Source organism: Brevibacillus sp. HB2.2 (genome assembly GCF_013284275.1).
Classification (GTDB): Bacteria; Bacillota; Bacilli; order Brevibacillales; family Brevibacillaceae; genus Brevibacillus; species Brevibacillus brevis_D.
Genome location: NZ_JABSUV010000040.1, coordinates 1 through 56,566 on the forward strand (window position 1 = coordinate 1; position 56,566 = coordinate 56,566).

General features: G+C 44.6%; 50 protein-coding genes, 2 pseudogenes and 1 other annotated feature. Of the genes and pseudogenes, 39 read left to right on the plus strand and 13 right to left on the minus strand.

The annotated features are described in order from the left end of the window. The 7 genes and pseudogenes from HP401_RS23720 to HP401_RS23750 form a co-directional block, all read left to right on the plus strand. A pseudogene (locus HP401_RS23720) lies at positions 1–615 on the plus strand (hypothetical protein); the annotation flags it as partial. A 14-nt stretch (positions 616–629) separates the two neighbouring features. Beyond that, on the plus strand, positions 630–1,229 hold the full coding sequence (locus tag HP401_RS23725; RefSeq protein ID WP_173606789.1) for a pentapeptide repeat-containing protein: 600 nt from the start codon (positions 630–632) through the stop codon (positions 1,227–1,229). A gap of 461 nt (positions 1,230–1,690) precedes the next feature. Next, positions 1,691–2,497 (plus strand): SMI1/KNR4 family protein, encoded by an 807-nt coding sequence (locus HP401_RS23730; protein WP_173606790.1) that lies wholly within the window; start codon positions 1,691–1,693, stop codon positions 2,495–2,497. Positions 2,498–2,953: 456 nt separating this feature from the next. Next, the gene (locus HP401_RS23735; RefSeq protein WP_173606791.1) at positions 2,954–3,568 is read left to right on the plus strand and encodes a hypothetical protein; all 615 of its coding nucleotides are present in this window, start codon (positions 2,954–2,956) and stop codon (positions 3,566–3,568) included. A 259-nt stretch (positions 3,569–3,827) separates the two neighbouring features. Further along, positions 3,828–6,203: an ATP-binding protein gene (locus HP401_RS23740; protein ID WP_173606792.1), complete on the plus strand. Its 2,376-nt coding sequence runs from the start codon at positions 3,828–3,830 to the stop codon at positions 6,201–6,203. After that, positions 6,200–6,850, plus strand: a complete 651-nt coding sequence (locus tag HP401_RS23745) for a response regulator transcription factor (RefSeq protein ID WP_173606793.1) — start codon at positions 6,200–6,202, stop codon at positions 6,848–6,850. The genes HP401_RS23740 and HP401_RS23745 overlap by 4 nt, the downstream gene beginning before the upstream one ends. Positions 6,851–7,115: 265 nt before the next feature. Further along, positions 7,116–7,526 (plus strand): hypothetical protein, encoded by a 411-nt coding sequence (locus HP401_RS23750; protein ID WP_173606794.1) that lies wholly within the window; start codon positions 7,116–7,118, stop codon positions 7,524–7,526. 364 nt (positions 7,527–7,890) lie between these two features. On the opposite strand, the gene HP401_RS23755 is transcribed toward HP401_RS23750, so the two are convergent. Together HP401_RS23755 and HP401_RS23760 are read right to left on the minus strand one after the other, a co-directional pair. Beyond that, positions 7,891–8,043: a hypothetical protein gene (locus HP401_RS23755; RefSeq protein ID WP_172141946.1), complete on the minus strand. Its 153-nt coding sequence runs from the start codon at positions 8,041–8,043 to the stop codon at positions 7,891–7,893. Between the two features lie 74 nt (positions 8,044–8,117). Then, complete coding sequence (locus HP401_RS23760) at positions 8,118–10,106, minus strand: serine hydrolase domain-containing protein (RefSeq protein WP_173606795.1); 1,989 nt, start codon at positions 10,104–10,106, stop codon at positions 8,118–8,120. 271 nt (positions 10,107–10,377) lie between these two features. Between HP401_RS23760 and HP401_RS23765 the strand changes: the two genes are divergently transcribed. From HP401_RS23765 to HP401_RS23785, 5 genes are all read left to right on the plus strand, one after another. Further along, a complete protein-coding gene (locus tag HP401_RS23765) occupies positions 10,378–10,965 on the plus strand; it encodes a sensor domain-containing protein (protein WP_173606796.1) in 588 nt (195 codons plus the stop codon). Between the two features lie 4 nt (positions 10,966–10,969). Next, on the plus strand, positions 10,970–12,778 hold the full coding sequence (locus HP401_RS23770) for a helix-turn-helix transcriptional regulator (RefSeq protein ID WP_173606797.1): 1,809 nt from the start codon (positions 10,970–10,972) through the stop codon (positions 12,776–12,778). 154 nt (positions 12,779–12,932) lie between these two features. Further along, entirely contained in the window at positions 12,933–13,556 is a 624-nt protein-coding gene (locus tag HP401_RS23775; protein ID WP_173606798.1) for a hypothetical protein, read from the plus strand. 428 nt (positions 13,557–13,984) lie between these two features. Next, positions 13,985–14,569 (plus strand): hypothetical protein, encoded by a 585-nt coding sequence (locus tag HP401_RS23780; RefSeq protein ID WP_173606799.1) that lies wholly within the window; start codon positions 13,985–13,987, stop codon positions 14,567–14,569. A 17-nt stretch (positions 14,570–14,586) separates the two neighbouring features. Further along, positions 14,587–15,498, plus strand: coding sequence for a nucleotidyl transferase AbiEii/AbiGii toxin family protein (locus HP401_RS23785; protein ID WP_254457167.1), 912 nt, complete (start codon positions 14,587–14,589; stop codon positions 15,496–15,498). A gap of 524 nt (positions 15,499–16,022) precedes the next feature. On the opposite strand, the gene HP401_RS23790 is transcribed toward HP401_RS23785, so the two are convergent. The 3 genes from HP401_RS23790 to HP401_RS23800 form a co-directional block, all read right to left on the minus strand. Further along, complete coding sequence (locus HP401_RS23790; RefSeq protein WP_173606800.1) at positions 16,023–16,709, minus strand: hypothetical protein; 687 nt, start codon at positions 16,707–16,709, stop codon at positions 16,023–16,025. A 666-nt stretch (positions 16,710–17,375) separates the two neighbouring features. Next, complete coding sequence (locus HP401_RS23795) at positions 17,376–17,807, minus strand: DUF1259 domain-containing protein (protein ID WP_012685028.1); 432 nt, start codon at positions 17,805–17,807, stop codon at positions 17,376–17,378. Between the two features lie 51 nt (positions 17,808–17,858). After that, entirely contained in the window at positions 17,859–18,284 is a 426-nt protein-coding gene (locus HP401_RS23800; protein ID WP_173606801.1) for a DUF1259 domain-containing protein, read from the minus strand. Between the two features lie 347 nt (positions 18,285–18,631). Here HP401_RS23800 and HP401_RS33600 point away from each other — a divergent pair, with 347 nt between their 5' ends. From HP401_RS33600 to HP401_RS23840, 8 genes are all read left to right on the plus strand, one after another. After that, positions 18,632–19,198, plus strand: coding sequence for a pentapeptide repeat-containing protein (locus HP401_RS33600; protein ID WP_173606802.1), 567 nt, complete (start codon positions 18,632–18,634; stop codon positions 19,196–19,198). 3 nt (positions 19,199–19,201) lie between these two features. Then, the gene (imm47, locus tag HP401_RS23810) at positions 19,202–19,996 is read left to right on the plus strand and encodes an Imm47 family immunity protein (protein WP_173606803.1); all 795 of its coding nucleotides are present in this window, start codon (positions 19,202–19,204) and stop codon (positions 19,994–19,996) included. 27 nt (positions 19,997–20,023) lie between these two features. Next, positions 20,024–20,398, plus strand: coding sequence for a ribonuclease toxin immunity protein CdiI (gene cdiI / locus HP401_RS23815; RefSeq protein ID WP_173606804.1), 375 nt, complete (start codon positions 20,024–20,026; stop codon positions 20,396–20,398). Between the two features lie 11 nt (positions 20,399–20,409). After that, the gene (locus tag HP401_RS23820; protein ID WP_173606805.1) at positions 20,410–20,826 is read left to right on the plus strand and encodes a hypothetical protein; all 417 of its coding nucleotides are present in this window, start codon (positions 20,410–20,412) and stop codon (positions 20,824–20,826) included. Positions 20,827–21,047: 221 nt separating this feature from the next. Next, on the plus strand, positions 21,048–21,404 hold the full coding sequence (locus HP401_RS23825; protein ID WP_173606806.1) for a hypothetical protein: 357 nt from the start codon (positions 21,048–21,050) through the stop codon (positions 21,402–21,404). Then, a complete protein-coding gene (locus tag HP401_RS23830) occupies positions 21,401–22,000 on the plus strand; it encodes a pentapeptide repeat-containing protein (protein ID WP_173606807.1) in 600 nt (199 codons plus the stop codon). The genes HP401_RS23825 and HP401_RS23830 overlap by 4 nt, the downstream gene beginning before the upstream one ends. Before the next feature lie 15 nt (positions 22,001–22,015). Next, on the plus strand, positions 22,016–22,441 hold the full coding sequence (locus tag HP401_RS23835; protein ID WP_217366204.1) for a hypothetical protein: 426 nt from the start codon (positions 22,016–22,018) through the stop codon (positions 22,439–22,441). A gap of 120 nt (positions 22,442–22,561) precedes the next feature. Next, a complete protein-coding gene (locus tag HP401_RS23840; RefSeq protein WP_172141932.1) occupies positions 22,562–23,014 on the plus strand; it encodes a Dps family protein in 453 nt (150 codons plus the stop codon). Between the two features lie 137 nt (positions 23,015–23,151). On the opposite strand, the gene HP401_RS23845 is transcribed toward HP401_RS23840, so the two are convergent. Continuing rightward, entirely contained in the window at positions 23,152–23,616 is a 465-nt protein-coding gene (locus tag HP401_RS23845; RefSeq protein ID WP_012685036.1) for a GNAT family N-acetyltransferase, read from the minus strand. Between the two features lie 453 nt (positions 23,617–24,069). Here HP401_RS23845 and coaA point away from each other — a divergent pair, with 453 nt between their 5' ends. Both coaA and HP401_RS23855 read left to right on the plus strand, forming a co-directional pair. Next, a complete protein-coding gene (coaA, locus tag HP401_RS23850; protein ID WP_253721249.1) occupies positions 24,070–25,008 on the plus strand; it encodes a type I pantothenate kinase in 939 nt (312 codons plus the stop codon). A 26-nt stretch (positions 25,009–25,034) separates the two neighbouring features. Beyond that, on the plus strand, positions 25,035–25,484 hold the full coding sequence (locus HP401_RS23855) for a 2-thiouracil desulfurase family protein (RefSeq protein ID WP_173606809.1): 450 nt from the start codon (positions 25,035–25,037) through the stop codon (positions 25,482–25,484). Positions 25,485–25,520: 36 nt separating this feature from the next. Here HP401_RS23855 and HP401_RS23860 read toward each other — a convergent pair whose 3' ends face one another. Beyond that, on the minus strand, positions 25,521–27,044 hold the full coding sequence (locus HP401_RS23860; protein WP_173606810.1) for a glycine betaine uptake BCCT transporter: 1,524 nt from the start codon (positions 27,042–27,044) through the stop codon (positions 25,521–25,523). Between the two features lie 92 nt (positions 27,045–27,136). Then, positions 27,137–28,009 carry a LysR family transcriptional regulator gene (locus HP401_RS23865; protein WP_173606811.1) on the minus strand — a complete coding sequence of 291 codons (873 nt, stop codon included), beginning with the start codon at positions 28,007–28,009 and terminating at the stop codon, positions 27,137–27,139. 156 nt (positions 28,010–28,165) lie between these two features. Between HP401_RS23865 and HP401_RS23870 the strand changes: the two genes are divergently transcribed. Then, complete coding sequence (locus HP401_RS23870; RefSeq protein WP_173606812.1) at positions 28,166–29,458, plus strand: NCS2 family permease; 1,293 nt, start codon at positions 28,166–28,168, stop codon at positions 29,456–29,458. 189 nt (positions 29,459–29,647) lie between these two features. Here HP401_RS23870 and HP401_RS23875 read toward each other — a convergent pair whose 3' ends face one another. Together HP401_RS23875 and HP401_RS23880 are read right to left on the minus strand one after the other, a co-directional pair. Then, complete coding sequence (locus HP401_RS23875) at positions 29,648–30,727, minus strand: hypothetical protein (RefSeq protein ID WP_254457168.1); 1,080 nt, start codon at positions 30,725–30,727, stop codon at positions 29,648–29,650. A 161-nt stretch (positions 30,728–30,888) separates the two neighbouring features. Further along, a complete protein-coding gene (locus HP401_RS23880; RefSeq protein ID WP_173606813.1) occupies positions 30,889–31,845 on the minus strand; it encodes a GntR family transcriptional regulator in 957 nt (318 codons plus the stop codon). A 139-nt stretch (positions 31,846–31,984) separates the two neighbouring features. On the opposite strand from HP401_RS23880, the gene HP401_RS23885 reads away from it, so the two are divergent. From HP401_RS23885 to HP401_RS35645, 5 genes and pseudogenes are all read left to right on the plus strand, one after another. After that, positions 31,985–32,512 (plus strand): HPP family protein, encoded by a 528-nt coding sequence (locus HP401_RS23885; RefSeq protein WP_173606814.1) that lies wholly within the window; start codon positions 31,985–31,987, stop codon positions 32,510–32,512. A gap of 141 nt (positions 32,513–32,653) precedes the next feature. Continuing rightward, positions 32,654–33,262: a Crp/Fnr family transcriptional regulator gene (locus HP401_RS23890; protein ID WP_142495322.1), complete on the plus strand. Its 609-nt coding sequence runs from the start codon at positions 32,654–32,656 to the stop codon at positions 33,260–33,262. A gap of 69 nt (positions 33,263–33,331) precedes the next feature. Then, positions 33,332–34,012, plus strand: coding sequence for a queuosine precursor transporter (locus HP401_RS23895; protein ID WP_012685047.1), 681 nt, complete (start codon positions 33,332–33,334; stop codon positions 34,010–34,012). A gap of 171 nt (positions 34,013–34,183) precedes the next feature. Next, on the plus strand, positions 34,184–39,673 hold the full coding sequence (locus HP401_RS23900; protein WP_173606815.1) for a chitobiase/beta-hexosaminidase C-terminal domain-containing protein: 5,490 nt from the start codon (positions 34,184–34,186) through the stop codon (positions 39,671–39,673). 623 nt (positions 39,674–40,296) lie between these two features. Next, positions 40,297–40,635 (plus strand): annotated as a pseudogene (locus HP401_RS35645) (darcynin family protein). Positions 40,636–40,716: 81 nt separating this feature from the next. On the opposite strand, the gene HP401_RS35650 reads toward HP401_RS35645, so the two are convergent. Continuing rightward, positions 40,717–41,484, minus strand: coding sequence for a carboxymuconolactone decarboxylase family protein (locus tag HP401_RS35650; protein ID WP_173606816.1), 768 nt, complete (start codon positions 41,482–41,484; stop codon positions 40,717–40,719). 189 nt (positions 41,485–41,673) lie between these two features. On the opposite strand from HP401_RS35650, the gene HP401_RS23915 reads away from it, so the two are divergent. Next, a complete protein-coding gene (locus tag HP401_RS23915) occupies positions 41,674–42,051 on the plus strand; it encodes a MerR family transcriptional regulator (protein WP_012685051.1) in 378 nt (125 codons plus the stop codon). Between the two features lie 435 nt (positions 42,052–42,486). Here the strand turns inward: HP401_RS23915 and trpS are convergent, their stop codons facing one another. Then, entirely contained in the window at positions 42,487–43,473 is a 987-nt protein-coding gene (gene trpS, locus HP401_RS23920; RefSeq protein ID WP_064202508.1) for a tryptophan--tRNA ligase, read from the minus strand. A gap of 64 nt (positions 43,474–43,537) precedes the next feature. Further along, positions 43,538–43,815, minus strand: a binding site (T-box leader). Positions 43,816–43,946: 131 nt separating this feature from the next. Here trpS and HP401_RS23925 point away from each other — a divergent pair. The 8 genes from HP401_RS23925 (at position 43,947) to HP401_RS23960 (ending at position 54,514) form a co-directional block, all read left to right on the plus strand. Further along, entirely contained in the window at positions 43,947–44,537 is a 591-nt protein-coding gene (locus HP401_RS23925; protein ID WP_173606817.1) for a TetR/AcrR family transcriptional regulator, read from the plus strand. A 15-nt stretch (positions 44,538–44,552) separates the two neighbouring features. Continuing rightward, complete coding sequence (locus HP401_RS23930) at positions 44,553–45,089, plus strand: HXXEE domain-containing protein (RefSeq protein ID WP_173606818.1); 537 nt, start codon at positions 44,553–44,555, stop codon at positions 45,087–45,089. A 41-nt stretch (positions 45,090–45,130) separates the two neighbouring features. After that, positions 45,131–46,453 (plus strand): helix-turn-helix domain-containing protein, encoded by a 1,323-nt coding sequence (locus HP401_RS23935; protein WP_309145156.1) that lies wholly within the window; start codon positions 45,131–45,133, stop codon positions 46,451–46,453. A gap of 157 nt (positions 46,454–46,610) precedes the next feature. Then, positions 46,611–48,197 (plus strand): M4 family metallopeptidase, encoded by a 1,587-nt coding sequence (locus HP401_RS23940; RefSeq protein ID WP_173606819.1) that lies wholly within the window; start codon positions 46,611–46,613, stop codon positions 48,195–48,197. A gap of 133 nt (positions 48,198–48,330) precedes the next feature. Further along, positions 48,331–49,278, plus strand: coding sequence for an aminoglycoside phosphotransferase family protein (locus tag HP401_RS23945; protein WP_173606820.1), 948 nt, complete (start codon positions 48,331–48,333; stop codon positions 49,276–49,278). Between the two features lie 354 nt (positions 49,279–49,632). Next, entirely contained in the window at positions 49,633–50,856 is a 1,224-nt protein-coding gene (locus tag HP401_RS23950; protein WP_173606821.1) for a Zn-dependent hydrolase, read from the plus strand. Positions 50,857–50,906: 50 nt separating this feature from the next. Next, the gene (locus HP401_RS23955) at positions 50,907–52,094 is read left to right on the plus strand and encodes a M20 family metallopeptidase (protein WP_012685059.1); all 1,188 of its coding nucleotides are present in this window, start codon (positions 50,907–50,909) and stop codon (positions 52,092–52,094) included. Positions 52,095–52,447: 353 nt separating this feature from the next. Continuing rightward, the gene (locus HP401_RS23960; RefSeq protein ID WP_173606822.1) at positions 52,448–54,514 is read left to right on the plus strand and encodes an alkaline phosphatase family protein; all 2,067 of its coding nucleotides are present in this window, start codon (positions 52,448–52,450) and stop codon (positions 54,512–54,514) included. Positions 54,515–54,589: 75 nt separating this feature from the next. On the opposite strand, the gene HP401_RS23965 is transcribed toward HP401_RS23960, so the two are convergent. Continuing rightward, on the minus strand, positions 54,590–55,189 hold the full coding sequence (locus tag HP401_RS23965) for a MerR family transcriptional regulator (RefSeq protein ID WP_064202500.1): 600 nt from the start codon (positions 55,187–55,189) through the stop codon (positions 54,590–54,592). A 273-nt stretch (positions 55,190–55,462) separates the two neighbouring features. Here HP401_RS23965 and HP401_RS23970 point away from each other — a divergent pair, with 273 nt between their 5' ends. Continuing rightward, the gene (locus HP401_RS23970; protein ID WP_173606823.1) at positions 55,463–55,660 is read left to right on the plus strand and encodes a hypothetical protein; all 198 of its coding nucleotides are present in this window, start codon (positions 55,463–55,465) and stop codon (positions 55,658–55,660) included. Positions 55,661–55,793: 133 nt separating this feature from the next. Then, entirely contained in the window at positions 55,794–56,489 is a 696-nt protein-coding gene (locus HP401_RS23975) for a metal-dependent hydrolase (protein WP_173606824.1), read from the plus strand. Positions 56,490–56,566: the final 77 nt, after the last annotated feature.

Below are 56,566 nucleotides of genomic sequence, written 5' to 3' on the forward strand. Positions count from 1 at the left end.
AAAGAGCGCGAGAGGAAGGAACGTGAAGAAAAAGAGAGAGAAGAAAGGGAGAGAAAAGAAAGAGAAGAAAGAGAGAGAAAAGAAAGAGAAGAAAGAGAGAGAAGAGAAAGAGAAGAAAGAGAGCGAAGGGAACAAGAGCAGAGGGATACTGAAGGGACGGGTGAAGGTAATAAGCCTAACCTGTATGATAAGGATGGAAATTATACTGGGGGTAGAAGCCAAAAGGAATTGGATGATTTGGCTACAGACCCAGATAGGGGATATGTTTTAGATGAACAAGGCGAAAAGGAAAGAGAAGTAGGTTTAGCTGTAGAAGAAAGAGGGGAACTAGGCAAAATTAAAAGGGATTCTGGTGGTGCTGAATTCTATGATGAATCATCACCTACTAAGCAACGTTGGGATGTTAAGAGTTATGAATCTTATCCTAATGGTCACACAAACCCTAAAAAGGGAGCATTTAGTGTGAAAAGAACACTAGAAAATATGTATAAAAAATTAAATAAAGACATCAATTTAATAATTGATACTAGAGGGCTGATCCCGGAACATGTTGCTCAACTAAAAGATGCAGTGAGTAAGGAAGGTATTGCAGATAGGATTATTTGGTATCCATAAAAAGGGTGATTAGAATGGTAGATGAAAAAAACATAATTAAAAAATTTGAATTTCATCAAGTATGGTTAGATTCAGTGGGGAGGGAGGGGGAGAAATTGGTACTTGACGAAATAAATCTGGAAGGTCTCGACTTGTCCAATTTTTCCTTTAAAGAAGCTAGGTTAATTGAATGTTCGTTTGATAGTATGAATTTAGAAAAAGGAAATTTTATTTTAACTTGGCTATATTCTTCAACGTTTAGAAATGCTTATTTACAGGGGGCTAACTTCTATAAAGGTTATGTTTCATATGCGGATTTTAGTTACTCTAATCTTCGAAACTCAAAATTTACAGATTGTGAAAGTGCAGAGACCATTTTTTTAGGGGCTGATCTTTCGAATGCTGAGTTAAATGTTTGTTATTTTAGTAGTGTAGACTTTAGAAATTCAAAACTGGATAATGCAAACATTGAAGATTCTTTTTTTGAAGATGTTTTAGTAAAGGGTGCAAGCTTCAAAAATGTTAAGGGAATTGAGAAGGCTAATATTATAAGTATAAATATTGGAACGCCAGAGGAACCAATAACCTTAGATAATGAACAAGCAAAAAGGTGGATTTTTGAAAATTGTATGTGAGTTGTTATTTAAATAATGATTTGCCAAGATATATTTTGTAAATACATTTACAATCCCAACAATAAGATCGTTACAATACAACCAACAAACCAAACACTTGATAAACTTTAAAAGGCTTATTCCACCTAAACGACGAGGAGGAATGAGCCTATTTTGTATGGGATGGAGGGACTCATCGTGGTAGGGATTGGGAAGGCAGAACGGGAGAGAAAAGAGAAAAAGAGCAGAGGGATACTGAGGGGACGGGAAACGTGGCTTCATACCCACCTAGAACTCCAGAGACTACTGCAAAATCAAAAGTAGTAAATGCTGCACATGATACCAAAGTAAAATAGCAGGCATGGATACTGTTTGGCGCTCATCTAAAAAAGAAAATCCGTATCCATACGCACAAGATTCAAACCAAATGAATCCATGTTTAACGTGTAGAGATATAAAAAATATAGAGGAGTACATGAAATATGCAAATGCCAATAAAAAGCAATCACATTCCACCCATAGGAGATTGTACAAATCTTTTTGAACGATTATCAAAATATATATCAAGATTTGATGAGAAATGGATAAATGAAATAGAACCAGCAAAAAAAGAGAGCATAGATACGCTAAAAAATCTAACGCAAATTAATAATTATATCTATCATTATCCTAAAGAATATGAGATTTATTTACATTATATGGGGCAGGATGATAAGGGTTTACTTAAAACTCAACTTCCAGGATACGCTTCAATTTCTGAGATAATTGATTCTTATGAAGCGATACATGAGGAAGCACCAGACACTTTAAGTGATAAATATATACATTTTTTTCAAAAAGAATTATTTGATGGTCAACTATCATTTGATTTTACCCAAACTGATAATCCTCAGATTATTATGACTAATGAAGACAGCCAGTTTGTAAGCTATTTTGCAGATAACTTTGAAAAATTGTTATTTCAATGTGCATTTAGTAAATATGAAAGTTTAAATTATGATAAGTGTATAATGTTTACTGGATCACCTAACATGCTTAAAGAAGCAATAAAGAGGCACAATGAATCGGATGTTCTTAGCATAATTGATAAATTTTCGAAAACATATGATTTTCAAAGAGCATGGTTTAGTGACCTGACCCATCATATAGGTTTTAAAGACGGCATTAGCTTTTACATCGAAAGTAGGAATAATGCTTTGTGTGGGTTTATAGCAGGTGATTTAGATAAACAAATCGACATTATTAGTGAAACCTTACTAGCTGAATTATGTGTTAATAAAAAAATTTAAAGCATTCACAATGCTTATATGCAAAGTTTCGAATGGCAAAACGTGAACAGGTAGTGGAAGAAGAGTTGAAGAACCAGCAACTCGCACAGGAAGTAGAAAAGTAAATGAGGTCTATTGCTTAGGCACGAGCTGTATACGAGCAGCTTATGGATAAAGGGATGGGTAGTACAGGAATATATCCTTACGTTAACCGGTACGGGGAGACTGTCAAAAAGAACGAACTATTACTGATACAGAATTTAGAGATTCGAACTCATTAACACTGCAACAAATTACCGATATTATGAATAATAAGAATAAAAGTTTGGTAGAAAGAGGATAGAAAAAGGTATTAATCCAAAGTCATTTTAGCTACTCTCGCTCAAGAGCAAGGGTAGGTAAGAAGTGGAAGTTATCAAAGTGCATTCGGTGATTGGCAAGACATTTTCAGATCTTTTGATTGAGGGAGATTAAGCAATGAAAAAATTGTTAGTTACTTTAATCCTACTATCAGCGACGATAGTCTTTTCTGCTTGTAATTCCCAAAAGCCTAACTCTAATACATCCGAAATGAGTCAACAGGTTACGCCTGTGAACAAAACAGAGGGATTAATTACTACTGAAAATCAAGCTTCGAATACGAAAACAACAGACTTATCTACCAAAGAACTAAAACAGTATTTAAACTCAACAAAATCAAACATCTCAACAATAACGGAGAAAGACAATGAAACAGGGACTATTTCAGTTATGGAATCCCATATGGTATTTCCGTTTGTATTTGTGAAAAGCTTAGGGGTATCATTCATTTTTCCAAATGATACTGATGATATAAATCCAACCTACCTGAATGTAAACAAGGCTACAAACATTAGAAATGCTAATGTAAAGGGTGCAATGCCAGGAATGAATTTTAAAGATATACTCAGTAAACTTGAAAATGCACAGGTCAAGAAAACGTGGATCTCAACAGAAGATAATGTGACTTATAAAATTGATTATAAACTCGACGGTGTCGTGTATACTTTTATTTCATCTGATGAACTGGGAAATGAATCACAACTATTTATTTCCTTAGACGATAACGAATAGGCGGTTGTTGGGGTGGGTGATGAATGAACCCATCATTCAACCAATAATACGTATAACCCATGTAATACCCGTAAATAACGCTATTGCGTTAAATTAAACAGGTCGATTATGGTCAGATACCACCATGATTGACCTGTTTTTTGTGCAGCCGAAGGAAAGTAGACCTTATGGGGAGAAATTGGTAAAATAAGGTAATTTATGTTATGTTTCACAAAAGTAGATTCATTCAAAATGATCGTGGTAAAGGAGATCCAGCCGAATGCAATTAAGTAAGAAGCAATGGCTTTTTATCGTCCTTTTTGTACTGGCAGGCTTGTTTGCAAGCTATGCGAGTTATTTAGCCTTTACCAAAACGCTCGTGAACATATATGTAGAGAAAATGCCTGACGGGGCTTGGATCGTTTCAGACAACGTCGTATCGGAGTACAATGCAAGTCAGTGGGCAGAGGAGAATGACATAGCTACAGGTGATAGGATTATAAAAATAGATGGTCATTCTCCCGATGAGGACATCTCCGTTTCACGGTTTGGGAAGATTGGTACGGCAGATACATTGGAAGTCTTAAAAGACGGGAAGCGGATTGTGCATCATGTACAAAATGAGCACAGCATTTCGTATCTGGTGTACTGTGTGATTCTGCCAGGCATTATTTTTGTCATGCTGCTTCTCTTTTCTATATTTTTACTCCAGAAGACAGAGGCAAAAAATGTTCCTTCGATCACGTTAATTCTGTTTTTTCTGGCGACCGGGTGTGGCTATGTATCAGGCGCTACCGCTGGCTTGGGGGACATGATCATTCGGCTTGGAAATACGCTGGGTGTTTTGTTCTGCCTCGTTTTATTACTGCATTTTCTTCTCAGCTATTTTGACCTCCTCCACACGAGAGGGCGCATCCTATTGACTCTCGTATACTTCACAAGCACGCTCCTCTATGTTGCGGAAAGCTTCGTTTCATTTGCAAAGATGAAGGAATACTTCCTGACGGTGTATGTAGTCAAGCTGACCTTTTACTCCATTGTATTCTTGATTAATCTCATTGTTATTTTATTACAATATTTCCATTACCGACGAACACGAAAAGAAGCGATCATGAAGGTCATGCTCACCGGGATATGTGTATCCTATTTCCCTTATGTAGCGCTGGTGACCTTGCCGAAAACGCTCTTTGGTTTTGAATTGATCCAGACGGAGATAGCGGTCTCGTTTCTGTTTTACTTGCCTGTCTCTTTTTATTATTTGGTGACAGCGAAACAGCTTCTTGATATTGATTTTTTGTTGAACCGATTAAAGTATTATCTCCTGCTGTCACTGTTGCCGTCAGTGTTGATCTTGCTGATTTGCATGTATGTGATCGGCTATTCTCCTAATGGAATGGTGAGCTGGCTTCAGCTGTCACTGGCGACTTATCTGATTATTACGCTGCTCTTTTTTGCGAAAGAGACGTTGGACTATGAACTAAGGCACATTTTGTTTCGAGAAAAACTCAATTTCCAGTCAAGCCTGGATCGCTTTTCACGAGAGATCATGAGAGTGATGAAGGTGGTAGAACTGGATGAACGCTTGCTTGCCGAAATACGTGACACGTTGCAAGTAAAAGCCGTTTCCATCGCAGAGATTGAACCGAACCAGAGGAAGGTACATTGGCTGGAAGGCTATCCAGCTCCGCCGACGGAGAATATTATTCAGGTTCTTCAAAAAAATAGCGTCATGAAGATTGGGGACATCGTTACCGATGAGAGCGGTGTGTTTATCCATATGGGGGAGCGAAATCAGAATTTGGCATTTGTCTGGTTGCAAAACAAGCCCAACCAGACACAATACAATATCGACGAAATCATATGGATAAAAACAATGATCAGATATGTAGGTCTTGTCTATGAAAATCTTTTTTTGATTGAGAAGCTGTCAGACGAGCTAGAGGAATCGCTACAAAAGCAAAAAGGGGTGTCACCGTGGCTCCTTCGCTTGTTTTTTCGCATGTCTGAGAAGGAAAGGCGCCGACTGGCAAGCGATCTGCACGATTCTGCGTTACAGGAGCAAATTGTTTGGTACCGAAGGCTGGATAAGCTGATTACGGACACGAGAACACCAGAAGCGGTCGCTAGTGAGCTAACACACATCCGAGAAGGACTCTTGGATGTCATCTATCAAATCCGTCAAGTTTGTAACGAGTTACGTCCGCCATTTTTGCAGGAGATGGGCATTGTAGAAGTGCTGGAGGGCTTGATTTCTTACACCCAGCAACAAGAGAACTTTACGATCACGTTTGCGAAAGGTGAGATCCCTTCTGATCTCGATCCGGAAATCTCGATCAGTCTGTATCGGATTGTACAGGAATTGTTGCGAAATGCTGCTAAACACGCCTGTGCATCCAGCGTCCACATCACGTTGGATTGCAACAACGAACACCTGATCCTGCACTATTCCGATAACGGACAAGGCATGGCTGAAACGGAGCTACGATCAACCTTTTCTCACATGGGTATCGTGGGGATTCAAGAGCGGGTGCGCTGTTTGCGGGGGACAATCCTTTTTCAAACCGATGTGGGAAAAGGTTTTGATGTTCATGTCACACTGCCCGTAGATAGGATTGCCGATACACTTTTATTGGATGGAAAGGAGATTTATCCATGATGAATCTGTTGTTGGTCGATGATCATCCCTCCGTTCGGGAAGGAACAAAAGTCATGTTTGAGGAGGAGCAAGATTTTACGGTAAGCGCGGTGTCTTCCGGGATGGAGGCATTGGAGTTGGTCAAAATCATTGACTTTGATGTGATGCTGTTTGATTTGCACATGCCCGTAATCAACGGCTTGGAGCTGACCAAGCGCATCATGAGCATCAAACCCAATCCGCTCATCATCATCTACACAGGCTTTGAAATTGAGCCGTACTTTAACAAACTGGTAGAGGCGGGTGTCTCCGGTTTTGTCAGCAAAACATCCACAAGAGAGCAGATGATCGAAGCCATCCGATGCACAGTGCGCAATGAAACCGTTATTCCGATTCCTTTGTTTAAACAATTAAGACGAAACAGCGTACGGCTTTGTACAGGAGAGGATCAACTGGAAGAGGTGTCCATAAACGAGCGGGAGCAGCAAATTCTGCTCGAAATTGCAAAAGGGCGAAGCAACAAAGAACTGTCGGAGATCTTGCTGATGAGCCAGCGCAACGTGGAGTACCAGTTGACGCGCATCTTTGGAAAGTTGCAGGTACGGTCGCGGGCAGAGGCGATCAGCGAAGCTATCAAAAGGGGAATCATCTCTGAACAGAGCTGGTAGTTAGGTAGTCGTTTGGAGAGAAGAGCGTTTGTACTTGTGAAAAGTCGAGCGCTCTTTTTCTATTTTGGAAGAATGATTGCGGGGAGCGCAAAAGAAATACGGGATTCCGAAATAGCGTTTTCGGTGAAAAATGGAAAAATATGGATTACAATAATAATCAGAAGAGGTTGAAGGTACTGAAGGAGGTGAAAAGCATAGCTGGATGCCTTACAGGTTGAGTTGATAGTACGGAGTGAGTATTACAAAATTTGAGGAGGTTGTTCTGATGTTGAAACGTTTTGCTTTTTCTGTTCTTTCGGCAGCTATGGTGCTATCATTGGGAACTGGTGCTGCATTTGCTTCTCAGGGAGATCGTGTATCAACGGCTAAAGCACCTCTTACAGGAAGTATTCAACCACAATCAGCCAATCTTTATGTTGGATGGACTCAAAAATCGGGAGCTCACCATTACCAATTGTCCATAAGAAATACGGACACTAATAACATTCTCTATGTTAAAGGCGAGCGTATTGAGCACAAGTGGGTCTACGGGGATAGCATAAGTCTCCCTGAAGTGCCACCAGGCCCATATAGAGTTTGGCTGGGTGCATATGATAATAATGGTAACATAATAGGGCAGGATACAAACTATGTAACCGTTAACTACAATGGTGGTAATGTATGGCTCAATCCCTAAAATCCATAAAACACACCTTTTCATGGAATATTCACCCCGTAGGGTCTTAATGAGAGCACTGCAAAAGTAGGGTTCTGGTTGAAGCTAGAGTCTTCACCAATGATTCCAAAAAATGCAGACCAACTCCTGTAGGAGGCGGGCTGCATTTTTTCTATGAGCGTTACCATCCGTTTTGCATTTATGACGAAAGTTATTGTATTCGCATACGACCACGGTATTTGTAGGCACAGATTCTCCCTTACGATCACGAGGGACTTGAATATCCACCTTGCCATACTCGGAACGGACAGTCTTTTTCCATTTGTTTTTCATGAAAAAAGACTGCCGAGTTTCTCGACAGCCTTAAAGTGGGGGAGAGTAGTTATTAATCTTTCAACTCCGTAATCACTTTTGAAGCGCGTTTTTCATCAGGGGTAGGGAACATTTGAAATTGATGCTGAAGCTCGATTTCCTTCTCATTCAAGTCACTTGAAACTTTTTGCTCAGCTTGTCCCCTGTGTTTATCGCTATTTTCCACGACCAGTCACCTCCCTCAAAGGAGTAGGGTATACAACGTGTCCCTACTTTATCCCAAAAAGAGGAAAAGGATGCTTATCGTTTAATCGGCAATGAATAGTAACCAAATGCTAAGTCAAGCAAGGCACTGGCTTCTTGACGCTTCAGTAAATCTTTTGAGCGGAAATTGAATGAGCCATCTGCGTTTACCTTCGTGTCAGGATCGACGATGCCTTGTGAAACAAGAGCAGTGATCGCATCTTTTGCCCATGCGTCGGCTGTGTCTTGTAGCGTCACTTTGTTGGTTGCCACAGGTTCAAGCTGCTTTAAATTTTGGATCATGGCAGCAGCGACTTGTCTTGTGATTGGTGCCGATGGGTTCAAATTAGGGATACCTGCGGCCAATTGCTGTCTAAGCACGTCTTCACTCCCGGCCATTACGTAATGGCCTTCTGCTTTGATCAGGGTGTCAGCAAATTCGCCTTGTGTCATGGTCCCTGTAGGATCAAATTTACTTCCTGATTTCGCTCCCATAATGGAAAGGGCGCTGAGGTTGTTGATATGGGTCTTATAGCTGCTAGTGTTTGGGACGTCTGAGTAGGTCTTTTCCATTTCCATTCTTTGAGATTCGCCAGCAATGTTAACGCCTATTGCTGTTGTATAATAGAAGTAGTTGATGTTACCGTTTTTGTCTTCCTTGAACGCGACTTTTTCGCCTGTCTCATCTTCAAATAGCAATGGTTTAATCATTCGCAGTTTTTGTTTTCCGGTTGCCTCACTCTCAAGCACGAGTGATCCATTCTCATAGGTAATAGAAGTGCGTGTCCAATAGGCACGTGTATTTTGATACAGCCCGAAATATTTTTGCGCATCCGCTTCACTCAAGGTCATGTAAACAGGCTCAGCTTTTTTCTCTGTTTCTGGGAAATAATGATCCATGAATTCTTTGTAAATATCAGCGCTAACCATTGAATCATTGTTGTAGGACATGAAAAAGCCGGTTTTATGTTCCGGGATCAATACCATCAGGGAAGAATGGCCTGGCATGTTTCCGCCCTTCAAAACAACTTTCTGACCATTTGCATACTCTGGAAAATAGTTTTCAAAGCCTAAGGTTGTGATCGGGATGTCACCCTCGGAATACTGGTGCGTATGCATCAAATCCAAGCTTTTCTGGCTGACGATTTCCTTGCCGTCAAATTTTCCGTTTTGCAGGTGCATGATCATGTACTTTGCCATGTCATCTGCTGTTGATATAATGCTTCCCTGCGGACCATCAGTTGGATTGGTTCCTTCTAGCGGACGTTGCTCGCCAGTATTAAAGTAATTGGTAGCCATTCTCTTCATGAGCTCAGGCTTCAAGCGTACACTGGTCGAGGACATTCCGAGAGGTTTGAACACTTTCTCATCCATATACTGGTAAAAGGGGATTCCACTTGTTTTTTCCACAGCGTAGCCAGCGAGCAAGAATCCTGTATTATCATACGTATAGACTTCGCCAGGTGGTCGGACGATGACCGGCATGTGCTTTGGAAAGAATTCATCCATCGAGATGTCCTGCCCGATGTATTGTGGACCGGTAAAGGTAGTTTCGTCCGGAAATTCGAAGCCGGGTGTGTAGGCGAGCAAGTCGTACATGGTGACTGGTTTTCCTGTCTTATTCGGAATTTTTAGCCCACCGAGATATTCCTCTATATTGGCATGCAGGTCAATTTTACCCGCATCTACTTGCTGCATGGCAGCCAAGGCGGTAAAGGTTTTCGATACTGAGCCAATTTGGAACACCGTGTCTTTATCAACAGGGGTTTTCTTTTCCTTGTCAGCAAAGCCGTAGCCTTTGTTCACGATGACTTTGCCATCACGGACGACAACAAAGCTGGAACCAGCCACATTAAATTCTTTCATTTTTTTTGCAAACAGTGGATCGGCAAACGCTTCTATTTCTTTTGCATCCACCGGTCCTTGGGTAGCAATGGAAGCAGTCTGCGTGGATTCAACAGCACCGAGCGACTGTGTGCATGCGGAAATCAAGGTTGTGGAGAGAAGAAAAACGACGAGACTCATTTTTTGTATTACTTTTTTCATGTACGATTCTCCTTTTTATGTTGGCAATACGGTTTGACGCACCGACTCTAAGAGTGAGCGCTTGAACACAGTATGGCAAAGCTCGTGTCATACTCGGTAGTTACTTCCTGTCATCACTTTTCCGACTGACAAAAAGATTTTGATGAAATGACATACTTAGCCTGTCATATGACATTTTGATACTGGCTCATGTGACGCGCAGTGGTTTACGGTAATAGCAGACCGTCACCATCGTGTCGGAAAAGGTATAGATAGGAGAGAATTAGCTTAGATGAAAAGAGCGATCATGCGTAACCTTCAAAATGTTATCTTTTTGCTGTATACATTTGTCTCGGGAGTATTTTATTTATGTTTTTACATGGTCAGTATCGTGCTTGGCTTGGCCTTGTCATTTACCGTGGTGGGAATTCCATTGCTCACCAATGTGTTGCGTACAACTCAAACCTTTGTCCAGCATGAACGTATTCAGACGAAGATTTATACGGATATTTCCATAGAACCGTTGGAAATGAGACAAAGAGCCAAGGGAAATCAATGGATGCAGGCAAAAGCGGAATTATTGGATGTAAAAAACTGGATATCCGTTTATTGGCTGATGAAAAAATTTGTCCTAGGCTGTATCTGCCTGGTGATAGGAGTGCTCATCTACATTGCACCCGTATGTTTTGCGATCGTACCGTTGTTCTATCCTTTCATGGAGATACATTTTTTCGGGAGCGTAGTGGATTCAGAGCTGAAGGCATTGCAAATCATGAGTTTAGGACTCATACTCATGATCGGATGCTCCAAGCTAGGGAATGGTCTGGTACAATTAGTTGGTGGGTACACGCGCTTGATGTTCAAAGCAATTAGGAGATGATGGTTTGTTAGATATCGTGAAACAATGGGCCTGGTATGACTGGGTGATGTTTTTTTTACGTCTGATCGGTTGCTTTTCACTGACCGTTACGACTGTAAAATTTGGAGATTATCTCACGCTGCCCTTATGGATGGTTATACTTTGGGAAATGATGGTTTTTTCCGTCCCGTGGATTTGTTTAATGCTGAGCTATCGTTATTATCTGATAGCAGAAATGCTCTTGTTTGGCGGATTATCGATTTATCTCACGTCTATGTTTCCAGAGGCGTACCTTACTTTATTGATGCCTGCTTTTTTGATTGCCGCCAATAGTGCGGAGAAATCGTTTCGCTGGTCGGCTCCCATTACGATTGTTTTTATCCCACTGGTGATTATGTTTTTTTCTCATGTATTTGATGTCTTCGTGATTTTTTCGCAAGTCGGGCTTGCTTATGCGATAGGGTTTGCCTTTCATTTGCTCATCGTCAATCATCGGCAAAATGAAATTATTCGCAAGCAAAACAGTGTGTTGGAGCAATACCTCACCCAAATTGAGAGAGTGACTCTGCTGGAGGAGCGGGATCGGCTCTCCAAGGACCTGCATGATACGATGGGGCATTCCTATGTCTCGATCATCATGGGGATGGAAACCTTACGTCAGGATATAGCGTCGCAGGAAGGGTTGCAAAAGCTCGAATCCCTCTTGCAGCTTGCGCGAAAAGGCATGAAGGAAGTGAGAGGGTACTTGCATCAGATGGGGTCACCGCAAGAGACGCTTCCCTTGGGTCATTCACTGAGGCAGCTTGCGGAGGAGTTTCAGACACATGCAAAAGTGAATGTGCGATTTCGTGCGATTGGAGAAGAGTATCCTGTAGGTAAGCAGGTGAAAATGACCTTGTTTCGCTGCTTGCAGGAGTCATTGACGAATGCCGTACGCCACGGGCACGCTACGGACATCGTCGTTTCCTTGCATTTTGAGCAGCAACAGACGAGGCTGGAAGTACAGGATAACGGTCACGGGGTAGAAAATTGGGAGGATGGCTTCGGGATCACGACGATGAAAGAGAGGGCGGCTCATTTGCAAGGAAGAGTATCCGTATTCTCAGAGCGAGGAGAAGGAACGCTCGTTACTTGTTTGGTGCCGAGGATGGTCGAGAGCGCCGACGAAATCATTCGTTTGGTTATCGTAGATGATCACTCGTTTATTCGGGAAAGCTTGCGCTCGATACTCGAGGGACAGCGGGACCTGCGGGTAGTCGGGTTAGCCGAGGATGGGGCGCTGGCTGTGGAGCTGTGCGAGGAGCTAGAACCAGACCTAGTGCTGATGGACTTGGAGATGCCGAATATGGACGGGATTACTGCGACAAAACGAATAAAGGAAAAATGGCCCGGTATTCGTATTCTTGTCCTGTCTACGTTTCAGGATACTGAAAAAGCCAAGGAAATCATGCGTAGTGGTGCAGACGGCTATCTCTTAAAATCGATTGAATCACGCGAGCTAGCGGAAACAATTCGCCTTGTCCATCGCGGCGGTACGATGATTGCTCAGGACCTGTTTCATAAAATGCTGGATGGACAGCCAGTAAACGAACAGGAAGATTTGCTCGTTGTGCCGAAACAAAGCGAAAAAGACGAGAATGCTTATGGTTTAACGAAGCGAGAGCAGGAGATTTTGCAGATGCTTTCCCAAGGCATGCGTTATAAAACAATCGCTTCCAAGCTGTATTTGTCAGACGGGACCGTTCGTAACTATGCGTCTGCTCTGTATGACAAGCTCGGCGTGCGAAATCGGGATGACGCGGTACAAAAAGGGAAAATGGAAGGACTTGTGTGATATGTGATAGCCAGGGAGAGTAGGCCCTGGTTTTTTTGCATGGGTAAATGGGTTTGACAGCTATTAACAGATAGTTGTATAGTAAACTACCAAATGTACCCAAAAATATACATTACAATTCTCCTATCAAAACTCCACGAGGAGGAACGACACGATGGAAATGTCTATCACAAGAGGACTCTCAGAATTAAAATTACTCGATAAAAGAATCCAAAAAGGAATCAATGAAACGACTTTCATATCTTCGGCTATTGGACCGAAGCCCGTATCTGGCTATACTTCAACAGAACTGTATGTGGAAACAACAGAACGCAACTACCAATCCACCATTGATCTAATAAAAAGAAGACAAAAAATTAAGTCGCTAATCGTCGAATCCAACGCGAAGACAATGGTAACGATTAGCGGCAAGAAAATGACAGTAGCCGAAGCAATCGAGCGAAAAACCTCCATTCAATATGAGAAATCACTGCTGGAGAAAATGAGAAGAGATTACAACCACGCTGTCACGCAGGTTGAAGAGAAAAATGAAGAAGTACAGCTGCGCTTAGAAAAGCTGCTCGAAGCGAACTTTGGCAAAGACTCCAAGGTGAAGGATACAGAAATGGAGGCGATCTCCAAACCATTTAAAGAGCAGAATGAAGCGAAGCTCGTAGACCCATTGAAATTGAAAGAGAGAATGGATACGCTTAGTAAAGAAATTGACGAGTTTGAGTGTGAAGTCGATTTTATTTTAAGCGAATCCAATACGATTACCAAAATCCATCTTGTGGATTAACAGTGTAATTTGCTAATCATTTGAATAGCTGATAAACGAGAGTCCCTTGCCTAGTGGGTTAACTAGGCCATCCTATAATTATTTGGCGAATATGAGGATGAAAGCTCAAAGATGAGAGCTCAGCTTTCAAAACTTACGTATCAAAGCTCTTTAGGCTCAAAGCTCAGGACTTACGCTTTAAGACTCGATGAAATCTTGGGGCATTGGTCCATAAAAGTACACTCTCTGGACTTTTCAGCAACCACCAAGCTAAATGGTTAGCAACTAGCACTCATACAAAGTAGAGATATGTTGAGAAATGATTTTCAACGTACCTCTACTTTTTTATTTAAACGAAACGTTAAGAAATAGAAAAGTTATGTCGATACAAATAGGAAGAAAAGGAAATGAATTGAATGTGCCATACAAGAAAGTCAGGGAGTGAAGCAATGGAATTTGAGTTTCATGTTACCTTCAACGATCTCCAACTTGATGAAAAGGAAGCTTTTATCGATCTTTGCCAATCGCAACAAGTGAAACCGGTCATGATCGTTTTGGATCAGGGAAATTACATCAATCAACCGATGGTAACAGGAGTAATCACGCGAGCAGATTTTCAGGATGCGAATAAAGAGATGGAAAAGATTGCAGCTACGTTTCAAAACAACGGTTTTACCATCGTCCGAAAAAAAGTAGAGATTTCACCAAAAGAAGAAACGTACTTTTACCAGCCCATCCTAAAAAACTCGAAGCCTTACTTCGAATGGCATGGCAAAGTACAGGTCGATGATGTCGCGGCGTTACGAAATTTATGTGAGGGTCATGGCGGACATATTTCGAGAAACTCTTTGAATGTGAATGGAAAAGTGAGATTTATCACCGTCCGAGAATATGAAAGCCCGAAACAGTTTTATGACCGAGTAGAAAAGATTCATACCATTTTGCAAGCAAATCAGATCGGGCTAATCAAAGAACAGTACGAACTATGCATTTATGACAGCCGGGAAGAACTGGACAGCGGCTGGATTTCCTAATGAGTAGAGGGAGGATCATGATGATTACATACGACGATGTAGCAGAGTTGGAATATGAGGCGAGAGAGCTCATTGTTTTGGAAGCACTGTTGAGAAGAATTGCTCTTGTGAATATGCCCTTTGTATTAAAAGGCAGTCTTCTAACCAGACAATATTTGGATAACCGAGAGATTCGGGACGCGGATGATATCGATTTATTGTATGCGGGGAAGATCAGGGATGTTGAACATGCCCACGAAGTATTTACACAATGGATGATCCAAGTAACCGAAATGGATCTAAACGACGGCGTGGTGTTTAGAAGTTTTCGAAAAAATGCGTTTTGGAGATATATCGATTACGCAATGGCAGATGATTTTCCGACGATTAATACGGATATTGCCTATTATTTCACAGGTCAAACAAGGGAAGCGAATGACTATAACGAGCTTAATCTGGATATTTCGTTTAACCTGGAAATGGATGCAGAACCGGTTCCGCTACAGTACCAACCTGCCATTGGGGAAAGCTTCTTGGTTCCGTACACTGTGCCCCTGTCCATCCAGGTTGCTTGGAAGCTGCATCAAACGATTGTAAGGCCGAGGTTTAAAGACTTGTACGATTTGAAATTTTTACTCTCCCACCCGTCCTATGACAACGATGCGCTCAAGGAAACATTACAGGCGCTCGTGAACGAATGCAGTATCGATCCAGCTATTAAAAAAGCGGATATGAAAAAGGTGCTGGTCGATGATTTACAGCACATATACGATTCATTATCCTACGATTACGACTTGAGAAAATATGCGGGCAGCATGGATCGTGGCCTTTATTTTACGCAGTTTGTCAGTGATTTGCGTAAAAAGATGGATTTTGCCGGGATTAATGGGTACGCGTTTGAAAGTTTGCCAAGTCCAACAAATAAAGAAATTAGCAGGATTTCATATTAATATACATGCTCAACTGATAGGCAACATAACGTTACTTAACAAACTTAGAAAGCTTATTTCATCTGTGATGTTAGAAGGAGTGGGCTTTTCTTGTATAAAACAAATGAAGGAAATGTTTTAGCTAGTAAATGTTTTGATTACTTTTTTTAAAACAGGTTTTGTTTCTAAAAGACTTTAGAAAGCAGAAAAAGATGTTGCTCTTTTTGAGCTCACGAGTAACAGCGGATATATAATAAGTTGGTGTGGAACTGGAGTAAAAGTGTATTCGACAGTTGATGAAGAGACGGGTAATAGTTGGTAGAACTATTCGCAACTATGACGAGGTGTTACAGAGTTATGATGGAATGATATACCTAAAAAAGTGTCTATACTCGAATATCAGAACTTAAAAACGAATATAAATATAAAAAGGGGGTGCTTCCATTATTGGAGCAGCCCCTTTTACACGAATTCCTATTTCTAAAAGTACATCGATGAAATTCTCGGTCATTGTACAATCTGGAAGTTAATTTTACTGATTAACTTTATAATTCTTTCCACTTACCTGTATAGTATCCATTCGGTTGGATATTAAGCTCTGCCTTGAGGCTCAACGTTTGTACTGTCGCGATTTCCCATATAGAAAACTTGAATTTAGGGTTAGCGATGGCTGTAATACCGTCACCTTTTTTAGCATAATCAGTGTACATTGGCCCTTCGCTTACAATGCTCCAATAATTAATAATTGGAGTTGTATCGTAATCAGAATAGGGTGTCTTTTCAAACCAAGTAATATCTGAACCATTGGTTGTAAAATCTTGGTACAGGTGGTAGTCAAATAAATCAACTCCTACAGCACTTGTAGCAGTGTATGTAGTGGAAGCAGTCAAATCTCTTTCTTTTGAAAGCGGTGAAGTGATACCTTTTGTACGTTTAGGGTTGCTGACTACATTCGTTGTAACCCTGATGCTACTACCATCATCAAAAGTATGTTGTGCAACTGTAGGTTCTCCGATTTTTCCGGAGAATTCCAGTCCTTTTGCCATAACTTTATTAACCTCGTTGCTGTCTAAAGCCTTAATTAATTTACCATTGTGAAAAGCTTGCTTCTTCACTTCCGCTTTTAATAAAACAGTTGGTTCAGATGCTGATACCGGGTGACTTAACAGAGGGAAAAATGTAACGGAAAATGCACATACGACACCAGTTAAAACTGACCAAAATTTACGCAATTTTCCAACCTCCTTTTATGGTATAATTGTAAAACAAACACAGATAAATGTAAATAGTTTGCATATTTGGAGGTGTAAGGATGAGGTTTTTTTTGAAACCTAGCACGATAATATTTTGCCTAGTTTTGTTAATAGGAATCCTAAACTTAATGCCTTCTCAGAATACAGGTCTATGGTTACAATTTTTGATTCTAATAGTGTCTGCTTTCTTTATTGCACTAATCGTCGAATGGATTTTTAAATTGATAAAATCTTCGAAACGATAAAACGAGATATGCCCTCTATTTGAGGGCATATTCCTTTATTCATGTGAAAAAAGTTATTCTTCTTTTTTCCTTACTTTCGATCATAGGAGGGAAAGTAAGCGGTAATGGATACTTTTGCGTCTTAGGCCATTACAACACTTTCGCTTGAAGTCATCCCATAGCAGATGGCTTTACTTGAAAAGTAGGGCTCCATTCATAATTCCTCTGTTCATCGAAAATAATGTTCTAGACTGGAGATGTTGATCTTACGTAGTTTTTGGTTAAAAAAGTTTGCAGCCGCAGATAAATGAGTTTTAGACCGCCCCTTAATAAATGAAACAGCGGCTTCTAAGACCTGAAAAGAAAGTATGAAATTACTACGTCATTTGCTGCCGCTGTTTTCTATTAGCAATACCAATGATTACCCCAAAAACGCAATAGAACGCTTCACTTTTCTTGCGAATGCAATGGGATTATCAATCGACTCCCAATGAATATACATAAGACGCGGGTTGTCAAAGAGCCAGTGATTATGGACTGCTGTTACTTTTATTCCGTTTTTGCGAAGGTTTGATAGCAAACGGTTTACTTGATTTTGGAAGAGAGCCGTTTCCCCTAAACATAGTGCACGGCCTGAACTGTTCAAGGATTCGAAGGAGAACAATTGATAGCGGACCAACGGGGATGTTGTTTTTCTGCCTAATATGGACGCATTGAATTTTCTATTTCTGGAAACGAAACAAACAGGACCTCTTGTAATTTCATGCTCAGTTCCACCTAAAATGGCAGAAAATCGGTTACACAACCTTCTAAACTGAGGACTTGCCTTTGCTTTTGCCTTTACTTTGCCCATATTCGTCATCCTTTCGATTATGATGAAATGAAAACTTCATGGCTCCACCATTTAACCCAGGAATGCGATGGACTCTTTGGTTTTCCTGGCGAATACGATAGGATTCTCTATCGCTTCCCAATGCATATACATTAAGCGCGGATTTTCTTTTAGCCAGTGGTTGTGAAGTGCCGTCACTTTAATCCCACGTTTGCGGAGATTCGACATCAAGCGGTTAACTTGATTTTGGTGCACGGCAGTCTCTCCCAAACAAAGGGCACGGCCCGACTTATCAAGAGATTCAAACGAAAACATTTGAGCTCGAACTAAAGGGGAAAGCGTACGTCTTCCCAAGATGGTTTCTCGAAGATTTGTAAGGCGCATGACAAAACAAACAGGCCCACTATCAATTTCTGACTCGCCCCCTAATATTTTTCCAAATCGGGTACAGAGCCGTTTGAATTGTGGGCTAACCTTCGCTTTCGCTTTATTCGCCATAGTAATCCTCCTTTTGTCAATCTCGAATTAGCTTATGATTGACAGTAAAAAGGGAAATGAGTAATTTGTGGTTTTTTACATGGAAAAGACACAGATTTCATTCTAGACCCTAGTTGTTTTCCCTAAGCACACTTATGATGATTCACTCGTAGAGTGGTTTATAGGATAAATATCATGATGATGCAGTGTTGTATGCTCTTATCTCTAATCCAACTCTTTTCGCGATTTCGCTAACACAACCTGAGACCTAGGACGCGGCTGTACACTCAATTTTTTGAGGAGAAGAAGCCGTTTGATGTGATTTATACACTGCCAGAGTGGACGAAGGCTTCGAAAGGAAGTATGGCATGGAAATAGAAGACAGGTTCTCCAAACATATTCAATGGACAGATTCAGCTGGTGATGCTGGCGAGAAAATAGAATGGGAAAAAGTGGAGGTGAGAAATCTAAACATAACAGGTCAAAACCTAAGTTGTATGCTCATAGTAGAATCAAAGATGAACCATTCCATCTTAACCAATAATGATATGAGTGATGGATATTTTCTCGGTACCTCGTTTGATGCGTCGAATCTCTCTGAAAGCATCCTAAGTAAGACTGTATTTAATTACGGATCATTCAAGCATACTTCGTTGAAAAAATGCCTGTGTATTAAGGCGTCGTTTGATGATGCCGATCTTAGTTATGCTGACTTATCAGGTGCAGATTTACAACGAGCCTCGTTTCGAGGAGCAAATTTGAGCTACGCCAACTTTTCTCATGCTAATCTGAAAGGTGCAGTCCTAGATGGAGCGCTTCTCTATAAAACACGATTTGCAGATGCAAAAGGGGTTGAGGAGTGGATAGTGCAGAATGATATCCACACAGCAGCGTACAGAAAAAAGCCACAAGAATGGACTGAGGACGGTGAATAGGGAATGGAACAAAGCACCAGCATTTCAAACAACATTTGGTTTGGGCAACCATCATCCTCCAGCCCATCTACTATAAAAGAAAACCTGTTACGTGCAACCACAGAGCACGAAGCCTTATTTCACCTGATTGAATTATTCAAATTGGGAGATTTCACGCAAAAACGACTACTTATTCAGCTCATGAATTACACGAATGACGAGGCTCTATTAAACCTGTGTATTAGAGTGTTTTGCTCCATCTCGACACACGCAGACTTGAGAGATTCCAATCATCTTCTTTTTCTTGGAGAAGGAAACAAAGAGGCAGTGGATACCTTTGCGTCTGAGGCTATTACGACACTTTCCCTTGAAGTCATTCCATATCTGATGGCCTTGCTGGAAGAGTGGGACTCCATTCGTGACACTTCGGTAATGATCAGAGATTCGATTGACTGCTTTATAAATTTCAAAGAACACCTGGGTGATAATGCGACAGTTGATGAGATTGGTGAGTATTACAAAGATTTCATGGAAGATTGCGATGCGGGACAATATTACTATCATCAAAATTTGTCCTTTCTCGGGGATCTGACAAAAATACTCATGCAAAGGGTATTTATTGCCGCCAATCATGAACAAATGCTCGGAATGGAACTTATTCCATCTTTATTGTCGACTTGGTCAGGTGAAAAAGTACCTGGGGACTACAACACCGTAATCACGACCGAGAATTATAAAGATTATGTAAGCTATGTGAAAGGTCTGGCAAACAAAAAATGGAAGAAGGGTCAAAAGTATTTTTACGGTCATCCACTGTAATTTTGATGGATGGCCTTGGAGAGGGAAATGGAAATGTTATTACATTCAGATGACTTATTTCAAACAAAACACGTACCCGTACAGGATTTAGTGAACGTTTGTTATTTAATAGGCTCATTTAAAAATGCAGTGAAGTATATAAGCACAGGGATTGGCTTTGGCACAGATATGGGAGGCTTTACATTTTGGAGTGACCTAGATGGATTTGATCAGTCTTTTTATGAAGAGGAATTCATCGGTATTGAGGTAGAATTTGGGAGCGAGACAATCATCGTTACTTACGAAATTCTTTATGATTATTTCAGGATAGCAGCGAAGAGATATGTGGAAAAAAGACCCCACGACAGGAAAGAGCTAGAACGGTATTTTGAAGATATGAGAAAAAACTTGAACATTGAATAGAGGTGACCAGCATGTACAAAGAATTAGATGTTTTCATAACAGGCTGCCAAAATACCGTTGATTATTGGTATGACGATGGCTGCATAATAGCGTCTGACATACTAGCGAAGTTTAGCCAAAAGGATTGGGAAGACCTGTCAAGTCATGTGCTGATGAAACCGTTAGAATGGCAGCGAAAACTCGCGTACTGTATGGACAGTTCTTGTACTGAGCATGAACTGAACATTCTACTATCGTTGCTGGATACGGATGATGAGGAGCTTTTCGTTATCTGTGTAGATACGTTGAGAAGCTATTCGACTCCAGAAGCGAAGCAAATGATACGTGACAATCCTGCCATGCTCGCTCGCGTAAATGAATTGCTTCCCAGAGCTGGCGTTGCGACTAGGGGAGTATTAGAGGATTTCCTTGTGAAAATACATGGCTAAGTTAACTTCATTACTTGAGCTGCTAAATTCCGGAGAGCAGGGAATATTCTTGCCAATGCTTTATTTTTTTGTATAGGGAATGCATTGGAAATAGGGTGAGGAAGTGCAATTAGAGGGATTGAACGGAGTTTCCCTGTTGAATACAGCGATGTTTGTGTGGGAAGTGAAAAGAAGGGAGGGGAGATTCTGCTAGCATTCTTTATCTCGCAAGCGGAATACGAATGGATATGAATTTTTTCGAGCTTCAATATTTGATAGCAGACAGCTTCTATACCGAGGTATGCGTGAATGGACGTACTTACGGACAAGCTGCGGGTATTTGTCATCTCGCTTTCGATGAATACATCTATTCCGATACGATTCTAAGTATCGTAGCTGTATCATTACTAACCAAATTGATGGTAAGGCATGACGTACCACTATCCGAAAGTGATCGAGAGGATATACTAAGAATCTTGCGTTTGGCAAAAGAGATGGATTATCGGTCAATGTTGTCTGAGGATGAAACGGAATATGTAGAAGAGTATCTTTCGCTCGTTCGTCAGAAATACGAGGAAAAAAGGACTGACGAAAGATGATAACCCAAAAAGAAATCAATCAGATGATTGATAAGCATGAATTATGGCTTAGTGGGGAGAAAACGAAGGGTGTACAGCTATATGTTGAGGATGGCACTTTCTCAGAACTAAATGTAGCTGATAGGCTCTTAATCGATGTCATGTTGGCAGGTTCAACAATAAAGAAATGCACCTTAGCCAATACAGACTTTTATTATTCCAACCTTGCGTCAGTCATTTTTTTAGAAGTGAGAATGAGTGGGGTTATTCTGACAAAATCAAATCTGGATTACTCCATAGTAAAAAATTGTGATGTGACTTCTTCGAAATTAATTAGAGCGACCTTTTGTGAAGCAGAAGTGGAAGAAGTTGATTTTTCCAATTCAGCTATGATAAAGGTATGCTTTATGGATGCAACTCTGAAAAATGTAAAGTTTATCACTTGCGATTTAACGAGGGCTTCCTTTCGTAATGCAAGCCTGCAAAATGTTGATTTTACCAATGCAGACCTTTCTAATGCAGATTTTACAAACGCTACGATTAAAAATGTAGATTTCACCAGGGTGATTTACAATGATAAAACCAAATGGCCTGAGGGTAGCCAAACGAGTATCTAGAAGGTGGTACAACGCTTGAAAAAGATAAATAATGACTGGAAGCATCATTTCATCAGAGGCGTTTTCATCAATCAATCTAGAATATTGAAAAGCATAACGATCATCCTTACAAGAGAAGGTGTTGTATTTGATGAGGTTTGCATGATTGCGACATACGGTAATTTCGATACCGATGATCCTGAGCGATGTGCGATTGACGAAGTTGTCCTGAGTATGCAATTCCACGGGTTTCCAGAAGAGGTGGCCTATGTAACATATGGCGAGTACTTGAACTTAATCGAATGTGGCTTGGAAGAAGTCATGGACAAGTACGAGGAAGTTGCGAAGGAAGAAATTTTACAGGCACTAGCAAAAGCTAGAAATGAGTTGAGGAGTAATGGGATAAAAATTGCACACGAAGCCAGCATCACAGATTCAGTAGATGAGCTCATGAAAAAATGATACCAAACAGGCTAGAAGTTCTTCGAGACAATGATGAACGAGACGGCGTCTGGTATAGAACCCCCCAATTCACCACATACTACAAACGCTATCCTATACCATGAGAGGTGGAGCGTCCGGATGAGTATGACAATGAGTCGGCCCGTGACCGACGTACTTAATAAACAGGTGGCCAACTGGTCTGTGTTGTATATGAAGCTGCATCATTATCACTGGTATGTCAAAGGCCCAAATTTTTTTACCCTGCATGAAAAATTTGAGGAGCTATATAACGAGGCAGCGAAAAATGTAGATGAGCTGGCGGAGCGGCTGTTAACGGTTGGGGGCAAGCCTGTTTCGACGTTGAAGGCCTGTATGGAGCAGGCATCCATTAAGGAAGCGACAGGTGGAGAGTCTGCGGATCAGATGGTAGAGGCAGTCGTAAGCGATTTTACACTGCTGATCAAAGAGCTTAAAGAAGGGATTACAGCCGCAGAAGCAGGGGACGATGAAGCGACTGGCGATATGTTCTTAGGGATCATGGACAGCTTGCAAAAGCATGTGTGGATGCTGCAAGCCCACTTGGGAAAATAACGAGAAATTCTTTTACAAACAGAGCTGATGCCATGGGGTATCGGCTTTTTTCTTAGGCTCTGTTAAAGTTTAATGTTGCTATTAAGGAAAAAATACGAACTTCCAATTATTTGGACCTTTTACTTGAAAAAGAGCTATTAACACTCATATACCATTTTTAGAAACTCAAATGTGCTACCATTTGTATCTTGCATAAAAGTCTTTACATCTTTAAATCCAACTTTTCTGTATAGTTTTATCGCTCTTTGATTAAAAGTTGCCACTGATAATGTGATTTTTTCAGGTTTAAATTCTGATTGAATAAAGTTAATACCTGCCCTTACAAATTCTATTCCATTGCCTTTTCCAGTTAAATCTGGTCTCATTCCTAAACCAATATCAAAAATTCTGTCAGTAACTTTACTAATACTAAGGAAAGCAAACAATTCATTTTCTTTTGTTACAGCAAACGTTGAGTCCCCTCGTTCCTCTGGGTTTAAAAATTCGTCTAAATCTTCTTTATCAGCTTCCATATCATAAAAAGAATACTCACCATCATAATGCCAGTTAAATGCAATATTTTCAGCTTGTTCTTGGGTCAAAATACTAAATTTATAAGCCATTGAATTCCCCTTCGCAACTTTTGATTCAATCACCTAATTCAACAATCCTGCCCCATTAGATGAATAAGAAACAATGTTATGCCACAAATTTATTTAACCGAATTGTATCATAGGTTTCCAAATTTTATAGTAAATTCCCTGAATCGTTGTATCCATCTCTTTGTGAGTAGCGTATGTTTTAAAGGCACGCCAAGAATCGGTGCATAATATATTTTCACTTGAAAGTTTATGGGAGGATGCTGTAAGCGCATCAATTCAATACTCTTTTAGTCGATGTTTTTCAGCTGAATTTTAACTGTAACAGAGTCTTTTCTTATGTACTCAGGAAGGCAAAGTGCAGAGATGGTCTGATTTGGGACAACCCCCTTGTTCCCAAGAGAGACATGCTGGTGTAAACTAACTTTGTGTTGATTTAAAGAAAGCACTTTCATGATGGAAAGGATGTACATTCCCATGGCATCACCCTATGTTACATTTAATCGCGAGCAGTGGAGTGCTCTGCGGGCTTCCACGCCGTTGACCATATCTGATAACGAGCTTTCCCTTTTGCAGGGATTGAACGAGAAAATGTCCATGACCGAAGTCTCCGACATTTACCTTCCCTTGTCCCGTCTGCTGAATTTGTATGTCGGGGGCACGCAGGAGCTGTACCAGGCGACCCACACTTTTTTAGGGAACCAGGATGGTAAGGTTCCATTCATTATTGGTATCGCAGGCAGTGTGGCTGTGGGCAAAAGTACAACGGCTCGCATTTTGCAGACGCTGTTATCCCGCTGGCCGAATCATCCGAAGGTCGATTTGGTAACGACCGATGGATTCCTGTATCCGAACAAGGTTCTAGAAGACAGAGGAATCATGAAGCGCAAGGGATTTCCGGAGAGTTATGACTTGCGCCGCTTTATCAACTTTTTATCCGAAGTAAAATCGGGTTTGCCTGAAGTGAAAGCGCCAGTTTATTCCCACCTTGTATATGACATCGTGCCAGATGAATGGCAGACCGTCAGACAGCCTGACATTTTGATTGTGGAAGGCTTGAATGTGCTGCAACCACCTAGAGGTGACGAAAACGATGCCCGTATTTCCGAGGTCATTGTTTCCGATTTCTTTGACTTCACGATTTACGTTCATGCGGAAGAGAAACACATCCTGCAATGGTATGTAGAGCGATTCAAGCTGCTGCGTCAGACTGCGTTCTCCGATCCATCCTCGTATTTCAAGCGTTACGCGAGTTTGTCTGACGAGGAGGCGACTGAGGTAGCCACCGGTATTTGGACGGAGATCAATGGAGCCAACCTGCGCCAAAACATTTTGCCGACGCGTGTTCGCGCGCAATTGATTTTGGACAAAGGGCAGAATCATATGGTGCAAAGCGTGAAGCTGCGCAAGTTGTAGATAGATAAAAGGGGGAGACGGTTGTCATGAAAGTGATTAGTGCCTGTTTGATCGGCTGTGAATGCCGTTACGATCAGAAGTCATGCTTGGACCAAGAGCTGGAGCAATTGCTTCGGGAAGGAAAGGCTATTCCTGTCTGTCCTGAACAGCTGGGAGGATTGCCAACACCACGACCACCAGCAGAAATCATCGGGGGGACTGGTGACGATGTTCTGGATGGCAAAGCACGCATCATAGACGACACTGGCCGAGATGTCACCGAGGAATTTTTGATGGGGGCGAACCAAGCGCTAAAGCTGGCGAAAACGGTTGGAGCCACATCCGCCATCTTAAAGGAAAACAGCCCGTCCTGTGGAAGCTCCTTCGTTTACGATGGCAGTTTTTCTGGGAAAAAAGTGCCGGGTGTCGGGCTGACGGCGGCGCTGTTTCGCAGAAACGGGATTGAGGTAACATCTGAGGCGAAAAGCAATCGATGAATAGCAAGGGGGGACGCGATGGACAGCGTCCCCTTTTTACAACTCCTTCAACAACCTCTCCAGCTTCTTCTGCTGATCCTTCCGTTTCTTTTTCGCAATCCGGTCTTCTTCCTGTAGTGCCATGACAAGGGAAAAGCACATCAGGACCATGATGACGGTAAAGGGTAGCGCTGCCACAATGGAGGCTGTCTGTAGTCCTTCTAAGCCGCCGCTTAACAATAAAACGATTGCGATTGCGGATTGGAGGACGCCCCAGGTGATTTTTACCCGATTCGAGGGGTCCAGGTTGCCATCAGATGACAGCATGCCGAGCACGAAAATAGCTGAATCCGCTGACGTGATAAAAAACGTGATGATCAACAGAATCGCAACGACAGCGAGAATGTATCCCATGGGCAACTGCTCCAGTGCGAGGAACAAGGCAGTCGAGATGTCGCTTTGTACCGCTGCTCCTATAGGCGCTTGATCAAAAATTTCGAGATGAAGGGCAGTCCCGCCAAACACGGAAAACCAAATAAAGCTCAACAAACTCGGAACGAGCATCACGCAAATGACGAATTCCTTGATCGTGCGACCTTTGGAGACGCGTGCGATAAACATGCCGACGAACGGCGCCCAGGCAATCCACCACGACCAGTAAAACAGGGTCCAGTTTGCTACCCATGTCCCTTGTGTAAAAGGGGTCAGCCGCAAGCTCATCGAGATGAGGTTGTTCAAATAACTGCCCAGCGTGCTGGTGAAGGCGTCAAAAATAAACGAGGTTGGTCCCAATACGAGCGTTAGCAGGAGGAGCAACAAGGCGAATACGAGATTCGTATTGCTCAAATACTTGATCCCCCGATCCAGTCCGGTCGTAGCGGAGAGCAGAAATAGCACGGTAATCAAGGAAATAATGACGATTTGCACGGTGGTGCTGGACGGCAGTCCAAAAAGGTGAGACAAGCCTCCGCTTATTTGCAGAGTTCCGAGGCCAAGTGAGGTTGCGACACCGAAAGCCGTGGCGATAACAGCCAAAATATCGATCCCTTTTCCGAGCGGTCCGTGTATGCGTTCACCGAACAACGGGCCAAAGGTGGAGGAAATCAAGCCCTTCGCCCCTTTGCGAAATTGAAAATACGCGAGAGTGAGCGCGATGAGAGCGTAGATCCCCCAAGGATGCAGGCCCCAGTGAAAAAACGCATAGCGCAGAGCAGTTTGTGCGGCTTCGGTCGTTTGTCCAGTCACACCTGCTGGCGGAGCGAAGTAATGAGAGACGGGCTCTGCCACTCCCCAAAAGACAAGACCGATCCCCATCCCAGCAGAAAACAACATAGCAAACCAGGTAGGGAGCGAATATTCCGGCTCGTCATCGTCGCTCCCCAAAGGGATTTGTCCGTATCTGCTAAAGGCAAGAAAGATGCAAAAGATCAGAAAACCGAAAGTCACGATTAAATAAAACCAGCCAAAATTCGTCGTGGTCACTTTCAGGACTTGAGAAGCCGTAGAGGCGAAAAGCTCAGGAGAAATCGCGCCGAACAGCACAATAACAAATACAATGACCAAGGATATCAGGAAAGTCATCTTTATCCTCCCGGGAATCTACAAGAAATGGTAATAGTTATCATCCCGCGGGATTTCCAAGATTATTCCGGATGGACCGCCCTTGAATGGAATTACGATGAAAACGTCTCGATAAACCGATTCGCTGCTTTGGACAAATGGCGTCCAGACTGCCAAACGACAGCAGCGGAAGAATAAATGGAAGTTCCGGAGAGTCGAATCCCGCGAATTTGTTCGCTCTGATGCGTTTCCCACGCTGAGATGGGGACGATGGAGGAACCGACCGAGGAGGCCACCATGCTAACGATGAGAGAGATGTCCGGGCACTCGCAGATGACGTGTGGTTCCACGCCTAGACGGGAGAATTCCTTGATAATCAAGTCGTAAATGCCCAATCCTGGCGTGCTCGGCATGATGAGTGGAAGCTCGGCGATTTCGCGCATTTCGATTTCTTTTCGATCGGCATAGGGGGAGGTGGCTGGAACGATGAGCACAAAATCCTCTTCCTCCAGCGGAATCATGGTGCAGTTGTTCAACGAGTGGGGAAGGCGTACGATAGCGACTTCTATGGTTCTTCGCTCCAGCCACTGATTGAGAAGCTGCGTATCGCCTTTCCAAATTTTATAAGTGATGAGTGGGTATTTTTGCTGAAATATACGAATTTGTTCTGGCAGGCGATAGGCCGACAGTGCACTGACACCGATGGAAAGTGTCCCACGAATGCCTTCGCCTGTTTCTTTTACCTCGGAGAGGGCTTCCTCCATTTGATGAACGATATTAAGCGCCTGTTTATAAAGAGTGATGCCTGCTTCTGTCAGGACCATTTGTTTTCCTGAGCGCTCAACAAGCATGGTTCCGAGCTCCTCCTCCATTTGCTTCAGCTGCTGACTCAGAGGCGGCTGGGCCATGTTCAGTCTTTTAGCTGCCCCCGTTATCTGACCTTCTTCTGCTATGGCAATAAAGTAACGCAGTTGCCGAATATCCACACACAAGCCCTTCTTTCCCTACGAGAATGGTTCCATATGAAAACGATATGAAAATTAGATTTTATGGATATTTTTCATATTGATGATGCTATGATAGCATGTTACCTGTGAATCTTCACTTCATGGAATAGACATAAAGGAAAGAAGGGAAAATCTGTGCGTACGTGGATGGAAAAGCTATTTCACTTGCGCGCTTACGACACGACGTTTCAAAGGGAGCTCATCGCCGGATTTATTGGCTTTGTCACCATTGTTTACATTGTTGCCGTAAACGCTTCGATTTTAAATGATGCTGGAATACCGATGGAAGCAGGCATTCTGGCGACTGTATTGACGGCATTTATCGGGTCACTTCTCATGGCCTTTTGGGCAAATGCTCCTATTATTCTCGTTCCCGGCATGGGGATTAACGCTCTGTTTACGTTCACATTATGCCAATCCATGGGACTCACTTGGCAACAAGCGTTGGCTGCTGTTTTTGTTTCGGGTCTGATCTTTACTGTGATTGCCTTTACCAAGGCTGCGACGATATTATCCAATGCGATTCCCGCTTCACTAAAAGAAGCGATTACCGTAGGGATTGGGTTGTTCTTAACCTTCATTGGTCTTCAAAAAGGCGGGCTGATCGTCATGAATCCGTCTACGTTTGTCGCGCTGGGTGACTTGTCCAGCCCGCATGTGATCGTCACGCTGATTACTTTGATTGTTACGTTGATTTTGTTTGTTCGAAATGTACCGGGCAACTTCCTGATCGGAATTGCGGTTGGTACAGGACTTGGCTTTTTGTTCGGGATTGTCGAGCCAGGAGTGGGAGGAACGTTCTCGTTCGCGGATTACGGAAGCGTATTTGCGGGTCTTTCCTTTTCCGCCATATGGGCGTTGCCATTTTGGATCGCGACCTTCTCATTGGCGATGGTCATCGTCTTTGAAAATATTGGCTTGATTCATGGGCATACCTCGATGCTTGGACAGTCGCAGAAGTTCAGACGTTCGCTGCAAGCAAATGCGTTGTCGGCTGCTATCTCTGGCATTTTGGGAACCAGTCCGACGGTTTCGACGGTGGAGACTGCGGCAGGAATCGCAGCGGGAGGAAGGACGGGACTGACCGCACTTGTAACAGGTACCTTGTTCCTGCTCTCACTCGGTTTGCTTCCTGTCATCAAAATGATTCCAGATGGGGCGATTGCTCCGGTGCTCATCATCATTGGCGCACTGATGCTGCAAAACGTACAGAATATCAATCTGAAGGACTTCTCGGAAGGCTTCCCTGCTTTTTTGATCATCGCAATTATCCCGTTGTCCTACAGCATTGTAGATGGAATTGCGTTTGGATTCGTAGCGTATCCGCTCATGAAGCTCGCATTGGGCAAACGTCGCGAAGTGCCTGCGCTCATGTACGTCATCGCGGGATTGTTCTTGCTGAATCTCATGCTGCCGATATTCACATAAAAGAGTAGTTTTCCCTCGACTTGAGTCGGGGGTTTTTTCGTTCTGTTCTCTAGAAAGTGGCGGAAGGGTTGTAGAGGAGAAGCAAAAAAGACTTGCGAAGCTGTAAGCGGAAAACCTCCCTAACAACAAAAAAAGTCCCTTTGCCTAAAAGAGAGGCAAAGGGAATATTCGTGGAGAGATGCGGATTGATTATCGTTTTACCAGCGTAAACGCTTGTTTTACTTGGTCCAGAGACATCATCAGAGGGATGAATTTCTTCCCTTCTTTGCTTGCTGGGTCAAATACGGAGTCTTGTGGCAAGCTTACTACATAAACCGTGTTGGTTGCTTGGTTACGTGCAATTTCGACACCGATTGGCGGCTCGTCCGGGTTGTTCAGTTTTTTCCAGTCATTCAGGTCAAACGCAGTGATAACGACAGCAGTTGCACGATCTTCTGCTTTGTCAGCATTGAAGATGAAACGGGTTACGCTCTTTGCTTCTGGCAAGAACTCGTCTGCATGTGGGCCAGTTTTTTCCTCGACAAGGATGTTGCCGTTCCAAGATTTTGGACCTTTAAAGACAAAGGCAGAGTCTTGGCTTTTGAAAGTATCATGATAGACTTCGAGTGGTGTTACAGCTGGTTCGAAGTTGGCACTCATCAATTCCCATTTGCTTTGGTTCCACTTCCATTTGGATTTAAGGTAGCCGCGAACATCTGCATTGTAATCACCAGTCAGACGCTCTGTACCTTCCAGTACGTAGAGACCATTCTTATTTAGATCAATTGGTTTCAGTTCGACGAAGTCCGCTCCGACTACACCTGCTTTGTTTTTATCCAGACCTGGCAGGCTGAGCTCTTTCGCTTTTCCATCCGTAACGGTATAGATGTGATTGGTTGTGTAGCCGCCGCTTCCGCCGGTGCTTGCAGTAACCATGATCTCGCCTTTTTTATCGTAAGTGAAATCTTGAACGGAGAGCTTCGGCTCGTAGCCGTTGTCCTTCACGTCAATGTTAAAAGATTTCTTCGTTTTGCCATCTGTTACTTTGATAGTGAGATCCTTCACGTATGGGCTGTTTTTCTCTTTTTTTCCGTACAGAACGACTGTGTCTACGGTCTTGTCACCCGTTACGTCTGCTGTTTTTTTCGTAATCTCTTGCAAGCCTTTTGGTGTAGCAGTTGTGTTGTTGGCATCTGCTGTAATGGCATACCCACCAGTGAAAAGTGCAGAAGTAAGTACTGTTCCTGTTACGAGTTTGTTCAAGTGTTTCATGTGTTTCATGTGTTTCATGTGATGAATCTCCTCCCCAGTCTTGCTGACTGATCATGATGAAAAGTGTCGTGTACTGTATTTTGTGCTTGTCCTTGCTATATGTTCATTATGTACGATGGGGTGGATGCATTGGTTACAGATTATCGACATAAATCCTACAAATCAGTAACAGGTAAAGGTTAAGGTGCTAGGAGGTTGCTCGCTTCTTTTAGCAGTGCCTCGCTGCTTTGCTCCAACAGCATGGGATAGAGACGTGTTTTGTCTGGAGCTAGCGCGAGGAGCTGATCATATACAGCAGAGGAGGCATAGAGCAAATCAGAATCGTGGATAATCTGCTGCAAGGAGCGTTCATCAGCGAATCCTGCGGTCATGTGTTGAATCTGTTGGATACCTGCCTCTTGTACGCGTCCCGCCATCCATTCTCCGCCTTTCTTTCCGAGACAAACAAACCCAACTGCACGGCCTGCCTCCAGGCGAGCGATCTCCAGAAGGGTGCTCGTCTGGGCATTTGCTCCAATAATGAGGACTGATTTGTGATAACGAGCAGCTAATTCTTTTACTTCCTCTGCATGGTTGACGGTGGTGACAATTTGGTCGGCATCTTGTAAGGCAGAGAGGACATCTGAATGGTTTTCAAGATAGGCAACCTGAATGGGGTGACCGATGATCTCTTCTATTTTCTTACGATAAAAAGGATGATCATGCTCTTGACATTCCACGAAGAGCCATCGGGCTTCTTTTTTGGACCGGGAAAGAAACAAGTGTCCGTAAGCAATGGAAGCAAGCATCAGCTCATCCAGCGAAAACGGAAGCTGCTGTGCTTCAGTCATGATGGTTTTGGCGTGATCATAAAGCGATTGCTGACGTATGCGAAAGGCAGCAATCGCAGCTTTGTCGGCGATAGAGGTACCACGACCCTTTTGCATATAGACGAGACCTTCATCCCGTAGCTGTGTGTATACAGCATTAATGGTGTTGCGGTTGACTTGCAGCTGATCGGCTAATTGGGCAGCAGGTGGTAGCATTTCGCCCGATTGAAGGTGGCCTAAGCCAATGAGAAGCTTCAATTGTTCTTTGATTTGCACATGGATCGGGATTGGAAAGTCCGCATTTAGCCGCACAAGTGATTGAGTCATGGATATTCGCCTCACAGTTTGGGGTTTGTATTTTATTTTACTAAATATCTAGGTAACTAGCTATTATTTATGTTTTTGTAAGATAGCTTACAGAACAAGGAAGGGCCACTTGCTACGATGTGAGCAGGAGGTGGCTGTGATGAATGGTGAATGGAGCATAAAGGATTTTGTAGCCAAAATGAAGGGGAGAAGTAGAACGCCCTTGAAAATATCTGGCTCGGTTGCTTTGATTGGGGGCCTTGGCGGATTAGTGACGATAGGGGTACTGGGCATGCTGGCGGAATTAACTACTGCGGTCTGGTTGATGGCTTCATTTGGAGCAAGCTGTGTGCTTGCTTTTGTGGCCTGGGATTCGCCGTTATCTCAGCCGCGCAATATCATCGGGGGGCATTTTTTCACCAGCTTGGTTGGTGTGCTGCTCTATCAAATAGGTGGATCGCAGCTGTGGGTAGTAGCTCTAAGTGTCGGTCTTGCGATTGTCACTATGCATGTGACGAAAACGACGCATCCTCCTGCGGGTGCCAATCCGATCGTCATTGTCATGGATGGCAAGGGGTGGGAGTTTTTATTGTCTCCGGTACTTATCGGTGCAGTAGTAGTTGTGCTGATTGCTCTGTTCGTTAATAACATGCATAAGAAACGTGCTTATCCTGTGTTTTGGGTATAGCTGTATCAAGGTAAGAGATGGCCGCCTTTTATGAGGTGGTCATTTTTTCATGGAGGAGGAAGAGGGGGAGGTGATTGACAAATAGATCTTAATGCATAAAAGTATAGGTAACTAGTTATTTGGAATGGCGAGGGTTGCATCATGAGTGAGCAAATCGTTCTAGCCAAGAAAACAGTATTTCAGACACCGACCGACACTCGAATGGGCATTTTCTTCATTCAAAAGGGACTCCTGCGTCTTTCTCGGCTGAACGAGGAGGGAAAGTCCTTTACCGTGGGATTGCTGGGACCAGGAGCTGTTTTTGGCGAGATTGAGGAAATGGTGTTAGGGTCACGCGCTGTTTACATTGAAGCGATGCAAAAAACGACCCTTACTCATTGGAGTGCGACTCGGATGGAAGAAATGCTGAAAGCATGTCCACCAAGCCTGAAAGAAATGATGTTGCAGTTGTCAAAACGATTGGGGGAACAAGAGGAGAGGATGGAAAAGCTGGCCTTGGAATCGGTTAGGGATCGCGTATTGCATCTGTTGGTTCAATTATGTCAGCGGTTTGGAAAAGCAGAAGAGCCGTTTTGGAAATTGACCGTATCTCTCTCCCATCAGGAGATTGCCAACATGGTGGGGGCGACTAGAGAAACCGTTTCATTAGCATTAGCCGGTTTAGTCGATGAGGGAATAGTGTTGGTGTCCCGCATGTCGATTGCTGTGCATGCCTCGAGAATGGTTGATAAAATAAGCGAATGCAAGTAAAATGATTGAATGCCCAAAACGGGCCGCGGTTCGTAAACTCCCGCGTTATCAAAACTAGGAGGAAATTATATGTTTAATTTTTGGATCGGAGTGATTTTTGCTCTGGTTAACTTCGGGCTGTTCCTGCTCTGCTACCGATTGTTCGGCAGAATGGGGCTGTACGCGTGGATCGGGATGGCTACTGTGCTAGCCAACATTCAGGTTGTCAAAACAATCGAGATGTTCGGTTTAGTCATGACGCTCGGCAATACGATCTATGCATCTATTTATTTGGTAAGCGATCTATTGAACGAGAAGTATGGAGAAAGAGAAGCGAAAAAAGCCGTGTGGTTCGGCTTCTTTACCTTAATTGCGGCAACGATCATCATGCAGCTCGTGCTGGTGTTTGAACCACAGGAAACAGATATCGCCCAAGGTTCCTTGCAGACGATTTTTGGCTTGATGCCAAGAGTGGCATTGGGGAGCTTGTGTGCGTATTTTGTCAGCCAATTTGTCGACGTGAAAATCTATTCGTGGTTGAAGAAAAAATGTCCAGGTCCAAATCAGCTCTGGATTCGCAATAATGGAAGCACGCTCTTCAGTCAGATGCTTGACTCCGTTACTTTTTGTACGATTGCCTTTTTAGGAGAATTCCCGATGGACGTATGGTGGCAAATCCTATTGACTACCTACCTGATCAAGTTTGTCGTATCGGCAGCTTCGACACCGGTTCTATATATCGCACGCAGTATGAAAGTAGACGAAAGCTAATTGACAAAAACACAGAAAAACCGCCAAGGACGATGGAACTTGGCGGTTTTTGTTTTTCCTTGTTTAGAAGGATTATACAAACTTTACATCAAATTTACATAAGATTCAGGTTATACGTTTACCATCTTATAGTAGCTACTTCCGAATGATGTGAGGAGGAATGATGCAAGAATGATGAAAAAAAGAGGAAGTGCTTCCCGATGGCCGAAGCTGGCGTTAATAGCCGCAGTCATGATGGGAACAGTTTTACCGACCGGGTGGATGCCACAGGCAAAAGCTGCGCGGGCTGATCATGTGGTGATTAGTGAGGTGTATGGGGGTGGGGGAAACTCTGGTGCCCATTACAAGAATGACTTCATTGAACTGTATAACCCGACAGACACGGCTGTTTCGGTTGGAGGCTGGTCAGTGCAGTATGCTTCTGCTACGGGAACGACGTGGCAAAAGGCAGGGCTGACTGGAAGCATAGCCCCTTACGGCTTTTATTTGGTTCAGCTAGCAACATCGGGTGCAGTAGGAGGGGAACTGCCAACTCCTGACGATAGCGGGACTTTGAACTTGTCAGGGACGAATGGGAAGGTTGCGCTGGTTAACAATGGTGACCCGTTAACAGGGGCAGATGTCACCTCCCAGGCCAGTGTCGTAGATATGGTCGGCTTTGGTACTGCCAATTCATCTGAGGGCAACTCACCAGCACCAGCTCCCTCGAATACGACCAGCATCCAACGCATTAGCGACGAGCGCGGCATTGTGCCGAACGGAGGAAATGGCTGGGATACCAATAACAACAGCAATGATTTTATCACGGGGGCTCCTACCCCAAAAAACACGCAAAGCCCAGTAGAACAGCCGCTACCAACAGACGTGACCGATAAGTTGAATGTTACTGAACTTATTTTTGATCATACTGATCCTATCCAAGCAACAATTCGCGGCTATGTCGGTCAGGGGCGAACTATTAAGGTATATGCGAGTCAGCCTACAGGAACAGGTAGCGACACTCCTTTGGCCCAGCAAGATTCGGATGCGTCCGGACTGATCGAGCTGACTTTTGCCAATCCCGATCCAAATGCGCAGGGAGTCTATCTTACAGCAACGGAAGGGAGCAAGAAGGAAAGCACGAGCATCGAGCTGAGGCCAGCGGTAGCCAGCCCAGTTATGATTCAGGATAAAGTCAGCCTACAAGCATTGAACGGTGTGGGCGAGCTGCGAGGAGTAGCAGGTGCGGCAGCAGGGAATGCGATCCTGCGCGCATACGATCCGCAAAAACAACCGCTAATGCTAAGTAACAAAGAAACAGGAACGGCACAGGCGAACGGGTCATTTTCCTTTACAATTCCAAACATTGACCAGTTGGATCATATACTCGTAACGCAGCAAACAACTGGGGAATATGGCAAGTCGTTTGAGAGCCCGGAAGTTAGCATTACCAAGTCAGCCGTAGGTTCGACTACGATTGCAGAAGCAAGAAACACCCCGGTAGGCACGAACGTGATTGTCGTCGGAACGGTGACGGCGATGTTTGAAGCGGGCGGCCAAAACAACGTGTATTTCCAAGATGAGACGGCAGGACTCGTACTTCGTGCGCCAGGGCTGACTGGCAAAATTGAGGTGGGAGACAAGATCCGAGCTACCGGAAAAATGAGTGATTATTATGGACTTGCTCAACTCGAAGCGCTCACCGATAACGTGGAAATGGTGCAAAAGCAAGCAGGTGTGCCTAGCCCGCAAGTTGTAACTTCTACTGGTTTTGCAGCTGCTACAGGAGAGGCTTTGGAAGGCAGGCTGGTAACTGTGAAGGTGGTTACTGTCAAAACAGCATCAAGTGGCAATTACACGCTGGAGGATCAGCACGGTACGTTTGTGTCTCGACCGGATGCCTCTCTGACACTTCCAGTGAACAAGAGCTATGCAGCTATAACAGGCGTGGTGAACTACGACCGCAATGTTTACAAGCTGGTGCCGCGCTCTGTGGCTGATCTCGTCGAGGACGAGAATAAAGTCCCGATGGTCACAGCGAGCCCGGCAGGTCCTATGGTGACAAAAGGAACAAAAGTCACGCTCTCGACGACGATGGCTGACGCTACGATCTTCTATACGGTAGATGGTTCAACGCCGAGCAGAGGGAGCATCAAGTATACGGGACCGATCCAGATTGATGCGGATACGACCCTTTCAGCCATAGCAGTCAAAGATGGTTACACAGACAGCAATCTAACGACCTTCCGCTATGTGATTCAAAAAGATAACATTCGTATCCATGACATTCAAGGAGCCTCGCACCGTTCACCGATGGCGGATGGAACGGTGACCAATGTTCCGGGAATCGTAACGGCTATCGTCGGAAGCGGCAGCAATGTACAAGGCTTTTATATGCAAGATCCGCAACCGGACGCAGACCCCTTTACCTCTGAAGGCATTTACGTTTACGAGCCAAAAGCAACGGTCGCCCCTGGTGATGAAGTAACGGTTAGCGGCACGGTTAAGGAATACGTACCATCGAACAGGGCAGGCACAGACCTCACCCAGACCCAAATTGATGCAACCTCGTACGCCGTTGTAAATCCAGCAAAGGGACTCCCAGAACCACTCATCCTGGGTAAAGACAACTACGAATATCCGAAAGGAATTATTGACAACGACAGCCTCGGCAAATTCGATCCAGACCAAGACGGCATCGACTTCTGGGAAAGCCTTGAGGGCATGCTGGTACAAATCGACAATCCAATCGTGGTTGGCGAAACCAAGACGTTTACCAATCCACGCGCAACGGAATTTGTCGTCATCGACGATCGAGCCCATCCGAGTCAGCCGCGTACGCCAACTGGTGGAGTAGTGCTGGATGCCAATGATTTTCACCCTGAGCGCATCACGGTATCGGACAAACTCGAATCGATTACCGGAGAGGTAAAAGTCGGCGACAAATTTGACGGACCGCTGGTAGGCATCATCGACTACAGCTTTGCGAATTACAAGCTGTTCCATACACGGTCATTTACGGTACAGCCAAGCCATTATGAGCCGCCAGTGACAAGTATTTCGCCAAAAGAAGATAAGCTGACCATCGCTTCGTACAACATTGAGAATTTCTCGGCAAAAACTGATTCCGCCAAAATCAACCGCATCGCCGAGACGATCGTGGACAACATGAAGGCGCCGGATATTATCGGTGTGGTGGAAATGCAGGATAATAATGGACCAACGGACAATGGGCAAACAGATGCTAAACAGTCTGCGGACGCATTGATCAAAGTAATGGAAAACAAAAATGGCCCGACTTACCGATACATCGATATCGCGCCACAGAACAATCAGGATGGTGGACAGCCAGGCGGAAACATCCGTGTCGGCTTCTTCTATAACCCACAACGGGTTCAACTGGCAGCAGGAACGTCAGGAGGCGCGACTGATGCGGTGCAAATCGAGACACGAGATGGTGTAGCGCATTTGTCACACAATCCAGGACGGGTAGATCCGACCAATGCGGCGTTTGCTTCGAGCCGTAAGCCACTGGCAGCGGAGTTCATTTTCCAAGGTGAGCCGGTCATTGTCATCGCTAACCATTTCAACTCAAAAGGTGGAGATCAAGCGCTGTTTGGAAAAGATCAGCCGCCACAGCTGGTCAGTGAAGTTCAGCGAATGAAGATTGCCCGTGTGTTAAATAGCTTTGTAAAAGAAATTCATGCAGCGGAAGCGAACGCAAATGTTGTGGTGCTGGGTGATCTCAATGATTTCCCGTTTTCAAACCCGGTGCAGGAATTGGCAGATGGCGTTTTGACCAATATGGTGGAGAAACTGCCGAAGGGTGAGCAGTATACGTACGTGTACCAAGGGAACTCTCAAGTCTTGGATCAAATTTTGGTCAGCAACCATTTGGAGGATGACACGAAGGTTGATATCGTTCCCATCAACGCTGGCTTGACCGAGAACGAGGGGCGTGTGAGTGACCATAATCCTGTCCTTGTCCAGTTGGACTTGAAGGATCGCGGCACGCCGGAAAAAACTGCACAAGAAGTGGCGGAAAGCATCACGCAGCTCACACAGCCAGCAGTAGGTGAGACGCGCTTGAAGCTGCCAGTAGTACCTACAGGCTTTACTATCGCAATCAAGTCTTCTAGTGATCCAGCAGTCATTGCGCTGGACGGAAAAATTACACCGCCATATCGCCTGACGAATGTAGACCTTGTTTTGGAGGTCACACGAGCGTCCGATCAATCGACAGCAGAAACTACAGCATTGGCCGTGCAGGTTCCAGCCAAGCCGGATTCACCACCGCCAGTGACACCGCCGGACAGAACACCGACACCGGACTCGCAGCGAGAGTTGAACAAGCAAGCAGCTCAGGTCATCTCTGCAAGCAGCGAGGAGAAAAACATTTTAGGACAGGTGGATCAAGTGCTCAGCCATCTGGAAAAACTTCTGGAGGCAAAGCAATGGACGCCGACTGCGAAATGGGAGACAGTCACGGATACAATCAAGACTGTACTCGAGGCAGTAGCCGAGCAGGCCGAGCGAGGAACCATCAGTGAAGAGACACTCCAAGATGTGACGAAGAGCTTTTTGAACAAAGCATTTGACCCGCTCACTGAAGATGGCATCGAGGATGAGGCGATTGCCCGCTTGGCACTTGCCTCCTTGACAAGTTTGGCGAAAACAGCACTGGAGCCGCTCGATGAAAAGGATATTTCCAAAGAAGTAGCCAAGCATGTCCGCACACTGGCAGAAGAGCTTTTGAAAAAGCTTGGCACTGTCGTCGTAGATGATGGGGATGAGATCAAGGCAGATGATGAACAAGTAGATGAACTTCTGGAGATACTCGGGGAATTCATGAAAGCAGTTGAGTCCGTGAAAGAAAAGATCGGCTTTGCCCCTGTGCTGTTCGTTCAGGTGAAAAAAAGCGATAACGTTGCGAGCGATACGGGTTCTCGCAAGGGAGAATCTGCTGATCCGACGGTGACCCTGGAACAGAAGCTCGTTGAACAATTAAAGGAAAAAGAGGTAGGCATTCGCGTAACCTTGGAGAGCGAGGCATGGGTAGAGGTACCAAGCGCATATTTTTCCGCTCAACGTGCAAGGAAGTTTGCCCTCGCTCTGACAGAAGAAAATGGGAACGGGTGGAAAGGTGTGCCGAACCCTGGCGAAGCGTATCAATTGCAAGTGTGGAGCAACGGCAAAAAGGTGACCAGCTTCGGTAAAACAGGTTTTACACTGGGTCTGCCAGTCGCCGATGACGCAAGCTCCAAGCTCCAAGCTTTCTCATACAGGAGCAATATGTGGAAACCAGCAATTGGACTCAAGGGTAAAGCGATTCAGGTGACAAAAGAAGACGATCTAGGGATCTTTTCAGTAACGACCGCGGCCTCTTACGTCGTCGGGGAGAGTGCCCTGAAAAGGATCGAGATCGAGCCGAAATCTCTCAAGCTAGCCCAAGGGGAGGAAGCCCAGCTCAAGGTAATGGCGATTCTTGGTAATGATGCAGAAGAAGACGTTACTGAAGCGGAGGGTATCGAGTTCACATCCAGCAATCCCGAACTGGTAGAGGTTGATGAGTCTGGACGTATTCTTGTCTTGGATGATGCCAAACCAAGGACAAGAGTGACCATCACGATCAGCTACGCTGGCAAAACAGCCAAGGTAACTGTCACGGTTAAGAGTAATTAACGAAAAGTGTTCCATAAAAATAAAGTTGTAGACTGTAAAATAAAGTATTAGACTGAGAAATAAAGTGTTAGACTGGCTGCCAGCTATTCAACTAACGAGAAATTAGTTTAAGATCAAACGCGGGGAACCGTACCACAAGTGATGGTACACACGATCAGAAAAGAAATAGTACCAGTGGTTAGATAAGTTATTTACTAACATAAAATAAGGGAAGATTAAACATTGAAAAAGCCTCTGGTATACACCAAAGGCTTTTATCATCTTTTAAGTTAGTTTATTGCATTAAAACTAGTGCTTTTCCAAATTCTTCGGCGCTATCTGGGCCGTCACCTGTGATAATGTCACTATGTATGTGCTTTCTTTAAATACGTGGATAATTCTTGCGCCTTATTGAGTTTGGTGATTACGTAAGCTGCAATTATTTTTGCTCAGAAGGTTTATTCCGGTTATTTTACACGCTGGCCAACGGCAGGGGATATAATGCCGTTTTTTCACTGGAGAATGATTTTGTTACTTCCTATTCAGTATCATTTCGCTTCTTACATAGGTGTATCTTCTGTATCGTTAAGCTTTGATTCCTGATCGATTACAAAATCCGCAGAATTCAATATTTCTATAGGAAGATGCGATATATGATGATCGTGTTATTGGAGCTTTATCCTTCCTGGCTCGCATTATCTCGGGAAGAGCGCAATAATCATGCTGCTTCTTCGCAGAAGATCGTCTAAAAATACAATCAGCATGTTCAGGCCCGCTTTTTTGATGCTGAGGCGCTTCCGGGGAAGGAATTTACGGATTTTGTGGTATGTGAAGTAGACGATCTGAAGCAGTATCACTATATATGGGAAGAAATTAGAGACTCCTTGGTTTACACCCAGGGATACATGAAGATTAAAGATGTCATTATGGGCATGGAAAATGCTTTTAAGTCCTATGAGTCGGAAGTGCTCAAAATGAATTGATCAAGTTAGTATGTAAAAAGACCGGAAAAACTCTGTGAGTGAAGTCCGGTCTTTTTATCAACTTGCCCTATCGGTGAATAACTATGTTAAAAATATCTTTTTGGCAACATTTATAGCATTCAAGACTTTAGGAAATCCCGTGTATGGGTAGCATTGCAGTAATGCCTCAATCACTTCTTGTCTCGTTAGACCTACACGAATAGAGGCATTGAGATGAACGTGCAACTGTGGCTCGCATCCACCTTGAGCAGTTAAGGCTCCTAATGTGACGAGTTGGCGCTGTTTAGGGTTTAGTCCTGAGCGGCTGTAGATTTCACCAAACGCAAATTCAATGATTTGTTCAGCTAATACAGGGGCAATCTCGGCAAGTGAATCGGCAACCGCCTCACCATGTTTGCCGTCGATTTCTTGAAGTTTTGCTATGCCTCTTTCCCGTCGTTCCCCTACAGAATGTAGTAGTTCGTCCTCGACGTTTACTTCGATATTTTGTTCTGCAAAAAGTTGTTTCGCAACGGTAATGGCATTTAAAGCACGAGGAGCGCCGCAAAAAGGAATACAATGGGTAGCAATTTCAATAATTTCGTTCGGCGTAATTCCAACTTTCAAACCGAAGTTCATGTGCCATTTGAGTTGATTTGGAGTATCACCTAACGATGTTAACGCAGAGATCACGATCATTTCTCTTTGTTGATAGGTGAGTACAGGATTATTGAAAACTTGCCCAAAAAATTCAATAATGTACCGACTTATGTGGGGAGATACATCGCTTAAAGCATGAATAACCGCTTGGATTCCTGCTTCATCAGTTTCTTGAAAAAAATTTTTTCCATTTTCATAGTTTGAGTTCATCGCTTAATTGCCTCCAGTTTTGAGGTTTTCTATTTCCCGGTACTTCAAATGTAGTTTATTATTGCTGCTTGAAGTCAAATATAGGTTTTTACAATAGAATTTGCTATTAGGTAGAGGTTACTAAAGCATTTTTCTATTTTTTTGATCTACATTTCGTTATAGTAACTATAACGAAAGGGGACGGATCGGATGTTATTTTCAATGAAATATGTAGTTGATAACTTACATGTGTCTGCAAATACACTCAGATTTTATGAAACGGAAGGGTTGTTAAGAAATATTTCTCGAGATTCAAATGGTCGTAGAATATATAATGATGACGATTTGAGATGGATCAACTTTATCCGATCTCTGCGGTTGACAGGAATGCCTATTTCTAAAATAAAAGAATATATCGATCTTTATGAATTAGGCGATGAAACATTCCTGCAAAGAAAAGAAATGATGATGCAGCATAAATTAGAAGTGCAGAATACAATCAATGAAAACCTAAAACATTTAGAAGTAATAAGTTATAAGGTTGCGATGTATGAACTTCAAGAAAGGAAAGACACGCAGAAAATTTAGTATACTGGACTGTAAGATAAAAGCTCGGCTGTATGCCGAGCTTTTCCAATGAATACACAGTTGTTTCAACATGGTTGTTTGTTACACGTTCCAGCGCCACAGAGGTATTTGAAGATTATTATAAGTATAATGGGACCCTTATTCTGAAGTGACTTGTGTATGGAAAACCAAAGATATAAGTAAGCTACATCTCAACTAACGAGTAACGTTAGTTGAATGACAACAGCGGCTGTCTAAGACTTTATTTATCAAGTTTTGGGCCGCAACTGCTCCTTTTAATGGATCAGTCTAAAACTTATTTTTCAAAAGCTAACGATTCTTCAATTCTAAAATCGCGTTAAATCAACGACTCCAGTCTAATCCTTTAATTTTACCAAACAAAAAAAACGGGTTGGGAGAAAGCTTCCCAGCCCGTTTTTTTGTTGTGGAAATGGATTAGATACGTGCCATCCCCATCGCTTTTTCAACTTTGTACAACATCTCGTTTGCGACTTTATTCGCTTTTTCTGCCCCGGCAGTCAGGATATCATCCAGCTCAGAGGAGTGGAACAGCTGCTCAAAGCGTTCTTGAATCGGACGGAGTGTTTCTACGACAACTTCTGCCAGCTCGGTTTTGAATGCGCCGTAGCCTTTGCCCTCGTACATCGCTTCAATTTCATCCAGCGTTTTTCCAGAGCAGAGGGAGTAGATGGTCATGAGGTTAGAGACAGCAGGCTTCTCTGCTTTGTCATAACGCACAACGCTGTCGGAATCCGTTTGCGCGCGCTTGATTTTTTTCGTGATGGTGTCTGCATCATCCAGCATGGAGATGAAGGCTCCTTGGTTTGGATCGGATTTGCTCATTTTCTTGGTGCCTTCAGCAAGAGACATGATGCGTGCGCCAGTCTCCGGCAGGCGAACCTCTGGGATGGTGAAAATGTCGCCATAACGGTTGTTAAAACGAGCGGCTAAATCACGAGTCAGCTCCAGATGCTGCTTCTGATCCTCGCCCACAGGGACGAAATCAGTGCTGTACAGCAAAATATCAGCCGCCATCAATGGAGGATAAGCCAGCAGACCGCCTGGAATGGATTCGCCGCGTCCATCGGATTTGTCCTTGAATTGAGTCATGCGCTCCAATTCACCCAAGTAAGAGGTACACAGCATGATCCAGCCGAGCTTGGCATGGGCCGGTACTTCCGATTGGACGAACAGCGTCATTTTGTTCGGATCGAGGCCAACGGACAAATAGAGAGCTGCGAGACGACGGATGTTCTCGCGCAGGACAGCAGGCTCTTGTGGAACGGTGATCGCATGCTGGTCTACGATGCAGTAAAAGCAGTTGAACTGATCTTGAAGCGGAACGAAGTGCTTCATTGCGCCCAAGTAGTTGCCGAGTGTCAAAATACCGCTCGGCTGAATGCCGGAAAAGATGGTTTTCATGGGAAAGTTGCTCCTTTCAATCGTGAGATATGTGCTTTAAATACAAAAAGGTCCATCCGCCCTGGACAGGGACGAATGAACCGTGGTGCCACCCTTGTTATTTCACGCATGGAATCTCCATACGCAAAATCTCTTTGATCCGTACCGTTTCTGTGTAAGACAGCTTGATACGGTGTCCATTGTAACGTACGGACGTAACGCCAAAGCCTACTGCCGCCATGAGTAGCGGGTTCGGTTTGGAGCTCGGAAGCCCATTCATCATTTCCTTAACACTGATTCGCACCAACCATCAGCTCTCTGAAGTCTCGTAAAATGACTACTCTTCTTCCTCATTGCCATCAAATGATACCCTTTGAGCAAACATTTTACATAGAGTGGAATAAAAAAGCAAGTAGGTCTTGACAGGAAAATCCAGAAGTTGTAAAAATAACTCGAGAGTTACATAACTGACGAGTTACTTTTGGGGTGAGAAAATGACCAATGACAAGCTGTCAAAAGGAGAGTTGAGTCGCAGTCGGTTGCTTGCGGCGGCAGCTTCTGAGTTCGCGGCAAAAGGCTTTCATCGTACACGAGTGAGTGACATCGTGAAAGGAGCAGGTTTGACACAGGCGTCGTTTTACCAGTATTTCGACAGCAAGGAAGGTCTGTATCAGCAGTTGACGGACACATTCTTAACAAGGCTATGGGAATTGGCGGACGGCGGTCAAAAGGTAACGGCCTTGACGAAGGCAGATGTCTTCCATCAGGTACGGGAAAACTTGCTCGCCTTGTTCCAATTTTTTCAAGAGCAGCCTGACTTGACCCGGATCGTGCTGTATCAGGCAGAAGAGGGTGAAGAACTGCATCGTAAGCTGGCTTCCATTGTTGCTGTCAACTTGCGACAAAATCAGACTGCAGGGCATGTCCGTGTCGAGTTGTCTGTGGAGGTAGCGGCAGAGGCAATGATCGCAGTCGTAGACCGGATGACGACGCGGTATTTGCTGACGGGCGAGAAAACAGCGGAGCAGCTTGCAGATGACGCGGTATCTTTTTTGGCATATGGAATTTTGCAGACAAACGAATAGGAAGAGGGTGCTTGCATGCTGGAGCTGTCTCATCTGATTTGGCTGTTTTTAGTCGTTTTCATGTTTCATGATTTAGAGGAGATCGTGATGGTAGAAGGTTGGGTGCGAGCCAAGAAAGACATCATTAGACGGACTGTGCCAGAACGGCTGATGAAGATGCTGGAGCCGTCGCTTTCGATGAACACGGCGCAATTTGCGGTCGCAGTCTCTTGTATTTTCGCGGTTTTATCGGCAGCGGTTATCCTGACTGTCACGACACTTTCGTCTGGAACGTACCTTCCGTTTTTTCTGGCTTGTCTACATGTGATGTTTCTCCATGTGTTCATACATGTTGGTCATACCGTTGTCCTTCGCACGTACACACCTGGTGTGGTAACGGCTGTGGTATTCGTTTTACCGTATAGTTTATATACATATGATCGATTGTTTGAGGCTGGCGTTGTGACGTGGCCGTTGCTATGGAGTACATTGCCTTACAGCTTGTTGATCATACCTGTTTTGTACGTGGCACACAGGATTGGGGAGGCAGCAGGTAAAATGATCCCCCGATGAGAAAAAGAAAAGGAGTATGTTATCCTAGTAGGAAGATTGGTGTGAAAGAGGGAGTTTTGTTGAAGCTGCGACTAGGCGTAATAGGCGCGGATGATTCACTTGCCATCATCGAATCAGTCATGCGAGAGTTTCCTGAAATTGAATACTTGCCGATTGTCTATTGGAAAGAGGAGGAGATCCTCGATCTGATCATCCCACATGTGGATGAGGTGGATATGTGGCTTTTCTCCGGACAGGTCCCTTATGCCATGGTGAGCGAGTCAGGCAAGGTTCAAGTGCCGATGGCGTATGTGCCTCATCTCGGTGCGAGCTTGTACAGAACCTTGCTTCATCTGTCCCATCAATTGGGAGTCCGGGTGGACGAAGTGAGCTTTGATACATTTTCACCAGAAGAACTGGAGCATTTTATGGACGAAGCGGGGATTGCTGGCGGATACAAATGGCTCAAGCATTACGTGGGAGCGATTTCAGCCGATGAACTGGCGGATTACCACGAACAGCTCTGGAAAGCAGGCAAGACAAAGGTGGCTGTCAGCTGCTTGCGGACAGCAGAGTTAGAGCTGACACGCAGAGGTGTCCCTGTACATCGGGTCGTGCCGACGCGTGCAGGCGTGATTTCGGTCATTCACATGCTCTTGCGAACACACGAAATGCTTCACTTCAAAGATACCCAGATTGCCGTACAGATGATGGAGATTGATCCCTTTCGCGAGCTTGCCGGTGGCAATTTTTCTACAGATGAATGGCAAAATGCCGAGATCAAGACGATGGAAAAGCTGTTGCGTTACGCAAAGCATTTGCAAGGCTCATTGAAGACAGCGGGTCCCGGACGCTACGTTATTTTTACAACGCGGGGGAATTTGCAAGAAGTTACTCGCGATTATTCGACAATTCCCGACTTGGATGAGATGTTCGACATTCGTGCTGATCTGGTAACATGTGGGATCGGGATTGGCAAGACCGCTTATGAAGCGGAAATCCACGGTGGCGCGGCCCTCTTACACGCCAAAGAGCGAGGGAGCGGCAATTGGATGGTCTTTTTCGATGACAAAAGCGTCGTGGGGCCGCTTGGGCGAGACGAACAGCTCACGTATCGGTACGACTCAGAGAAGCTGCAAGCGCTCAGCCAGCTTACCTCACTCAGCGTCATGACACTGGCGAAGCTTGAATCCATCCTGAAAAAGCGCGGGTCTCAGGAGATTCATGCCCACGAATTGGCATCGCATCTACAAATATTGCCACGAAGTGCCAGACGCATACTGATTGAGCTGGAGTCAAAGGGCCTTGCGCAGGTCATCCGGGAAGAAAATCCGCACCCGCGGGGCAGACCGCGCAAGGTGTATCGGATCATCTTGCAATCGTAATTGTAATAAATTTACCAATTAATCATTTCTTTCAGGAAATGATTTTTTTGTCGTTAAAAAATTGTTCTCAAATTCACATTTATGACAAATAATAAGAGATGTAAACAACTATGAACTTACATAAAAAACAATATTTTCCAAGGAGGAGTTAACAAGTATGAAGAAATCGGTTTTTGCAGTAACACTCAGCTTCGCATTAGGTACCACTACATTCCTTCCGTTGGCAACGCAGGCCGCATCCGAAAGCATCGTGTATAGCGCTGAGTGGGATACCCCCGAATTTATCGGAGAAGAGTTCGAAGCAGAAGAGCTGGATGGCGAAGAAAAAGTTTGGGGATTCCTGGAGCAGTATCAAGACTCCTTCCGTATTGATGGAGATGTGAAAGATCACTTTAAAGTGCTAGATGAAGTGACAGACAACGAGACAGACATGACTCACTACCGTGTACAAGAAATGTACGAGGGCATCCCGGTCTATGGTTACCAGCAGACGATTCACGTAAACGAGGATGGGAATGTAACGGCTTTCCTCGGAAACTACGCGCCTGACCTGTCAAACAATGATACGCTGACGGAAAAACCAAAACTCAAGGCAGACAAGGCGGTCAAAGAGGCGATCAAGGATTTGGAGGATGAGATTAACGAAAAAGTCGAGAAGTTCGAGGTGAAGCCAGAAGGGAACCTCTACATCTACATCCACGAAGATGAATCGTATTTGGCTTACGAAGTGGAGCTGAATTTCCTCGATCCGCTGCCAGGGCGTTGGAAATATTTCATCGATGCAAATTCTGGTGAAGTCATTAACAAATACAATATGCTCCATGAGATTACAGGAACGGGTACAGGAGTACTGGGTGACACCAAATCGTTCGAAGTAACGAAAGTAAGCAATAACAACTACACGGCGAAAGATACGACTCGCGGCAAGGGAATTGAGACGTACACTGCACGCAATAGAACCAGCCTGCCAGGTACTCTTGGTTCTGACACGGATAACAATTGGACAGATGGAGCGCTTGTCGACGCACATGCGTATGCACAGAAAACCTACGATTACTACAAAAACGCACATAACCGCAACAGCTTTGACAACAATGGTGCGAAATTGATCTCCACAGTCCACTACAGCAACAGATATAACAACGCATTCTGGAACGGTACGCAAATGGTATACGGGGATGGAGATGGAAGCGTATTCCGCCCATTGTCCGCTGGATTGGATGTCGTTGCTCATGAATTAACTCATGCTGTCACAGAACGAACAGCCAATCTGATCTATCAAAACGAGTCAGGTGCACTGAACGAATCCATTTCTGATATCTTCGGGGCTATGATTGACGACGACGATTGGCTCATGGGTGAAGATGTATACACGCCAGGAACGCCTGGAGATGCACTGCGCTCTCTCGAAGATCCAACCGTTGCTGGTGATCCTGATCACTACAGCGATCGATACACAGGTCCAAATGACAACGGAGGCGTACACACGAACAGCGGTATCAACAACAAAGCAGCATATCTCCTCGCAGAGGGTGGCACACACACCGGTGTAACTGTAACAGGCATTGGTCGCAATGACACAGCAAAAATCTACTACTACGCCCTAACAAACTACCTCAATCCAAATTCTAATTTCTCCGCTATGCGACAAGCAGCCATTCAATCCGCAACAGCTCTTTTCGGTGCTAATTCCCAACAAGTAAAATCAGTAAAAGCCGCGTATGATGCAGTAGGCGTGCAATAATTACTGAGATATTTCGTGACGCGAAACAATTTTCATACTAGTAAAAATTGTCTTGCTCCTTGTGGGGTAAGGCAATTTTTTGTATGTTGGTGGTAATTTACAGTGTGAATATGGAGTTAGAAAGGAGTAGCTCATGGATCATTTCAAAACCATATTGCGACACCATTATGATAGAGACGCTGCTGATGTTATCCCTCAACAAGGAGGGTGGTCTGCACTTGCTTATAAAGTCATCAGCGACGAGCATTCCTATTTCTTGAAGGTCTATGAAAAAAGCAGAGCATCAACGCCCAAGTGGACAGCGCTGATCGATAAGTACGTTCCCATTATCCAGTGGCTATCACGCCAGACCGGGCTACAAGGCAAACTTCCAGTGCCGCTGCTGACAAGAAACGCAGCGTATAAACATGAAGACGACATGGGCATATATCAGCTGTTTGAATATATTGAGGGGAAAACCATTGGGAGCCAAGCATTAAGCACGATGCAAGTCCGCCAGCTAGCAGAAATCATCGCGCAGTTGCATTTGTACGGGGAAGAAATCCCGGTCAGTACGGCTGCGATCAAGGAAGACTTCCGCATCCCATTTGCCGAGCAGTTTAGAGAAATGCTGAACGAAGATATCCATCGTCTGCCTGATGATGTGAGTGAAATCGTCAAACCTTTTGCCAGCATACTGGCTACTCGCATGAATGATTTGGAGATGATTGCCGAGGAATTGCGAGGCAGTGAGGTGAAAATGAAGCTTTGTCATACGGACATTCACAACTGGAATTTGATGCAATCTGGTCAACAGCTCATTCTCATAGACTGGGAAGGATTGAAGCTGGCTCCGGTTGAAGCAGATCTGATGTTTTTGGTAGATCAGCCGTTTTTAGAGGAGTTTATGGCTACCTATCTGAAGACACATACAAATTATGTCGTCAATCGACAAGCGCTGGAATTCTATCAAATCCGACGTAGGTTGGAAGATATATGTGAACTGTTAGAGCAGCTTTTGTTTGATGAGCAGGAGGAAGAGGATCGAGTAGGGACGATCAGGCATTTGAAAGGGGAATTGAGTAAGGTTGAGGGAGATTAACATGATTGACGCTACTAGGAGCCGCAAGAAAGGTAGAATGGGATCCATTAGCGAACGTTCTGCCAACGCTAGACGACGCTATCCTTGATTATGCATTAAGCATTCTTGGTTGTTCAAAAAACCGAAAATTTATAAAAGTAATCGAGCCGTACTTACATTCCCCTACGGAAAATATTAGGCAAGCTGCCGCAGAAGCTTTGGAGGAAATCAATTATAACGGAGAAGAATATTGAGATTTGTGGCGCTACTTGACGAGTTATGCCTCCTTTTCAAAATAGACAGACTATTATACAATTAAGGACATAACCGTTAATCAACCGTTATTGGCTCTACATAGAAGGGGAGTGACGCGTCATGATCAATTCGGATCGATTGTGGGATCGATTGGGACAGCTTGGCAACATTGGGAAGCAAGAGGCGGGCGGCATTACGCGATTGTCCTTTACGCCTGAGGAGCGGGCGGCAAAAGATCTCGTCACAGGCTTTATGAAGGAAGCTGGTCTCACCGTTCGCGAAGATGAGGTAGGGAACTTGATTGGCCGAAAAGAAGGGAAAAATCCAACCGCTCCTGTCGTTTTGGTTGGCTCGCATATCGACTCCGTACCAAATGGTGGCGATTATGACGGTCCCCTTGGCGTACTGGCTGGAGTAGAAGTTTTACAGACGATGCATGAACAGGGAATCGAAACAGAGCATCCGATCGAAGTCATCGCGTTCACGGATGAAGAAGGAACGCGTTTTGGATACGGGATGATCGGCAGCCGTGGTATCGCGGGTCTGATCAAGCGTGACGAGCTGGAACAAGCAGACAAGAATGGGGTCACGATTGCCGAAGCAATGCGGCAAACGGGGCTAGATCCGGACCGCACCAGTCTCGCCGCGAGAACGCCTGGAAGTGTGAAAGCGTATGTGGAGCTACATATCGAGCAAGGCAAAGTACTGGAGAGTCGTGGGCTATCTGTTGGGATCGTGACAGGAGTGGCGGGCCCGCTCTGGTTGAATTTCGTGCTTGAGGGAGAAGCCGGTCATGCGGGGGCAACGCCGATGAATTTGCGCCGTGATCCGCTGGCAGCAGCCGCTCAAGTGATGCTTGTCATCGAGGAAGAAGCCGGACGGACAGGAACCAGCGTAGGGACGGTTGGAAGGCTGCAAGCTTTCCCAGGCGGGGTGAATGTCATTCCGGGACGAGTCGAGTTTTCGCTTGATTTGCGCGATGTGGACGAAGCGATCCGCGATGAAGTGGAACAGCGCATTTACGAACGAGCAGAAGCGATCTGTGCAAAGCGTAATGTGACGTTGAAAGTAGAGCTGCTGCAACGCATAGCTCCTGCTGTATGCTCGGATGATATCCAGCATGCTGTAGCCGAAGCGTGTGAGGCAGAAGGCTTGGAAGCATTTAGACTGCCGAGTGGCGCAGGGCATGATTGCATGCAGCTCGTTGGGCTGTGCCCGGTTGGCATGATTTTCGCCAGGTCCAAGGATGGCATTAGCCACAACCCGGCAGAGTTCACGACAAAAGAGGATTGTGCGAACGGAGCACAAGTACTGTACCGCACCGTTTTATCCTTAGCAAAATAGGCATAAGAGATAGTAAGTGGGGCAGCCACGTAAATCAGGAGGAGAGCGGCATGACAGCAACGGCAGTGGTAACGCTTAATAAGGCGGTCGAAGAAATCAAGGATCAGGTAATCGCATGGAGACGGTATTTGCACGAAAACCCTGAATTATCCTTCCATGAAGAAAAAACAGCACAGTTTGTATACGAGACACTTCTTTCTTTTGGCAATCTGGAAATATCCAGACCGACGAAAAACAGTGTGATGGCCAGATTGATCGGTTCCCAGCCTGGGAAAGTGCTCGCCATGCGCGCTGACATGGACGCATTGCCGATTACGGAAGAGAATACGTTTGAATTCGTATCGAAAAATCCTGGCGTCATGCACGCATGCGGACACGACGGTCACACGTCCATGCTGCTCGGAACGGCAAAGCTACTGTCTGGGATGAAGGATCAGATCAAGGGAGAGGTTCGTTTCTTCTTTCAGCACGCGGAGGAAGTATACCCGGGCGGAGCGGAAGAAATGGTACAGGCAGGCGTCATGGACGGCGTAGACATGGTAATTGGTACGCATCTGTGGTCGACGATGGAGTTTGGGACAGTAGGTATCTGCCCAGGTCCGATGATGGCCGCTCCTGATACGTTCTGGATCACTGTTCTTGGAAAAGGCGGACATGCGGCGCTCCCACATGAAACGATCGACAGCATCGCAATTGCGGCACAAGTGGTGACCAATCTCCAGCACATCGTATCCCGCAATGCCGATCCACTCGATAATCTGGTTCTCTCTGTCACGCAATTTGTGGGGGGAACGACACATAACGTCATTCCGGGTACGGTAGAGATTTGCGGGACAGTCCGCAGCTTTGACAAAAATTTGCGCGAGTCTGTTCCAGGACTCATGGAACGTGTGATCAAAGGCATTACAGAAGCACATGGCGCGGAATATAAGTTCAAATACGAATTTGGCTATCGCCCGGTTATCAACGATGCCGAAGTGACGAAATGGATGGAAGAGGTCGTGGAGGAATCACTGGGAGCAGAATGGGTAGAGCATATGCGCCCAACCATGGGTGGCGAGGATTTCTCGGCCTTCCAGCAAAAAGCGCCAGGCTGCTTCTTCTACGTCGCTGCCGGAAACAAAGAAAAAGGCATCACATATCCGCACCATCATCCACGTTTTACAATCGACGAGGATGCGCTCGAAGTCGGCGTCAAAATGTTCGTCAACGCGGCAAGAAAAATCGTGATGGAATAGGCAAAATGAAAAATGGCGTAAACTAATCCAAAAGTAAGGCAGCTTGTCAATGCGGCAAGCTGCTTTTTTACGTTTATCTCTAATCTGGGACTCAAGTTGTGGCACGCAATGTGTATTTAGTTGTGTTTAAGATTGCAGATTTGTGTATTTAACTTGTAATTAATTGTTTTTTCTTTTGAATTTAATAAACCCTCAACAATGCAGCTATAAAATGAATGCAAACAGACCTGGATTCTTTCTCAGTCATAGGAATCGGGGCAGAAAAGGGAGGCTTGATCATTACGTAAACAAGTGATGAAGCAAATCAAGACGATGAAAAGAAAATGAATTGAGATCCGAGGAGGAGAGACACCATGAAAAAAATCCTGAATCCAAAAGGAATTGCTGCGCTTTTAACAGCTACAACTCTCGTTACCGGTGGAGTCATCGTTCAAGCTCCATTTCTGAATTCGTCAGTTTATGCCGCGGCAAAGGAGGCGAAAGAACTCTCATCTGAAAAGCAACTCTATCGTTTCCTGTTTGAAAATAGCATAGAGGATAGCTCAGAATCTCACCATCCTGTGCAAGTGTCCGGAACACCAACGTTCGTGGAAGGACGTGTAGGATTGGGGAAATCCATTCATTTCCAGTCGACCTCAAAAGATAATGCAACCTGGATAGATTTAGGTGAAAATGACGAGATGAAGTTTGGGGAAACACAAGATTTCACTATTGCCTTCTGGATGAAATCTCCTGGCGTTGATGCTGATCCTGGCATTATCTCTAATAAAAACTGGTCAAGCGGTGGTAACGTGGGGTGGTTCATCGGACTGCAAGGTTCTACGTTAAAGTGGAATTGGCGCACATCCGATAGCTCCCGTCTCGATGCAACGATTCCAAACATTGCGGATAATGCATGGCACTATGTCGTCGTTTCTCATGATCGGGATGAACTGGCAACGATCTACGTCGACGGTAAAGTAGCAAAAACAATCGATATCAGCCAATCCAAGGGAACAATCGACACTAGCTTTACTACCAAGATTGGAGTAGATGGCGCTGGATTCCATTTTGGAAATCGCTATGACGTGCAGTTGGACCAGTTGCAGATTCTGAGTCGCACCGTTACAGATAAAGAAGTAGCTGATAGTTACGCAAGTGCTCCGAAGATACCAGTGAAGAGCCTTTCCTTGGATCAGAAGGAGCTCAAATTGAAGGCTGGAGCAACGATGCCCGTTACAGTTGTGATCTCTCCGAAAGAAGCGTCCGTTCAGGATGTCAAATGGAGTTCCAACAACAAAGAGGTCGCGAAGGTCGAAATGATCAATGGACGCCCAACTGTTGTAGCAGGCAAGCCGGGTAAAGCAAAAATCACAGTGAAAACTGTCGATGGAGGCAAAACAGCGAAAGCTGAAGTAATCGTTACGAATTCGATTGACGTATCGGGAGACGGTCTCTTAACAGAGGAAGATCTGAACGTCATCTTGAACAACCAGAAAAGCCGCATCGGTGACCGGCGTTGGGAAAAAGCGCAACACGCGGATATAAACAATGACAATAAAGTGGACAAAGCCGATGTGGAGATGATGAAAGAAAAGCTGGCTCCTTATCAGAACGATTTCCTTTACAGACGTGTCGTAGTTATCGGCATCGATGGTGCAGGGAATGCAGTCAAAGATCCGGAAGCAAAAGCAACGAATATCTTGAAGCTGATCGAAGAAGGTGCTGGAACATTTGAAGCCAAAGCAGAGCTGCCCACGATCAGTGCGCAAAACTGGGGATCTATCCTGCACGGTGTCACTCCTGACAAGCATCAATTGACTAACGATATCGTAGCGGCTACTCCTTATCCGGAGAAAAGCGAGTATCCTTCCTATTTGAAGCTGTTGAAACAAGAGCGTCCTAAACTCCAGCAAGCTTCCTTCGCTACATGGGGCCCGATCAATATCGGTATCATTGAAGATTCAGCAGGTTCTTACAAGCAAAATAGCAAGTCGGATGAAGAGACTGCGAAAAAAGTAGTCGATTATATCAAAAAAGAGGGTGAAAATACTCGTAACATTTTCGTTCATTTAGATGAAGTGGACGGGGCTGGCCACAATCAAGGCTATTTCACACCGGCATTTTATAAAAAGCTCCAAAAAGCAGATGAGTATGTAGGTAATATCCTCGAGGCACTGGAAGAGGAAGGACTGATGGAGGATAGCCTGATTATCGTTACGACTGACCACGGTGGGAAAGGAACAGGGCATGGGGGTTCTTCACCGGGAGAACAGACGATTTTTTGGGCGGCAAAAGGTGGCTCCATCACACCTGGTACAGAGCTCTCAGAGGTAGGAAACATAGACACTGCCGCCGTAGTAGCCCATGCGCTTCGGTTGGAATTGCCAGCAAATTGGGATGCTAAAATTCCAGAAGGGTTGTTTCAAGACAACGAGTAAAAAGACCAGTTATTCCTTATTCCACCATGGTGTAATAGGGGATAACTTTTTTCTTTCTAGCTAGTGACAACGTAACTAGTACAGACGAATCAGCTTTTGCCAAAAGGAAGTTTTTCTACTCGCGTCCTTGATCTTTGCCAACTCGATTTTGGCATCCATAATGTCATTCATTGCCTTTGTCAAGCGGCGATCTCGTTCCTTCAGATTGTTGGTAATATAGGCTTCCTGCTTTTCTACACGCGCTAACAGCGCTAAGTAGGCGGCGTCTTGTTGCTGGACATGGGAAGCCAAGGCATGCAGCTTTTCATCCAGCTCTTCGAGGACAACAGTATGGTTCAAAGCCGGATGTGAGGAAACAGGGGCAGGGGGGAATGCAACCGCAACGGCCGTTTCCTTTCGGGCGGGTTCAGGTGAGCTTTGCGTAGCAACCATTCGGGCAGCTTCATCTTGCGGAATGAGCTGATCCTTTGTTAAACTATAAAACCGCTGAAGACACGTAATATCTGCCTGTCGATACTCCCGACGATTCTGGCTATCTCGCAAAAACCAGTAACCGTGCTGTTCTAAGAGCATGCTCCACTTGCGCAAGGTGCTGGCCCCAATACCTAACAGTCCTGCCACATCTCTGCCACTGTATGTTCTCTCCCGTGCCAATAACTCGATAACCTCTCCCATGGAAATCCCTCCTCTGGCGTAAGTCCGCTCATCTCTTGCTATACCGTTTCTGTACGTGAAAAAGGTTTTCCTTTTGGAATCGTGCGACAAAATCTCACAGTGTTCGTAAGCAGCGTGCTGGTTTGGCGTCAATTTGTCACCAGTCGACAAAGTTGTTTGTCAAAATGAGGACAAATGACGGACGGGTACAAGTACATTTTCTCTTTGACTCCGCTTTTGCTCAATAGGGCTATGCCAAATGTTCATAGGATGCATGAGAAGGAGGGATTAACCATGGCATTCAAAGACCAGGTAAAAAAATTCGAAGGCAAAAATGTTAGGGTTGCCACTGTAGAAGGTACTTTTTTCGGTCGTCTGGTACAAGTAAAATCGACCACCATTATTTTGGAAGAGCGCAATGGTAATCGCCGCACCATTATTCGTGACTCGAAAATTATTGCCGTTACAGAGCATGACGGCGACGATTGCTAAGTTGTGATTGTAGAAAAGTAGGATTTGTTTCTCAGGCTGTCGAGTGATCGACGGCCTTTCCTATTCTTTACACCCTGCGGCATGGTAACATAAAAGGGACTGAAAAAACGCTGCGAATAGAGGGGGTACCACTATGTTGGACATTCGATTTCACGGACATTCTTCCGTGCAGGTAACAAGTGAAGGGCATTCGATCATGATCGATCCATTTATTTCAGGAAGCCCAGTGGCAGCAACCAAGTTGGAAGACATCTCGGTTCAGTACATCCTTCTGACACACGGACACCTAGATCACATTTTGGATGCAGTAGAATTGGCCAAGAAAAACGATGCGACAATCGTTGCAACCCATGAGCTTGCTACCTATTTAAGCTGGCAGGGAGTCAAGACCATCTCGATGAATCTGGGAGGCTCTATCAAACTGCCATTTGGAAAAGTGAAAATGACCCAGGCGTTCCACAGCTCTGGTGTCGTGCTGGATGATGAGAAACAAATCGTGTATATGGGAATGCCAGGAGGCTTTGTGATCGAGCTGGGTGGAAAAACGATCTATCACGCAGGGGATACAGGACTGTTCGGTGACATGAAGCTAATCGGAGAGCGTCATGACATCGATTTGGCGTTCCTGCCAATTGGAGACGTGTTCACAATGGGACCTGAGGATGCACTCGTGGCTGCCGAGTGGGTACAAGCCGATTTTGTTGTGCCGATTCATTACGATACATTCCCGCCGATCAAACAGGATGGGGAAGCGTTCATAGCCGAGCTGGCTGAGAAAGACATCAGAGGCAAGGCATTGAAGCCAGGGGAGACATTGCGTTTGCCATAACTCGCTCTCGATACATAGAACCGCTAATCTACGTAGGATGAGATTAGCGGTTTTTTTATGGAGTTCTTTTGGATGTG

Bases quoted from the DNA above. Each gene is read 5' to 3' on its own strand.
- HP401_RS23725 (WP_173606789.1), top strand. From the start codon at position 630: ATGGTAGATGAAAAAAACATAATTAAAAAATTTGAATTTCATCAAGTA.
- HP401_RS23730 (WP_173606790.1), top strand. From the start codon at position 1,691: ATGCAAATGCCAATAAAAAGCAATCACATTCCACCCATAGGAGATTGT.
- HP401_RS23735 (WP_173606791.1), top strand. From the start codon at position 2,954: ATGAAAAAATTGTTAGTTACTTTAATCCTACTATCAGCGACGATAGTC.
- HP401_RS23740 (WP_173606792.1), top strand. From the start codon at position 3,828: ATGCAATTAAGTAAGAAGCAATGGCTTTTTATCGTCCTTTTTGTACTG.
- HP401_RS23745 (WP_173606793.1), top strand. From the start codon at position 6,200: ATGATGAATCTGTTGTTGGTCGATGATCATCCCTCCGTTCGGGAAGGA.
- HP401_RS23750 (WP_173606794.1), top strand. From the start codon at position 7,116: ATGTTGAAACGTTTTGCTTTTTCTGTTCTTTCGGCAGCTATGGTGCTA.
- HP401_RS23760 (WP_173606795.1), bottom strand. From the start codon at position 10,106: ATGAAAAAAGTAATACAAAAAATGAGTCTCGTCGTTTTTCTTCTCTCC.
- HP401_RS23765 (WP_173606796.1), top strand. From the start codon at position 10,378: ATGAAAAGAGCGATCATGCGTAACCTTCAAAATGTTATCTTTTTGCTG.
- HP401_RS23775 (WP_173606798.1), top strand. From the start codon at position 12,933: ATGGAAATGTCTATCACAAGAGGACTCTCAGAATTAAAATTACTCGAT.
- HP401_RS23780 (WP_173606799.1), top strand. From the start codon at position 13,985: ATGGAATTTGAGTTTCATGTTACCTTCAACGATCTCCAACTTGATGAA.
- HP401_RS23785 (WP_254457167.1), top strand. From the start codon at position 14,587: ATGATGATTACATACGACGATGTAGCAGAGTTGGAATATGAGGCGAGA.
- HP401_RS23795 (WP_012685028.1), bottom strand. From the start codon at position 17,807: ATGGGCAAAGTAAAGGCAAAAGCAAAGGCAAGTCCTCAGTTTAGAAGG.
- HP401_RS23800 (WP_173606801.1), bottom strand. From the start codon at position 18,284: ATGGCGAATAAAGCGAAAGCGAAGGTTAGCCCACAATTCAAACGGCTC.
- HP401_RS33600 (WP_173606802.1), top strand. From the start codon at position 18,632: ATGGAAATAGAAGACAGGTTCTCCAAACATATTCAATGGACAGATTCA.
- imm47 (WP_173606803.1), top strand. From the start codon at position 19,202: ATGGAACAAAGCACCAGCATTTCAAACAACATTTGGTTTGGGCAACCA.
- cdiI (WP_173606804.1), top strand. From the start codon at position 20,024: ATGGAAATGTTATTACATTCAGATGACTTATTTCAAACAAAACACGTA.
- HP401_RS23820 (WP_173606805.1), top strand. From the start codon at position 20,410: ATGTACAAAGAATTAGATGTTTTCATAACAGGCTGCCAAAATACCGTT.
- HP401_RS23825 (WP_173606806.1), top strand. From the start codon at position 21,048: ATGGATATGAATTTTTTCGAGCTTCAATATTTGATAGCAGACAGCTTC.
- HP401_RS23830 (WP_173606807.1), top strand. From the start codon at position 21,401: ATGATAACCCAAAAAGAAATCAATCAGATGATTGATAAGCATGAATTA.
- HP401_RS23840 (WP_172141932.1), top strand. From the start codon at position 22,562: ATGAGTATGACAATGAGTCGGCCCGTGACCGACGTACTTAATAAACAG.
- HP401_RS23845 (WP_012685036.1), bottom strand. From the start codon at position 23,616: ATGGCTTATAAATTTAGTATTTTGACCCAAGAACAAGCTGAAAATATT.
- coaA (WP_253721249.1), top strand. From the start codon at position 24,070: ATGGCATCACCCTATGTTACATTTAATCGCGAGCAGTGGAGTGCTCTG.
- HP401_RS23855 (WP_173606809.1), top strand. From the start codon at position 25,035: ATGAAAGTGATTAGTGCCTGTTTGATCGGCTGTGAATGCCGTTACGAT.
- HP401_RS23860 (WP_173606810.1), bottom strand. From the start codon at position 27,044: ATGACTTTCCTGATATCCTTGGTCATTGTATTTGTTATTGTGCTGTTC.
- HP401_RS23875 (WP_254457168.1), bottom strand. From the start codon at position 30,727: ATGAAACACATGAAACACATGAAACACTTGAACAAACTCGTAACAGGA.
- HP401_RS23880 (WP_173606813.1), bottom strand. From the start codon at position 31,845: ATGACTCAATCACTTGTGCGGCTAAATGCGGACTTTCCAATCCCGATC.
- HP401_RS23885 (WP_173606814.1), top strand. From the start codon at position 31,985: ATGAATGGTGAATGGAGCATAAAGGATTTTGTAGCCAAAATGAAGGGG.
- HP401_RS23890 (WP_142495322.1), top strand. From the start codon at position 32,654: ATGAGTGAGCAAATCGTTCTAGCCAAGAAAACAGTATTTCAGACACCG.
- HP401_RS23895 (WP_012685047.1), top strand. From the start codon at position 33,332: ATGTTTAATTTTTGGATCGGAGTGATTTTTGCTCTGGTTAACTTCGGG.
- HP401_RS23900 (WP_173606815.1), top strand. From the start codon at position 34,184: ATGATGAAAAAAAGAGGAAGTGCTTCCCGATGGCCGAAGCTGGCGTTA.
- HP401_RS35650 (WP_173606816.1), bottom strand. From the start codon at position 41,484: ATGAACTCAAACTATGAAAATGGAAAAAATTTTTTTCAAGAAACTGAT.
- HP401_RS23915 (WP_012685051.1), top strand. From the start codon at position 41,674: ATGTTATTTTCAATGAAATATGTAGTTGATAACTTACATGTGTCTGCA.
- trpS (WP_064202508.1), bottom strand. From the start codon at position 43,473: ATGAAAACCATCTTTTCCGGCATTCAGCCGAGCGGTATTTTGACACTC.
- HP401_RS23925 (WP_173606817.1), top strand. From the start codon at position 43,947: ATGACCAATGACAAGCTGTCAAAAGGAGAGTTGAGTCGCAGTCGGTTG.
- HP401_RS23930 (WP_173606818.1), top strand. From the start codon at position 44,553: ATGCTGGAGCTGTCTCATCTGATTTGGCTGTTTTTAGTCGTTTTCATG.
- HP401_RS23940 (WP_173606819.1), top strand. From the start codon at position 46,611: ATGAAGAAATCGGTTTTTGCAGTAACACTCAGCTTCGCATTAGGTACC.
- HP401_RS23945 (WP_173606820.1), top strand. From the start codon at position 48,331: ATGGATCATTTCAAAACCATATTGCGACACCATTATGATAGAGACGCT.
- HP401_RS23950 (WP_173606821.1), top strand. From the start codon at position 49,633: ATGATCAATTCGGATCGATTGTGGGATCGATTGGGACAGCTTGGCAAC.
- HP401_RS23955 (WP_012685059.1), top strand. From the start codon at position 50,907: ATGACAGCAACGGCAGTGGTAACGCTTAATAAGGCGGTCGAAGAAATC.
- HP401_RS23960 (WP_173606822.1), top strand. From the start codon at position 52,448: ATGAAAAAAATCCTGAATCCAAAAGGAATTGCTGCGCTTTTAACAGCT.
- HP401_RS23965 (WP_064202500.1), bottom strand. From the start codon at position 55,189: ATGGGAGAGGTTATCGAGTTATTGGCACGGGAGAGAACATACAGTGGC.
- HP401_RS23970 (WP_173606823.1), top strand. From the start codon at position 55,463: ATGGCATTCAAAGACCAGGTAAAAAAATTCGAAGGCAAAAATGTTAGG.
- HP401_RS23975 (WP_173606824.1), top strand. From the start codon at position 55,794: ATGTTGGACATTCGATTTCACGGACATTCTTCCGTGCAGGTAACAAGT.